The organism is Yersinia alsatica, from assembly GCF_902170305.1.
Lineage (GTDB): Bacteria > Pseudomonadota > Gammaproteobacteria > Enterobacterales > Enterobacteriaceae > Yersinia > Yersinia alsatica.
The window spans coordinates 57,672-115,342 of the sequence record NZ_CABHWW010000003.1; the positions used below are offsets into that span (position 1 = coordinate 57,672).

Below are 57,671 nucleotides of genomic sequence, written 5' to 3' on the forward strand. Positions count from 1 at the left end.
ATGAGATTGCCCGTCAGTTTCCGCAAGCTCGTGCCCATGTAGTGGCCGGAACCGGCCATTGGGTACACGCAGAAAAACCAGAATCAGTATTGCGCGCGATTCACCGCTTTATTGATGCCGAATAAAGTTGGCGGCCAGCGGGATTGTTTAAAAATTATCCCTTGGGGAAAAGAAATGTATTACCTGTGGAAAAATTGTGCAAAAAAGAACAAATTAGCCCAATCTAATCACAGTAAAGCATTGTCGTTGCTCGGTTGGCTGGGGTATTATGGCGCGCTATAAATTTGCTACGCGGTTTGGTGGCAAATGCAAATTCAAGCTGTAGGATACTAGGTCACTCAATGCATTCTATCTATGTTCTCAACTTGAAACGTGTAAACCAAATCATCAAGCTTCTTGATGTAAATCCCTTGTAGTCCGCTACCTATGGCAAAAGAACAAACGGATCGCACGACGCTGGATCTGTTCGCAGATGAACGCCGTCCGGGGCGACCGAAAACAAACCCATTATCCCGTGATGAACAGCTTAGAATTAATAAGCGAAATCAACTACGGCGCGATAAAGTACGTGGCTTACGACGCGTGGAACTGAAAATTAATGCTGATGCCGTCGATGCTCTCAACAGCCTTGCTGAGCAGCGTAATATCAGCCGCAGTGAACTGATTGAACAGATGTTACTTGCTCAATTAGAGCACTCACAAGACGGATTTTAACCTTTCGGTTACCACGACGGCGTGGCGTAATCCACTGCGCCACGCCGTTATTACTTTATCCCCTATCTCTTAGAATGTTTCCCAGTTTGCATTGCTGTCTAGCTTGCTGGCAGCAGGTGCTACTGCCAATACTTTCGCCCGCGGTTTTGCCGCCGGTTTTGCTCGCGCCTCGTCTGACTGCAATTTAAACACGGCAACCGCCCGGTTCAACTGAGTGGCTTGTTCCTCGAGTGAAGCGGCAGCTCGGGAAGCTTCTTGTACTAATGCGGCATTCTGCTGGGTCACACTGTCCATTTCAGCCACCGCCTGCCCAACCTGAGTGATACCTTTGCTTTGCTCATCAGAAGCAGATGCAATCTCGCCCATCAAATCAGTCACATTGGTGATGGAACGCACAATCTCATCCATAGTTGCACCGGCGCTCTCCACCAGAGCTGAACCACTGCTGACCCGGCTAACCGACTCATTAATCAAACTATCAATCTCTTTCGCGGCTTGTGCACTGCGCTGAGCAAGATTACGTACTTCACTGGCCACCACGGCAAAACCACGGCCTTGTTCACCGGCGCGGGCCGCTTCAACTGCCGCATTCAGCGCCAGGATATTAGTTTGGAAAGCGATACTGTTAATCACAGTCGTGATATCGGCGATTTTGCGCGAACTGGCTGAAATCTCATTCATGGTATTCACCACATCCGCCACCAACACGCCGCCTTTTTTCGCAGTTGCCGAGGCATTAGCCGCCAGTTGGCTGGCATGATGCGCATTATCAGCATTGTGTTTTACCGTCGCGGTTAGCTGCTCCATGCTCGCGGCGGTTTCTTCAAGGGCGGCAGCCTGCTGCTCGGTACGGGATGATAAATCGGTATTACCCGCAGAAATCTCGGCGGCACCATGGTAAATCCCATCAGTGCTGCTACGAATCGCTTGCACGGTGTTGACCAGACTGGTTTGCACATCACGTAACAGCGGAAATAATTGCCCAACACAATTACGGCCAAAATCAACAATAGGCTGCCCCAATTGACCGGAAGCAATCACCCGGAAATGCGCACGAATATCGTCTAATGGACGTACCAGATTGGCCACCAGATAGCGGTCTGTTGCCAATAAAATCACCAGACCGGCGATCAGCGCAGAGATAAGCGTAATGCTGCTTACTTTGGTTAAGTGCGAGAATTGATCTTTCGCCACGCCAATAGCTTTAGATGCAGCCTGATTAAATGTTTCGGCGACAGCCCCATATTGGCGGCTCAACGCTGGCACGGTTTTTTTGGCTAAATCCTGATAAACCGCACTATTGTTGTCCATTGCCGCCTGATAAAGCGGCGTTACGCCTTGTTCAATTAATCCACTCCATCCATCAATCACTCCAGCGACTAAAGCGGGATCAATTTGTGCGTGGTCGATAGCTTTAAATTCCGCGAGCTTTTTCTTCAGATTATCCAGCGCGACGTTAGATGAGCTGAGTTCTTTATCTGCATCCGCGATATTACCGTTTTGGCGATAATCCACCGACCGGGCAAGACGAGTCACCATACGAAAATATTGGTCCGTCCCCTGATTGACCAAATTCATGTTTTCCACCAACACCGCATTGGCGTTAGAAGATTGGGTCAGTTGATTGAGTGATAGCAGCGTATAAGCCGATACACCGCCCCAGAGCAGACAAAAAGCGCCAAGCACCCAAAGTAATGCTGCCCTGATGGTAATATTTTTTAAAACCTGCATGTTCGTTCCCCTTATATATCGGATGGTTACCGTTAGAGACTCTGGTGTTATTTGATGACCGAAAAGCAATAAAGGACGTTCCATACAGCTAACGACGACTCCTTTCCCGACAAACTCTCATCTGACGGTTTTCCCCCTGGCACCGCAAATTGCAACCTTCCGGTTACACAAAGGTTATCGGCAATGACATTGCAAGATTGAGCGACTCACAAAAATTTAATATCACATAAACTTGATATGAGCCCGAGGGCGTTTTCTGGCATGATGTCGCCCTATACATGTGTTATATTGTTGGGCAACGCGCTCAGTGTTTAACATAACTATTTGAATTTAAAAGGTATTAAGTTATATGGCAACTGTAGGCATTTTCTTTGGCAGCGATACTGGCAATACCGAAAACATTGCCAAGATGATCCAAAAGCAACTGGGCAAAGATGTTGCTGAGGTTCACGACATTGCTAAAAGCAGTAAAGAAGATTTAGAAGGCTTCGATATTCTGCTGCTTGGTATCCCAACTTGGTATTACGGTGAAGCCCAATGTGATTGGGATGATTTCTTCCCAACATTGGAAGAGATCGATTTTAACGGCAAGCTAGTGGCTTTGTTCGGTTGTGGCGATCAGGAAGACTACGCAGAATATTTCTGTGATGCGATGGGTACCGTGCGCGATATCATCGAACCTCGCGGTGCTGCAATCGTCGGTCACTGGCCAACCGCTGGCTACCACTTCGAAGCCTCTAAAGGCTTGGCTGATGATGATCACTTCATTGGTTTAGCCATTGATGAAGATAGGCAGCCAGAACTGACGAATGAACGTGTTGAAGCTTGGGTAAAACAGATCAGTGAAGAACTGAATCTGGCCGAGATCACCGGTTAATTTGTTCGATCGGAAACGCTGAGGTGATATTGCATAGCGCCGAGCGTTTCCGTTAACTCTCCTCCCCCTTTGAACTCTTTTTTTGTCTGCCCCAACCCTTTAATCCCATGTTGCCAAAGCCAATAACCGCAAAATATGCGCGGTGTCATTTGTTGGCAGAATGAGCTTTGTTAAGCAGTCCACAAATCAGCAGCATGATGCGTGCAAAATGAAAATAAACCGCTACAAATTTGTAACGTTGCCTATAGCGGCCTTATACTTAAATGATGCAACAATCCCATTCATCAATACATTGCATGATTAATCGGACAAAGTGTGCAATTATATCTTTGTTAACAACCACGGTTTTCATTTAGGGCTAGCAGTTCTATAATGAGACGCAATCGTAATGATTGCGCCACGGATGTCATAGGCTGAACAGCCTTAATTTGAATCGATAGTAACAGGACTGAATCCGCATGACTGACAACAACAAAGCCTTAAAAAACGCTGGTTTGAAGGTAACACTGCCCCGGCTTAAGATTCTGGAAGTGTTGCAAAATCCAGAGTGCCACCACGTCAGTGCGGAAGATCTTTATAAAAAGCTGATTGATATGGGCGAAGAAATTGGTTTGGCGACGGTTTACCGTGTACTGAACCAGTTTGATGATGCCGGTATTGTTACCCGCCACAATTTCGAAGGCGGCAAATCAGTCTTTGAGCTGACGCAGCAACATCATCACGATCACCTGATTTGCCTGGATTGTGGCAAAGTGATTGAGTTTAGTAATGAATCCATTGAATCTCTTCAACGTGAAATTGCTAAACAGCATGGTATCAAGCTGACTAACCACAGTCTGTATCTATACGGCCACTGTGAGACCGGCGATTGCCGTGAAAATGAGTCTGCGCACGATAAAAGATAAAATATGCCCATCATCTTTCACACTGCAGGTGTGTTGGCTGGCTCTCACTCACCCGAATCACTTACTGATGTAAGCTCATCGGGATTCTATCGATAGCCACCTTCCTGCACTTTGATATTTATTGGGCATGATATTATCGCATTGATTTTATAAAGACTTTAAGCGCTGAGATTTTAAGTACCGAATAACCTTAGGGTTTGTTTTTAATCCAGATAACGGCACTCTATTATCTGGATAGCATTATCCATCAGCAAGATGGCCACCTTTCCTGTTCAGTCGGGAGTCAGGTGGTCATTCTTATTTATATCTCGCCCCTCCGCCGTTCATGTTTGTCCCTTACTCGTTTCGACGTCAATGTATCTCACTGCCCTTATCAGGGTGCTATGGCACTATTTTGGGCAAAAAAAACCCCGGACTTGCCGGGGGAAAAACCATCAACTCAACTTCACTTAATATTGTTTACCTAAAGAACCTAGCAAACAGGAGATAACATCAGACACAGCACTTTAACAACAATCATCAAACTTTCACTGGCTCAGCGCGGCTACTGCGCTTTCCGTCTGGGCTAGTCGAGCGGATTAACACATCACCGCTGACTTTAGATTGCACCTTGGCATCATACTTCTGCCACTGCTTACCGCCATCAGTGGAATACTCGATAATCAGCCCCGGCAAGGAGATATTGGCTTCCAATACGCCGTTGACCACACGAGCCCCCGGTACCGGCAAGCGGTATGCAATACCGGCTTTATCCAGTTTTGCCAATTCGCGCTGGCCCATGATATTGGCAAAGCGCTGCCAATCGGTGTTCAATGCCACGGTATCAACCAGATGTGTTTCACCACCTTGGTACTCTCGGCCCGCCTTGTAATCTTGTTCCCAAGATGCGCGGTGCCAGGCACGTTCAGCCAGCGGCAACACCCGTGGGAAAATCATGTATTCCATCTGTTGGTCAGTGCGTACGGTTTCATTCCACGACTGACCTGAAATCCCGTGCACACCCGGCCATGGCTTATCACTCTTCGCACTGAAATGGTTGCCATCACGGTCAACCGAGGTTTCGGCGTTTTGCGGCATGTTATCTGGGGCAAAACTGAAGACTTTGGCTTCATCGCTAAAACGCGTCGCCCAGTAGTAACCGCGTTCATTCGGATTAACTTCATAAGGCATATCGAAGTAGACATAATCCGGGTTAGAGGCAACCACTTCATAACCTTTATTGGCCCAATCATTGATGGAGTCAGCCCCGCCCCAGTAGAGGGTATCCCAGAAGTTAACGCCAACCCGTTTGGTCGCAAAGGCTTTCGAATCCTTAGCGTCTTTCAAACCATCTTGCCAAGCCTGCATTTTTTCGATGCCGTGAGCATTAACCAGTTTGCTGACTTCAATAGCGAAGTGGCTGGAGAGATGCTCAACATCCTGAATTTTGCCTTGCTTGACCATATCCTGACATACCTGAGACTTAGCCCACGGCTTATCTTCAACACTCTTATCAATGATGCCTTTGCCCGGCTCAATGGTGCCATTTTTGTCTTGGAAACCGGCTCCCAGACGAATGTTTTTCGCTTCATCACCACCAAAATGCCACGTGGTTAATGGCATGCCCGCATCTTTGTGCATCTGGGCCATTTCGCCAATCACTTTATCGACAAAACGCTTCGATGAATCCAGACACGGGTTCAGATAACTTTTGCGCTCATAGAACTGCACCGAGGTGGTGTTGGAGTCATCTGTCGGGTCAAGCAAGCGGAATTCGTTAGCTTCTTTCTCTTTGCCCTGCTTCATCAAATTGTTGTAACGCGCTTCCATCGACACCACTGCCGCACGGGCGTGGGCTGGCATATCAATTTCAGGAATTACCTCAATTTGGCGAGCTTTAGCGTATTTCAGAATTTCAATGTAGTCATCACGGGTAAAGTGGCCGGAACCCAGATTATTGCTATCCGGGCCAGAACCCAGTTGTGGCAATAAGCAGGTATTTTCAGTCAAATCGTGGCAGCGTTTGCTCCCCACATCGGTCAGCTCCGGCAAGCCAGGGATCTCAATGCGCCAGCCTTCATCATCACTCAAGTGGAAATGGAATTTGTTCAGCTTATAAGCGGCCATCTGATCCAGCAGGCGCAGCACCGCATCTTTGGTTTTGAAGTTACGTCCAACATCGAGGAAAACACCACGGTATTCGAAACGCGGTGCGTCTTTCGCATCTAATGTAGCGATTTTCTTGCTGCCATCCGTCGGCACTAAAGAGAGGATCGATTGCAGGCCGTAGAACACCCCAGCCGGATCAAAGCCAATGACTTGTGCGCCTTTCTCGCCAATCTTCAGCTCATAAGCACCGGAAACCGCCAAATCACCTTTAAAGAGCGCGGGCTGAATTGACGTTTTAATTGGGAAGCCGGCCGAATTGCTGGTCAGGCCGAGTAATTCAAAACGCTGCTGGGCAGCTTGAGCCGCTGGCTTGGGTAAAGCACTCAAATCCAGTGCTACACCTTTACTCAAGTCGGCATCTTGCTGATGAACGGTGACTTGCATTGGCGTCGGGATAATCTGACCACGCAGGTTAGCCGCCGCTAAGGTTTTCACGGCTTCGTTTTTGGCGAAACGGGACTCTGGCGTCATCAGCACGTTATTATCGTCTTTGGTGCGTTTCCACTGATCGCCGGTAAACTGCGTGAGGTATTCGTTGATATCCTCGGTATCGGTACTTTTCAGTACTTTTGGCTTGGCATCGCCGGAAGTGGCATACCAACGCGGCATAAAGTCAGTGGCAAATAACTGCCAGTATTCGCCGGTTATCGGGATTTCAACCGCCTGATTAGCCGGGAACCCGGTGAACTTCGCCGTTGGCTCAATTTTATGCAGGTCACCCGTTAGGTGAGTAATTTTGAACTGATCATTATCTACAGTCAGAATCTGACGGATGCTGTGGAAGTAAATGGCCCAGTCTTGGCCTTTGATCTCGTCCCCGGTGTTGGTCAGAGTAATCATTACTTTATTACATGATGCCCAATCAGCACCCAACTTGGCACAATCAACACCATTTTCAGCCGCACGGTTGTCTAATATTTTATAGTTAACTTTCAAGGTGCTGAGCTGGTCAACAATCTGTTGATTGGTGGTGTCCGCATTGGCGTACCCCATCAAGCCAAAGGTTGCGGTTATCGCCGCTAACGCATTTAATTTGAATTTGTTCATCACTAACCTCATCCGTAATTAATAATTGCTGCCAACATTGCTACTGGAAGTATTACTGCTGGCAGAATTATTGTTAGTTTCAATTTCTGTAGCTGATTTATTGATGCTGCAGATGGCATGTTTTGAAGATTAATTATTGCTGCGGATCTCTTGCCATAGCTTGCCGCACTGCGCGTCATAAGCCTGGCCGTTACCGGTATGAGCCGCATCAATACAGCGCTGATAATCCAATACCCGCACCGTTTCTTTATCAGTGAAAGCCTGATGGGCTCTCTCTTGTTTCAAGACATTCAGCACCGCTTTGCAAGGTATCAGCCTTTCTGGTGAACCTTCAGTGGCTTGAATACAGGCGCTATAAGCTTGTTTAAGTTTGCTATCTTCTGGCTGAACCGGCCCTTGTGGGGCACAGGCACTTAATCCCACCACGGCAGCAAGAACAAAAAGTATTTTTTTCATGGCAGCACTCCATTATGTCCCCGGGGTGGTTACCGGGGATGGCAATCTAAAAATCAGAAGATAGTAAATGGTGCAATAACGATGAATTTAACGTCTTTCTCATCCTGGAATACGTTGCCGAAACCACCGCCATAGCTTGGAATGTTGGTATGGTTGTCGTACATGGTGTAATGCAATTTGAATAATGTGCCTTTCGCCCGGCCCTCTTGCAGGGTGTAGAGCACGTCGAAGTTCCATGCAGATTCTTTCAGGCGCACATTCTGGTCAAAGATTGGGTTGGTACTTGGTTTAGCATCCCAACCATAGGCATAAGAAGTCCCGACCGACCAACCGGCCATATTCCAGTTTTTCAGGTCATACATCACGCCACCGAACAGCGCTTTTTCGCCGTTGGCGTTGAAGTCAGAGCGAGAATCCCACCACACGTCCAGACGACCATTTGAAGTCGCGTAGCCTGGGGTCATACGTTGCAGGAAGTAACCTTGGTTGCCATCAGCTTTGGCCCAAGTCCCTTCCAAACGCCAGTCAAATGGACCTGTGGTGTAACCCAAGGTCAGTGCTTGTAACCAGGCCAGACCGTCATAGACATCATTAACATCTTTGAAGCCGCCATCAACTTTGTCTTTGGCGCCGTAGAACTGGTAGGAAGTACGCAGATCATTGCCAGCAACCGGGAAGGCATAAGATGCCTTGGCAAAATACTGGTCCATGTAGTCTTTGGCCTGACCGAATGCAGCTTCCAGTACCAGTTTATTTTTGAAGTCGTATTTGGCACCGAATGAATGCAGGTAGCTCACGCCGGTTTTACCGTCAGCCTGACGGAAGTTGTACATGTTCTGATACCACGGAGCTTTATATTCATCAGTCCACATGTAAGACATGGACAGGGCACCGGCAGTATCGAAATCAAATTTCGCGCCGCCTTCAGCACCACGGTAAGTCCCTGGCATGAAGCTCCAATGTGGTGCTAGCAGTGTCTGGCCGGTGGGTTGGATATAACCGCCACGCGCCCAGAAATCGCCCAATTTGAATTTGGCTGCCGCTTTGTAAACACTGACGCCACTTTTATCGCCAGTCCATTTTTCATCCCAACGGGTTTTAGCATCACTGAAACCAATTTCGTTTGGTGCCGCTGGGCCACTGTTGGTCATTTCAACTGCGCCAAAGGCCGCTAAGTCGATACCGAACATATCTGCCGCATAGCCGGAGGAAAAATCCAGGTTGGCGTTAAAGGTGGAGTGATGCAGGTTGGCGACATACTTACCGTATTCAGCACTACCTGGAGTTAAATCTTTACGGTCACGCTGGCGCTGCCAATAGTAAATACCGCCGGTCAGTGACGAATCATCAATAAAACCTTCAGCTTTGGCCTCTGGGGTTGCCATAAAGCCAGTTCCTAACAGTGCACCCGCGACTGCGAGCGCTAACGTTTTACGTTTAGCACCGTGCATAACCATATAAAAAAATTCCTCTTTGACATCACATTTAAAGTGCTTTGCCTGCATTCACCACTGCTTACAGACTTAGCCTCAAAGAAACCCTAAGTGGGTAAAATTTTGCCGGGAAGAAATCTCCACCCGCTATTGCTGTTGCGAAAAACAAACTCTCTTGAAGATTGCTGCTGGAATACAGACTATTTTTCGCGACGCGAATTATCAATCAAAAAAGAAGCTAATTATTCAAAGTATGACAACGAGCACATAACTATGAAAAAATATTACAGAGGTCACAAAAGCTTTAAAAACAATGCATAACGACAAAGTATTGGATGAAAATAGTCTCTCATTGACATCTTGAATGGTTTCAGCAAACTGAATAAAACATGTCTTTTTGTGAAAAAAATAGCGATATTTATTCAGTTAATTCGTAAAGCGAATATTTAAGAAAGACTTACAGACAGGTGCTCTCAAGAGAGAAAGGAAAGCAATCTTTCGAGATTGACCAAGGGATAAAGCGTAGCGAGAGGATAAAAGAGGGGGTGTAATCGGTGTTTAGTAAAAGAAACTATGCCATCAATTCCATAAAAAAGACGCAGCCTAAGCCACGCCTTTTCTGAACACTAAAAATTAATTAGCCGCTTTTGCAGCCCATGTATCACGCAAACCTACAGTGCGGTTAAACACTAAGGCATCTGGACGTGAATAATGGCTATCAGCACAGAAATAACCTTCACGCTCAAATTGATAGGTTCTCTCTGGTACAGCATCAACCAGACTTGGTTCAACAAAGCCATGACGGATAATCAAAGACTCAGGGTTGATGGTCGACAGGAAGTCGTCCGCCGCCGCTGGGTTTGGTACGCTAAACAAACGGTCGTATAAACGAATCTCCGCTGGTAAGGCGTGCTTAACAGATACCCAATGGATAACACCTTTAACTTTGCGGCCGTCAGCAGGGTCTTTGTTCAAGGTTTCTGGGTCATAGCTGCAATAAAGCGTAGTGACATTACCTGCGGCATCTTTCTCAACCCGCTCAGCTTTAAGAACATAAGCATTACGCAGGCGCACTTCTTTACCCAGTACCAAACGCTTATATTGCTTATTAGCTTCTTCGCGGAAGTCAGCACGATCGATATAAATTTCGCTATCGAATGGTACCTGACGAGTGCCCATCTCCGGATTATTCGGATGATTTGGCATGGTCAGCCACTCTTCCCCGGCAGCACGGTTTTCGATAACAACCTTGATAGGATCAAGCACGGCCATCGCCCGTGGCGCATTTTCGTTCAGATCATCACGGATACAAGATTCCAGTGACATCATCTCAACGTTGTTATCCTGCTTGGTCACACCAATACGGCGACAGAATTCACGGATGGATGCCGCGGTATAACCACGACGACGTAAGCCCGAAATCGTTGGCATACGTGGGTCATCCCAGCCTTCCACTACCTTCTCGGTCACCAATTGGTTCAGCTTGCGCTTAGACATAATGGTGTATTCGAGATTCAGGCGAGAGAACTCATACTGACGCGGGTGGCATTCAATGGAGATATTATCCAACACCCAATCATACAAGCGACGGTTGTCCTGGAACTCCAGCGTACAAAGTGAATGGGTGATCCCTTCGATAGCATCGGAAATGCAGTGGGTAAAGTCATACATCGGGTAGATGCACCACTTGTTACCAGACTGATGATGCTCGGCAAACTTAATGCGATACAGCACTGGGTCGCGCATCACGATAAATGGCGACGCCATGTCGATTTTGGCGCGCAGACACGCGGTGCCTTCAGCAAAGCCACCCGCACGCATCTTTTCAAACAGTGCCAGGTTCTCTTCCACGCTACGGTCGCGATAAGGGCTATTTTTACCCGGCGCTGTCAATGTGCCGCGATATTCACGCATCTGCTCGGCGGTTAACTCATCGACATAGGCCAGCCCCTTGTTAATGAGCTCTACAGCGTACTGGTACAGTTGATCAAAATAGTCTGAGGAGTAACGTATATCACCGCTCCAGGTGAAGCCCAGCCACTCTACGTCGTGTTTAATTGACTCAACGAACTCCACGTCTTCTTTCACGGGGTTAGTATCATCAAAACGCAGGTTACATTGGCCCTGATAGTCTTGTGCAATACCAAAGTTCAGGCAAATGGACTTCGCATGGCCGATATGCAGATAGCCGTTAGGCTCCGGCGGGAAGCGGGTATGAACCGACGTGTGTTTGCCGCTGGCTAAGTCTTCGTCAATAATCTGACGGATAAAATTACTTGGGCGGGCTTCTGCCTCACTCATTGTTCTATTCCTCAATGCAAACGCAACAAATATAACCGCATATAATCCAACAAGCCCGGCCCGGAAACAACCGTTTGTTACAGTAAATAAAACAAAAAAACGGGAAGAGATTGCTCTCTTCCCGCTAGGTCGCTTAAAACTCAGGCCAGTAATTCAGTACATCATAGCGCGAATCTTAAACTGATTATTTACCACGAACCTCAAACAGTGGGCTTTGGCCTGCAACAACAGAGCCGCCCGCCAACACCGAGATACCGGCATAATCATCAATATTGCTGACAACAACCGGGCTAATCATTGAGCGCGCATTGGCATTCAGATAAGCCAGATCCAGTTCCAGCACTGGCTGACCAGCAACCACAGTGGCACCTTCTTCAACCAGACGAGCAAAGCCCTGGCCGTTCAGTTTCACGGTATCAATCCCGATATGAACCACAATCTCTGCACCGGTTTCAGTTTCCAGACAGAAAGCATGGTCAGTATTGAAGATCTTAACAATGGTACCATTCGCCGGAGAAACAACAGTTTTATCGGTCGGACGAATTGCAACACCCTCACCCACCGCTTTGCTGGCGAAGGCTTCATCAGGAACCTGATCCAGAGCCACCACATCACCGGTAATTGGCGAAACCAAGACCAGAGAGGCGGTTTTCGCGGTATTAATCACCGCTTGAGGCTTGGCAGCAGATGCAGCAGCCGTGCTGCTTGCTGCTGGAACCGGGCCACCTGCCAGTACATTACGCATTGCCGAGGCAATCAGTTCTGCACGGGTACCGACAATAATTTGCACACTTTGTTTGTTCAGACGGATGACACCAGAAGCGCCTAAGCGTTTGGCGACACTGTCATTAACCTGTGCAGAGTCTTTCACATTCAGGCGCAGACGAGTGATACAAGCATCAATGCCCGTCAGGTTATCTGAACCACCGATAGCACCAATGTAGCGACGCGCTAACCCATTAATTTCACTTTCGTTAACTTCGGGGTTCTTATCAACATTGACGTCATAACCATCTTCTTCACTGCCTTCAACCGCCAGTTCACGGCCTGGAGTCAGCAAGTTGAATTTCTGGATGGTGAAACGGAATACCACGTAGTAAATGGCGAAGAACACCAGGCCTTGTGGGATCAGCATGTACCAGTGGGTGGCCAGTGGGTTGCGTGAAGACAACACCATATCCACCAAACCTGCGCTGAAACCAAAGCCGGCAATCCAATGCATGCTGGCGGCAATGAATACAGAAATACCGGTCAGCACGGCGTGGAGGAAGTACAGCACCGGTGCAACGAACATGAAGGAGAATTCAAGTGGTTCAGTGATACCGGTGAAGAAGGCGGCAAATGCACCCGCCAACATGATACCCGCCACTTTCGCTTTATTTTCCGGACGTGCGCAGTGATAAATCGCCAACGCCGCACCCGGTAAACCGAACATCATAATAGGGAAGAAACCTGCCTGATAACGACCAGTAATACCGACAATAGCTTTACCGCTATCGATAGACTGTTGGCCACCCAGGAAGTTAGGAATATCGTTAATACCAGCAACGTCAAACCAGAACACGGAGTTCAAGGCGTGATGCAGACCGACTGGAATCAGCAAACGGTTGAAGAAGGCATAGATACCCGCACCAACAGAACCCATATCTTTGATGTATTCGCCGAAGGTCACCAATGCGTTATAAATCAGCGGCCATACGTACATCAGGATGAAAGCAACGACGATCATCAGGAAAGACGTCAGAATCGGAACCAGACGACGACCGCTGAAGAAGGAAAGTGCTTTTGGCAGTTCAACGCCGCTGAAGCGGTTGTACAATTCAGCTGAGATGATACCGACCAGGATACCCACGAACTGGTTGTTGATTTTGCCGAACGCGGCAGGAACCTGATCAACCGGGATCTTTTGAATCATAGAAACCGCGGCTGGAGAACACAGCGTGGTTAATACCAGGAAGCCCACAAAGCCGGTCAGTGCAGCAGCACCGTCTTTGTCTTTTGACATACCGTAAGCCACACCAATGGCGAACAGCACAGACATGTTATCGATGATGGCAGCACCGGATTTGATAAATAATGCCGCCAGCGCATTATCACCACCCCAGCTGACTGGGTCTATCCAGTAACCAACACCCATAAGTATCGCGGCTGCAGGCAATGTGGCCACTGGGACCATCAGAGCCCGACCCACTTTCTGCAAGTAACTAAGAATATTCACCTTTCCCCCTATTCGTCCGATATCGGACCCTTTAAGTAGTTTATTTAATTGACTCACTACCTTTTAGAAAAACGCATGGCACACTTTTATTTATTCACGGCACGTATTACTCATTGCGGAGTGTAAAAAATTTATTTCGTAACGCAAATTAAAACCCCCTATTTTGTGATAAATGTCACCAAAAACCAGTCAAAAAGCACCAATACACTAGCCATGACACAAAACTTATTTTATCATTCGAAAAATGAACAAAGCATTGTACCAACGCATCAGTCAAAATCTGGGTTACGCTTAGATGAATGATTAGAACCGCGTAGAGTATAGCCACTATTCGCAATCCAAGAGGTGCAAGATGAGACTTATCCCACTGAAAAACACCACAGAAGTTGGCAAATGGGCAGCACGTCATATCGTAAATCGTATCAATGCATTTAAACCAACGGCTGACCGCCCGTTTGTACTGGGTCTGCCTACTGGCGGCACACCGATGGAAGCGTACAAGCACTTAGTCGCTATGCATAAAGCAGGCGAAGTTAGCTTCAAGAATGTCGTTACTTTCAACATGGATGAATACGTCGGCTTGCCGCAAGAACACCCGGAAAGCTACTACACCTTCATGCACACTAATTTCTTCGATCATGTTGATATCCCGGCTGAAAACATCAACCTGCTGAATGGTAACGCACCAGATATCGATGCGGAATGCCGTCGTTACGAAGAAAAAATTAAGTCTTACGGTAAAATTCACCTGTTCATGGGTGGTGTTGGTGTTGATGGCCACATTGCCTTTAACGAACCCGCATCTTCTTTAGCTTCTCGTACTCGTATCAAAACGCTGACCCAAGAAACCCGCATGGCTAACTCCCGCTTCTTCGGTGGTGATGCAAACCTCGTGCCGAAATATGCACTTACAGTAGGTGTGGGTACATTGTTGGATGCAGAAGAAGTGATGATTCTGGTTACCGGCCACGGTAAAGCGCAAGCCTTACAAGCCGCTGTTGAAGGTAGCATCAACCACATGTGGACCATCAGTTGCCTGCAACTGCATGCTAAAGCCATCATGGTGTGTGATGAACCTTCAACCATGGAATTGAAAGTCAAAACGGTGAAATATTTCCGCGAATTAGAAGCTGAAAACGTCAAAAATCTTTAATAGTTATCAGGGGGCTAAGATGTACGCTTTAACTCACGGCCGTATTTATACCAGCCATGAAGTACTGGATAATCATGCCGTTGTCGTGGCTGATGGATTGATCGAACGTATCTGTCCTGTCGATGAACTTCCGGCTGGTATTGAGATACGTGATTTGGGTGGTGCCATCCTGGCCCCCGGTTTTATTGATGTTCAGCTTAATGGCTGTGGTGGTGTGCAATTCAATGATTCTCTTGAGGCTATCTCAGAAGAGACATTGGATATCATGCAGCGCGCCAATGAAAAATCAGGTTGCACCAGCTTCTTGCCAACACTGATTACTTGTAGTGATGAGTTTATGAAGCACGGCGTTAACGTCATGCGTTCATACCTGCAAAAGAAAGAGAACCAGCATCAAGCCTTGGGCTTGCATCTTGAGGGGCCATATATCAGCCCACTGAAGAAAGGCACCCACAATCCGGCGTTTATCCGTAAACCTAGCGCCGAAATGATTGATTATCTGTGTGATAATGCCGATGTGATCACCAAACTGACTGTCGCCCCAGAAATTGTTGATGCTAAATTTATTCGTCAACTGACTGATGCCGGTATTTTGGTTTCTGCCGGTCATTCGAATGCCACCTATCAGCAAGCTCGTAAAGGGTTTACTGCCGGTATTGGTTTTTCAACGCACCTTTATAATGCAATGCCTTATATCTCCGGGCGTGAACCTGGCCTGATTGGTGCAATTTTTGATACGCCAGAAGTCTACACCGGTATCATTGCTGATGGTCTACATGTCGACTGGGCCAACATTCGCAACGCTAAACGGTTGAAAGGTGAGAAGTTAGTGCTGGTTACCGATGCAACTGCACCAGCAGGGGCAGAAATTGATCAATTTATTTTTGCTGGTAAAACAATATACTATCGCGATGGTTTATGTGTAGATGAGAATGGTACGTTAAGCGGTTCAGCACTGACCATGATAGAAGCAGTACGAAACAGTGTTGAGCATGTCGGCATCGCACTCGATGAATCATTGCGTATGGCAACACTTTATGCGGCCCGCGCCATTGGCGTGGATAAGCAGTTAGGGAGTATTGAAGTCGGCAAAGTTGCCAACCTAACCGCATTTACCCGCGATTACAAAATCACTAAAACCATCGTTAACGGTAACGAGGTTTTAAAATAAGCGAGTAATTTTATTGATGAGCACTGGCGGACTGTCACAAATTGGCAATGTAGATCTTGTGAAACAACTCAATGGTGCTGTGGTTTATCGGCTTATTGATCAGCAAGGCCCGATTTCGCGCATTCAAATTGCCGATCTCAGCCAATTAGCCCCCGCCAGTGTCACCAAAATTACCCGTCAACTGTTGGAGCGCGGGCTGATCAAAGAAGTCGATCAGCAAGCCTCTACCGGTGGCCGTCGCGCCATTTCCATCGTCACCGAAAACCGCCAATTCCATACCATTGCTGTCCGTCTGGGACGCCATGATGCCACCATTACTCTGTTTGACATGAGTGGAAAGTCGCTAGGGGAAGAGCACTATTCACTACCAGAGCGCACCCAAGAGACACTGGAATACGCGCTATTTAATGTCATCAGCCAGTTTATTGAAGCCTATCAGCGCAAGTTACGCGAACTGATTGCCATCTCCGTTATTCTTCCAGGCTTGGTTGAGCCAAGCAAAGGTATCGTGCGCTATATGCCACATATCAGTGTGAGCAACTGGCCCTTAGTCGAGAATCTGCAAAATCGTTTTAATGTCACCAGCTTTGTCGGTCACGATATTCGTAGTCTGGCTCTGGCTGAGCACTATTTTGGTGCAACCCGTGACTGCGAAGACTCCATTTTGGTTCGTCTGCACCGCGGTACTGGTGCCGGTATCATCGTTAACAGCCAAATATTTTTAGGCAGTAATGGCAACGTGGGTGAAATCGGCCATATCCAGATTGACCCGCTAGGTGAGCGCTGCTATTGCGGCAATTTTGGTTGTCTGGAAACCGTGGCGTCTAATGCGGCCATTGAAAACCGTGTTCGCCACCTACTTGCTCAGGGCTACCCTAGCAAGCTGACACTGGATGATTGCCACATTAGTGCGATTTGCAAAGCCGCGAATAAAGGCGACTTGCTGGCAACCGAAGTTATTGAGCATGTTGGCCGCTACTTGGGTAAAGCCATTTCTATCGCCATCAACTTATTTAATCCGCAAAAAGTGGTTATTGCGGGTGAAATCATCGAAGCCGACAAAATCCTGCTTCCTGCCATCCAAGGTTGTATCAATACGCAAGTATTGAAAAACTTCCGTCAAAATCTGCCAATAGTCACCTCGCAGCTTGACCACCAATCGGCCATCGGCGCTTTTGCTTTGGCTAAACGGGCGATGCTGAATGGGGTATTGTTGCAACGTCTGTTGGAAAATCAGACCCCCTAGATTTTAAGATGGCGGGTTATAGGTAGCCCGTGAATAAGGAAGTTGCATGGTCAATCCTGTAATCGACCATGTTATAGTGACCCATTGCTGCGGCCGAAAGAGTAATATAAACAATGACAATTAAAAGCGTTATATGTGATATCGACGGTGTGTTATTGCATGATAATCACCCCGTTCCCGGTGCTGATATTTTTCTGGCCCGAATTCAAGAAGCCGGAATGCCGCTGGTTGTTTTGACCAACTATCCGTCACAAACCGCTCAGGATCTGGCTAACCGCTTCAGTTCTGCGGGCTTGGAAGTACCGGAAAGTGCATTTTATACCTCGGCTATGGCCACCGCTGACTTCCTGCGTCGTCAGGATGGTAAGAAAGCTTATGTGGTCGGTGAAGGCGCATTAGTTCACGAATTGTATAAAGCTGGCTTTACCATCACCGATATCAATCCTGATTTTGTCATTGTCGGTGAAACCCGCTCTTATAATTGGGATATGATGCATAAAGCCGCCTATTTTGTTGCCAACGGCGCGCGTTTTATTGCCACTAATCCAGATAGCCATGGCCATGGTTTTGCCCCAGCCTGTGGTGCTCTCTGTGCTCCAATCGAGAAAATCTCTGGTCGTAAACCCTTTTATGTCGGTAAACCTAGCCCGTGGATCATCCGTGCTGCGCTGAATAAAATGCAAGCGCACTCAGAAAGCACCGTAATTGTCGGTGATAACCTGCGCACTGATATTCTGGCGGGTTTCCAGGCCGGTCTTGAGACCATTTTAGTGCTGTCGGGTGTGTCGACATTATCTGATATTGAAGCTATGCCATTCCGCCCAAGCTACGTTTACCCTTCAGTAGCAGAAATCGATATTATCTAATCTTAGTTGGCGGTCATGTATGGCCGCCGCTCCCCCATTCACTACATTCCCTTTTTTGGTGCATTGCACCAAAGTTTCTTGCCATTCCTCCCTGTTTTGGCGCATTTTCTTTTTATGCCCTCAGAACCGCACCTGCTATAGCGGCAAATCTAGGGTGCTATAAATTGGCGTGTTTTTTGCATCACTTTCTACAAATTATTCGGATGACTGCATCGTCATGGGGCATAACTTGCATCAATCATAAGCAAGTAGGAAAAAAAGAGTTCCAGCGATGAACGACTCACATTCAACATCATCACCGCCAAAGCAGAGAAGTTAGGGAGATTATTATGTGTTCTATTTTCGGGGTCCTCGACCTTAAAACCGACCCCATCGAGTTACGCAAAAAAGCGCTGGAAATGTCACGTTTAATGCGCCACCGCGGCCCGGACTGGTCTGGTGTGTGGGCAAATGATAAAGCCATCCTCGCCCATGAACGCTTGTCGATTGTTGACGTCAATACTGGCGCTCAACCGCTGTATAATGCTGCTCATACGCATATTCTGGCGGTAAACGGTGAAATTTATAACCATCAAGCCTTACGTCAACAATATGGCGATCGCTACGAATTCCAAACCGGCTCAGACTGCGAAGTCATTCTGGCGCTGTATCAGGAGAAAGGGCCGGAATTCCTTGACGATCTGCAAGGCATGTTCGCTTTTGTCTTATATGACACAGAAAAAGACGCCTACCTGATTGGCCGTGACCACTTGGGGATTATTCCGCTGTATATGGGCCACGACGAACACGGCAATATGTTTGTGGCGTCAGAAATGAAAGCCCTGGTGCCGGTGTGCCGCACGATTAAAGAATTCCCAGCGGGCAGCTATCTGTGGAGCAAAGACGGCGAAATTCGCGAATATTATCATCGTGATTGGTTTGATTTCGACAATGTAAAAGACAATGTTACCGACAAAATTGAGTTGGCTAACGCATTAGAAGAAGCCGTAAAAAGCCATTTGATGTCAGACGTCCCTTACGGTGTCTTGCTGTCAGGTGGTCTGGATTCTTCTGTTATTTCTGCTATCACCAAAAAATTTGCTGCCCGTCGGGTAGAAGATGATGAGCGCAGTGAAGCCTGGTGGCCGCAACTGCACTCCTTCGCCGTCGGTTTGATTGGCTCCCCGGACTTGCGTGCTGCGAAAGAAGTCGCCAACCATTTAGGTACTGTGCACCATGAAATTCATTTCACCGTGCAAGAAGGTCTGGATGCTATCCGCGATGTGATTTATCACATTGAAACCTATGATGTCACCACTATCCGCGCCTCGACACCTATGTATCTGATGTCACGTAAAATCAAGGCGATGGGGATTAAAATGGTGCTGTCTGGTGAAGGCTCTGATGAAGTCTTCGGTGGTTATCTCTATTTCCACAAAGCACCAAACGCCAAAGAGTTGCATGAAGAAACAGTCCGCAAGCTGCTGGCTCTGCATATGTATGACTGCGCCCGCGCCAACAAAGCGATGTCTGCCTGGGGTGTTGAAGCTCGCGTGCCCTTCTTGGATAAGAACTTCCTTGATGTCGCGATGCGCATCAATCCGCAAGATAAAATGTGCGGCAATGGCAAGATGGAAAAACATGTCCTGCGTGAATGTTTTGAATCTTATCTGCCACACAGTGTGGCATGGCGTCAGAAAGAACAATTCTCCGATGGCGTGGGCTACAGCTGGATTGACACATTGAAAGAGAAAGCCGCCGAGCAAGTCACTGATCAACAGATGGAAACTGCTCATTTCCGTTTCCCATACAACACGCCATCTTCTAAAGAAGGCTATTTGTATCGCGAAATCTTTGAAGAGCTGTTCCCGCTGCCAAGCGCCGCTGAATGTGTTCCTGGTGGCCCATCAGTCGCATGTTCATCAGCGAAAGCTATTGAGTGGGACGAATCATTCAAAAGCATGGATGATCCATCTGGCCGCGCTGTGGGCGTGCATCAGGATGCTTATAAATAATCGAACCTTACTGCGGATACCCGTATTTATCGTTCAGACATCAAGGCCGCCGCTGCGCGGCCTTATTTTTTTATGTGCCATTAACGCCCTTGAATCCATAATACCATGAGGCCCAGTAATTAAGAGCAACTCGCACCGCTGCAACTTCAAATAGGATAGGCATATTCCTTTTGCGGGCAAATTCAACAATTAATCATCATAACTGCTGCTTTAATCGCCAGACTGTTCACAAGCCAAACAAACGAACCCTTTCAGCGCTTTTTTGGGAAAAAATTAGTTGACGCAATTCGGCCATATACGCATAATGCGCCCCGCAACGCCGATGAAGGTAATGCGAAAAAAGATGGCTACGTAGCTCAGCTGGTTAGAGCACAGCACTCATAATGCTGGGGTCACAGGTTCGATTCCCGTCGTAGCCACCATCTTTTTGCGGGAGTGGCGAAATTGGTAGACGCACTAGATTTAGGTTCTAGCGCCGCAAGGTGTGCGAGTTCAAGTCTCGCCTCCCGCACCATTATTCGTTCATCGGTTTGTCACAGCGGATGGGATATCGCCAAGCGGTAAGGCACCAGGTTTTGATCCTGGCATTCCCAGGTTCGAATCCTGGTATCCCAGCCATCTTTTTTATCGGATGGATAGCTGTAAAGCAGCAAAGTTGTGCTGTAGTAGTTCTAAGTCAGCAAAAAGAATTGTATTTCAGTTGGGATATCGCCAAGCGGTAAGGCACCAGGTTTTGATCCTGGCATTCCCAGGTTCGAATCCTGGTATCCCAGCCATACAATTTCTTAAGAATAAAGATTTAAGATGGCTACGTAGCTCAGCTGGTTAGAGCACAGCACTCATAATGCTGGGGTCACAGGTTCGATTCCCGTCGTAGCCACCATCTTTTGGGGTATCGCCAAGCGGTAAGGCACTGGATTCTGATTCCAGCATTCCGAGGTTCGAATCCTCGTACCCCAGCCAAATTTAGAAAAGCTCGCTTCGGCGGGCTTTTTGCTTTTCTGAGTTTCGTTTTCTTAATTATTGATTGAACCATTGAGCTTAACTAGCCTGTAGGCAAAACCAATATTTGCATACAGGCCATAACCACGAGTGACTAACTTACAGCCCCAACGCATATCTCAGGGCATGTTCTTTAAGCTTCCCCGCGCGCTGTGCTGTCATCAGTGCCAAATTACGCACAAATTTCACTGCAGGCAGGTTATTGCTAAAAGTAGTGTAAAACACATCCATGCCGCTTTGCATAATCAGATTGTCGGTACGACGACGGCGCTGATAACGCAGTAATACTTGCTCACTGTGCCAAAGCTCAGCCTGTTCACGCGCCTGATTCAACACCGCTAGCAGTGCATCAACATCTCGGTAGCCCAGATTCACACCCTGCCCGGCCAATGGATTGATGGTATGCGCGGCATCTCCCAGTAATACCAAGCCCGGCTGCACATATTGCTGGGCATGACGACGAACCAGTGGGAAAGAACCCGCTGCAATTGCCTTAACCGCTCCCAGACGAGACGGAAAAGCAGCGGCAATCTCTTGGTTCAGCTGTGCCATCGGCAGCGCCTGAAGCTGGCGGATACGCTGTGGGCTGTCATACCAAACCAAAGATGCCCAATTATCAAACAGTGGCAGAAAAGCACGAGGACCGGTTGGGAAGAACTGCTGCCAAGTGGTGTCTTGCTGGGCGGTATCAGTTGTGACGGTAATTAGCATGCAAGACTGACGATATTGCCATCCACTGGTTCCAATACCGGCTAAACGCCGAACCAGCGAGTTGGCACCGTCGGCCCCTATCACTAAACGGCCCTGTATCTCTTGCTGAGCATCTAAAGTGATTTTCCAACACTCGTCTACTCTGATCATGCTTTGTAGCCGTGACGGGCACAGCAACGTCAAATTTGGGCATTCTGCCATCTGTTGCCATAGCGCCAGCTGCAAAATGCGATTCTCAACCATAAAACCCAGCTCTGGCAATGAAAGCGATGCAGCATCAAAGATAACGTGAGAACCGGGCTGCTCCCACGTCTCCAGACGACGATAAGGCGCATAACGCATCTGCTGCACTCGCGGCCAAACATTGAGCTGCTTTAGCAAGGATACCGAGGTACAACCAATAGCTGAAACCCGTAAATCCGGAGCACTATTGGTGTCAAACTCCGCAGGTGCCTCGTGCTCCAGTAGTGCGACTGACCAGCCAGTTTGGGCTAGCCCAAGGGCGGCGGCGGCGCCCACCATGCCACCACCTACCACCACAACATCATAATTTGGTTGCGATTTATTCATTTTGGCCATGCTTTAAAAGTGATAAATAACACCTGCACCGGCAAGTATCTTGTTTGCCCCAAGTGTACCGGATTTTTCATCCCCTATCAGAATAAGTAAACCGTTATGCGGTGGTCATCGCAGTGGCAAATGACTACAATACCCCCATAACCACGGAGCCTTTGTGCTACCCCTATTCTATTACAGAGCACTGCACGGAGTACCGCACCGTGCGATGTGACTTTTAAGATGAATAATTCAATGACTAAAAAACTGCACATCAAAACCTGGGGCTGCCAGATGAATGAGTATGATTCATCAAAAATGGCTGATTTGCTGGCCAGCACCCATGGCTACCAGTTGACCGAGATCCCGGAAGAAGCTGATTTACTGCTGCTAAACACCTGCTCTATCCGCGAAAAAGCGCAAGAGAAAGTGTTCAGCCTGCTGGGACATTGGAAGTTACTGAAAGAGAAGAATCCCGAGTTAATTATTGGGGTCGGCGGCTGTGTCGCATCACAAGAAGGTGAGCATCTGCGCCAACGCGCGCCCTGTGTTGATGTGATTTTTGGCCCACAAACCCTACACCGCTTACCGGAAATGATTAATCATGTGCAAGGTACACACAGCCCGGTAGTGGATATCAGCTTTCCCGAAATTGAAAAGTTTGATCGTCTGCCAGAACCGCGCGCCGAAGGGCCCACGGCTTTTGTCTCCATTATGGAAGGCTGCAATAAATACTGCACATTCTGTGTGGTGCCCTACACTCGAGGTGAGGAAGTCAGCCGGCCCAGTGATGATATCTTGTTTGAAATTGCACAGTTAGCCGCTCAGGGGGTGCGGGAAGTGAACCTGCTGGGCCAGAATGTGAATGCCTATCGTGGGGCGACCTATGATGGTGATATCTGTAGTTTTGCCGAGCTATTGCGCTTAGTTGCCGCTATTGATGGTATTGACCGTGTGCGTTTTACCACCAGCCATCCCATTGAATTTACTTATGATATCATTGATGTCTATCGTGATACCCCGGAGCTGGTGAGCTTCCTGCATCTGCCGGTACAAAGTGGTTCTGACCGTATTTTGACGATGATGAAACGCGCCCATACTGCACTGGAATACAAGGCTATCATCCGCAAACTGCGTCAGGCGCGGCCTGATATTCAAATTAGTTCTGATTTTATCATTGGTTTCCCCGGTGAAACTCAGCAGGATTTTGAGCAAACCATGAAACTGGTGGCCGAGATTCATTTTGATACCAGCTACAGCTTTATTTACTCCTCCCGCCCCGGAACTCCAGCGGCAGATCTTCCGGACGATGTCAGCGAGGATGAAAAGAAACAGCGACTGCATATTTTGCAGCAGCGCATTACCCAGCAAGCTATGGAGATCAGTCGCCGGATGGTCGGTACCGTGCAGCGCATTCTGGTGGAGGGCACCTCGCGCAAGAATGTCATGGAGCTGGCTGGGCGCACCGAAAACAACCGTGTAGTCAATTTTGAAGGGACGCCAGAGATGATCGGCAAATTCGTTGATGTGGAAATTGTTGACGTTTATGCCAGTTCACTGCGCGGCATTTTGTTACGCACCGAAGACCAAATGGACCTGCGAGTTCATGAGTCTCCGCAATCGGTAATTGCCCGAACCCGCAAAGAAAATGACATCGGCGTTGGTCTGTATCAACCTTAATTTCGAGCTACATCGCACAAACAGGCACTGTATTCTCAGTGCCTGTTTTATTTTGGCGGGATGCTACGCAGATTCTGACTTTTTAAGTTGCGCCATATAACCGTCGCTATTTGAATAGAGGCCGAAGAGACATATTGATCAGTGGCAAACTTGCGTCAGCGCCCTACACCATGAATAATTCAGAAATGGCATGTATGATTAGCGTTATATCCACTTGTGATATATCCGAAGTAATTGGAGTTATACCCCTGACTTCAAATAAACCGGCCCTAAGTGACCCAGAGGAACGCAGTGACTCAGAGAAACAGTTTGCACGTAGTGACACAAGAAATCTTGCTGGAACCCGCCGATAATCAGCGCCTGCTGAGCTTGTGCGGCCCTTTTGATGACAACATTAAGCAGTTGGAACGCCGATTAGGTATTGAAATTAATCGTCGTGATAATCGTTTTAAATTAGTCGGTAAGAATATCTGCGTTGTTGCAGCGGCAGATATCCTGCGCCATCTGTATGTTGATACTGCGCCTATCCGCGGTGTTATCCCAGATATCGATCCTGAGGCGATTCACCTTGCGGTGAAAGAGAGTCGTGTCTTGGAGCAAACCGCCGAGAGTGTACCTGACTACGGAAAAGCCGTGAATATCCGTACCAAACGCGGCATGGTCAAACCACGTACCCCTAATCAGGCACAATACATCGCCAATATTCTCGACCACGATATCACTTTCGGGATTGGCCCAGCCGGTACCGGGAAAACTTATCTGGCGGTAGCCGCGGCGGTGGATGCTTTAGAGCGTCAGAATGTGCGACGTATTTTGCTGACACGCCCAGCGGTTGAAGCGGGTGAAAAGCTGGGTTTCTTGCCCGGTGACCTCAGCCAAAAAGTCGACCCTTATCTGCGCCCACTTTATGATGCCCTGTTTGAAATGCTGGGCTTCGAGCGAGTTGAAAAACTGATTGAGCGCAATGTAATTGAAGTTGCGCCACTGGCCTATATGCGTGGTCGAACCCTGAATGACGCGTTTATCATTTTGGATGAAAGCCAGAACACCACCATCGAACAGATGAAAATGTTCTTGACCCGTATTGGTTTCAACTCCAAAGCAGTGATTACCGGTGATATAACGCAAACTGACTTACCGCGTCATCAGAAATCAGGTTTAAGCCATGCCATTGAAGTGTTATCTGAAGTGGAAGAACTGAGCTTTAACTTCTTTCATAGTGAAGATGTGGTACGCCATCCAGTAGTTGCCCGGGTAGTTATTGCCTATGAGGCCTGGGAAGCGGCGGAACAAAAACGCAAAGATGCCATTGCCGAACAACGTAAGCGGGAAAACCATACCCCGTCTGAGCAGGAGGCTCCGTGAGCCAAGTTATTCTCGATTTACAAATTGCCTGCGCCGATAGTCAAGGTTTACCGACTGAAGCCGATTTCCAGCGTTGGCTGGAAGCCGTGTTACCCCAATTTCAGGAAGTCTCTGAAGTGACCATCCGCGTGGTTGATGAAGCAGAAAGCCATGAGCTCAATCTGACCTATCGCGGTAAAGATAAATCGACCAATGTCTTATCTTTTCCTTTTGAGGCCCCACCTGAAATTGAACTGCCATTATTGGGTGATTTAATCATTTGCCGTCAGGTAGTAGAGCAAGAAGCGGTTGAACAAGAGAAAGCACTATTGGCTCATTGGGCGCATATGGTTGTTCACGGCAGTCTCCATCTGCTAGGGTATGACCACATCGTTGACGATGAAGCTGAAGAAATGGAGTCGATTGAGACTGAAATAATGCAAAGTCTGGGCTACCCAGACCCGTATATTTCAGAGAAAGACTCCGAATAAACCCATCATATCGGGTGCATTGATGCCCTGCTGACAGGGTAAAAATAAAAAGTGATGTCGGCGGTGTGACTCTCCCGCTGCCGGTAATAATATTAATCTGTACTCAAAGAACTTGGAATTGCAGGTAGGCGGCAAGAGAACTTATCCCAATGAGCTTACTCAGGTAAGTGATTTGGGTGAGTAAACGTAGCTAACAACCCTGCGGTTTCAAGTACGAAGAGTAAACATAGGTAAACTTAACTAAAACGCCATGAGCGACGACCACTCACAAAACAACGATAGCCCCAGTCCCAAGAAAGGGTTCTTTACTCTCATCCTTAACCAGTTATTCCACGGTGAACCTAAAAATCGTGGCGATCTGGTAGAGCTTATCCGTGATTCTGAGCAAAACGATCTGATCGATCCCGATACCCGAGACATGCTGGAAGGCGTGATGGATATTGCCGAGCAGCGCGTGCGGGACATCATGATCCCCCGCTCTCAGATGGTTACATTGAAACGTAATCAAACGCTGGATGAGTGCCTGGATGTCATTATTGAATCTGCTCACTCCCGCTTTCCGGTGATCAGCGAAGATAAAGATCATATTGAAGGCATTCTAATGGCCAAAGATCTGCTGCCGTTTATGCGCACAGATTCTGAGCCATTCAGCATTGATAAAGTCTTACGGACGGCGGTTGTAGTGCCGGAAAGTAAGCGTGTTGATCGGATGCTAAAGGAGTTCCGCTCCCAGCGCTATCATATGGCTATTGTCATTGATGAGTTTGGTGGCGTCTCGGGTCTGGTGACCATTGAAGATATTCTTGAGCTGATCGTGGGCGAAATAGAAGATGAGTATGATGATGAAGAAGACAGAGATGTCCGTCAGCTCAGTCGGCACACTTATACTATTCGTGCGCTGACACAAATTGAAGATTTCAATGAAGTATTCAATACCCATTTCAGCGACGATGAAGTGGACACTATCGGTGGTTTAGTGATGCAGGCCTTTGGTCATTTACCTGCTCGCGGTGAAACTATTGAAATTGAAGGTTACTTATTTAAAGTTGCCATGGCGGATAGCCGACGTATCATTCAGGTTCATGTGAAAATCCCGGATGATGCTCCGCAACCCAAACTGGAAGAATAAATCCTCGATGCCTATCGCTTCATACCTTCAACGCCAGTGGGCTCGCGCCCTACTGGCGCTACTTTTTGGCGCCTGCGGTACGTTGGCCTATTCGCCATTTGACCACTGGCCAGCGGCTATTGTTTCGCTATTTGGCTTACTCAGCCTGACATTGAACCGCAGCACTAAACAAGCTGCGTTCATTGGTTTTTGTTGGGGTATGGGGCAGTTTGGTAGCGGCATTAACTGGGTTTATGTCAGCATCTCGGAATTTGGCGGTATGCCAATGGCTATCAACATTTTCCTAGTGGTGTTACTGGCAGCATACCTTTCGCTCTACACCATGCTGTTTGCCGGGGTTTTAGCGCGATTATGCCCTAAAGCAAGTTGGTGGCGGCTGGCGATTGCTGCTCCGGTAGTGTGGCAACTGACTGAATTCTTGCGCGGCTGGGTATTGACCGGCTTCCCGTGGTTACAATTTGGTTATAGCCAAATTAATGGTCCACTACGGGGTATTGCTCCAATCCTTGGGGTCGATGGCGTCACCTTCATGTTGATGTCTATCAGTGGGTTACTGGTTTACGCCTGCTATCAGCGCCGTATTAGCGCCGCAATTATTGCCGTGGCGATGTTACTGCTGCCTTGGCCGTTGCGCCAATTGCATTGGTTCACCCCCGAGCCCGAACGCGCCGTGAATGTCGCTATGGTGCAAGGTAATATCGCACAATCAATGAAGTGGGACCCTAAAGTCCTGCTCAGCACGTTACAAATTTATCTGGATGAAACGCGCCCATTTATGGGTAAAGCGCCGATTATCATCTGGCCAGAATCGGCTATTCCTGACATTGAAACCGATCAGAACACCTTCCTCACTATGGTTGACGGCCTGATGCGGGCCAGCCATAGCAGCCTGATTACTGGCATTGTTGACGCCCAGCGTCGGCCTGAAGGCAAGGGTTATCACTTCTTTAACAGTATCATTGTGTTGGGGGATAAAGAGCCTTATCAATATCCGACCCACAACCGTTACAGCAAACATCACCTGGTTCCATTTGGCGAGTTTGTGCCGCTGGAATCCCTGCTGCGCCCGCTGGCTCCGTTCTTTGATTTACCGATGTCATCATTCAGCCGAGGCGATTATGTGCAGCCACAGCTCAATGTAGCTGGATTTAACCTGACGGCGGCTATCTGTTATGAAATCGTCTTGGGTCAGCAGGTACGGGATAACTTCAGACCTGATACCAATTTCTTGCTCACCGTGTCTAACGATGCCTGGTTTGGTCACTCTATTGGCCCGTGGCAGCATTTCCAGATGGCGCGGATGCGGGCACTGGAATTAGGCCGCCCTCTGCTGCGCTCAACCAATAATGGTATTACCGCGGCAATCGGCCCGAGTGGTGAAGTGCAGGCGCAGATCCCGCAGTTCACCCAGCAGGTGCTGGAAGTTAAAGTCACGCCAACCACCGGTCTTACCCCTTATGCCCGTTTTGGTTCGTGGCCGATGTGGATTATCACCTTGGTTCTCGGGGCATTGACGCTATACCGCGCTATTCGCTGTGGTTCAGATAAAAAATAAACCGCTCTACGGGCATGTCATTGATATGCCCGTCATCCCTCTACACTCCCCCATTATCAGTATTGCGAATCGTTATCACTGCTGTTATCTTGCCGCGTAGTACAAATAATTAGCATGATTTGCAATTTGAGAGCCTTATGTCACTGAATCCTGAATTTATCCTCACCACAGAAGCCCAGCTAAGCGAGCACTATGCCTCGCCTAATCAGAATGTGTTAAATAAGCAAATAGATCACATTGATGATTACGCCAAAAAGCTGATCGCGGCGGCCCCCTTTGCTGTGCTAGGTACACTAGGTGCCAATGGCATCGACTGCTCACCCAAAGGTGGCGAGCCGGGTTTTATTCATGTACAAGACAGCAAAACCCTAATGTTGCCAGACAGACCCGGTAACAATCGTCTGGACGGTATCCGCAACCTGCTGCATAACCCATTCGTGGGTATTTTGTTCTTAATACCGGGCTGGACGGAAGGTTTTCGCGTTAATGGTCGGGCGAAAATCTCAATCGATCCTGAATTGTGCCAGCGCTTTAGCCAAAATGGCCAACCCACGCGCAGTGTATTAGTGATTGAAGTGGATGAAGTATTTATCCATTGTGGCCGCGCTATTACCTTTGCCGACCTGTGGAATCCAGAAAAACACGCAGGGAAAGAAACCATTCCCACCGCTCTGGAAGTCTTTAAAGCCCATCTGGCCATCAATAACCAACAGCTCAGCTAATCCCTTCAAACTGGCAACAGTGAAATCAACCAGCAGCGAAATCAGCTGCTGGTTGGCTATTTCTCCCCCCCAAATAACATCCTACCGCCTCAATTCGCTGGGCTTTTACTCACTCGTTCTTCTGCTACTGGCACAGACCTTGCATTGTTTCTAACCAAATAGTGTTAGCAATCAGCCATTATCTAGCCATTGATGGGGATTAATGCAGTAGGTACGTGAAGGTGGGTTTCAAATGAAGAAATCGCTGTTACCTGCCCGCACATTTTTAGGGCATAGCGCGCACCATGATAGTGCGATACTGTTTTATTGCCTCTATTTGGTGCGATTTGCGTCTCAAAAAACAAACATTTATTCATCATTTGCATAACAATTGGCTATTTTTTAAAGATAATCTGATACAAGTAACAGCGAAAATGACGTGTTAGCCAACAAATATCTGTGGTTACACCAGTACAACAAAATAAGACGATTTTTTCGCATTTCACGTTTTTAACATGACTACATTTTAAGTATCACAACATCGAGTCAGAAAACATTAGGCAAAAAACAACAGCAAAGGAGTTGGACCATGCATATGCGTAAATTGGCGTTAGCGCTACTGTTAGCTGGGATAACAAGTGGTGTAGCCCAAGCAGAAGAAGCAGCAGCAAAACCAGAGCAAGCCGCGGCAAAGGCAGATGCTTCCGTTGACACACTGAAGAAGATTAAAGATAACGGCGTTATCGTGGTCGGTCATCGTGAGTCTTCTGTTCCATTCTCTTATTACGATAATCAGCAGAAAGTTGTGGGTTACTCACAAGATTATTCCAACCTGATTGTCGATGCGATCAAGAAAAAACTTAACGCACCAGACTTGCAGGTCAAGTTGATCCCAATCACTTCGCAGAACCGTATCCCATTGCTGCAAAACGGTACCTTTGATTTTGAGTGTGGTTCAACCACCAATAACCTGGAACGTCAGCAACAAGCCGCGTTCTCCAATACCATTTTTGTTGTCGGTACTCGCTTACTGACCAAAAAAGGTTCCGAAGTTAAAGATTTCAAAGATTTAGCCGGTAAAGCTGTGGTGGTAACGTCTGGGACCACCTCTGAAGTGTTGCTGAACAAGCTAAATGAAAAAGACAAAATGAACATGCGCATTATCAGTGCCAAAGACCACGGTGATTCTTTCCGTACCTTGGAAAGTGGCCGTGCAGTGGCCTTTATGATGGATGATGCTCTGCTGGCTGGCGAACGTGCAAAAGCGAAGAAACCAGATCAGTGGGAAATCGTTGGCACCCCGCAATCTCAGGAAGCTTACGGCTGCATGTTGCGTAAAAACGATCCGGCGTTTAAAGCACTGTTGGATGAGACTATCGCCACCGCACAAACCGGCGGTGTTGCTGAGAAATCCTTTGATCGTTGGTTCAAAAACCCAATTCCACCTAAAAATCTTAACCTGAATTTCTCATTGTCTGATGAAATGAAGGCGCTGTTCAAAGCCCCTAACGATAAAGCATTGAACTAACAATAATAATCAGGGTAGGCAGTGCCTACCCTACTGATTGATGATGGACCGATTGGTAGGACAGGATGCGGGGTGGCCGTTCCCCACTCCGCATTTTTTTGTTAACCCTCGGGAGGCCGCAACGCATTGAATCATCAGTCATCAGGATGAGTCATTCATCCTTTTAAGGGAGTTTTTTATGTCAATAGACTGGAACTGGGGTATTTTCCTGCAACCTGCCCCTTTCGGTAATACCACCTACCTCGGCTGGATTTGGTCTGGCTTTCAAGTCACGGTCGCATTATCACTATGCGCTTGGGTGATCGCTTTCTTCGTCGGCTCCTTATTCGGTATTTTAAGAACTGTACCCAATCGAATTCTGTCAGGAATGGGGACCTGCTACGTTGAGCTGTTCCGTAACGTCCCACTGATTGTGCAATTCTTTACTTGGTATCTGGTGGTGCCTGAGCTATTGCCGGTTGATATTGGCATGTGGTTTAAAAGTGAATTAGACCCGAATATACAGTTCTTCCTCTCATCAATGATTTGCCTTGGCTTATTTACCGCGGCACGGGTGTGCGAACAGGTACGTGCTGGGATTCAATCACTGCCACGGGGTCAGAAAGCGGCGGGTCTGGCAATGGGATTAACCCTGCCACAAACTTATCGCTATGTTTTACTGCCAAATGCTTACCGGGTGATTATTCCCCCGATGACCTCAGAAATGCTCAACCTGGTAAAAAACTCAGCGATTGCTTCAACCATCGGGTTGGTCGATATGGCGGCACAGGCCGGTAAGCTGTTGGATTACTCAGCTCATGCCTATGAGTCATTCACCGCCATCACCATTGGTTATGTACTAATCAACGCCGTGATCATGTTGTTGATGCGATTAGTTGAAAAGAAAGTGCAGTTACCCGGCAATCTGGGGAGTAAATAATGTACGAATTTGATTGGAGTTCTATTGCCCCTAGCCTGCCATACCTGCTGCAAGGCTTGGCAGTTACCGCCAAAATAACCATTATCGCCATTGTGTTCGGTATCATTTGGGGCACAGTTCTGGCCGTGATGCGCCTCTCTCCGATAAAGGCTGTTAGCTGGTTTGCCACCGCGTATGTCAACGTGTTCCGCTCTATTCCGTTGGTGATGGTGCTGCTGTGGTTTTATCTGGTGGTCCCGAGCTTATTACAAAATGTGCTGGGCTTATCACCAAAAACTGATATTCGCCTCATCTCTGCCATGGTAGCCTTTTCATTATTTGAAGCGGCTTATTACTCAGAAATTATCCGTGCCGGGATCCAAAGTATCTCTCGTGGGCAATCCTCTGCGGCCCTGGCACTGGGCATGACTCAAGGCCAGTCCATGAGATTGGTTATCCTGCCACAGGCTTTCCGCGCAATGGTGCCATTGCTGTTAACCCAAGGGATCGTGTTATTTCAGGATACATCATTGGTGTATGTCCTTAGTCTGGCCGATTTCTTCCGAACCGCGACCACTATTGGCGAGCGAGACGGGACTCAGGTCGAAATGGTGCTGTTTGCCGGTTTGGTGTATTTCGTTATCAGTTTTGCCGCGTCGATGCTGGTTAACTATTTGAAGAAAAGGACTGTTTGATGATTTCCCTGAAAAATGTTTCTAAGTGGTACGGCCACTTTCAGGTGCTGTCTGACTGCACCACTGAAGTTAAAAAAGGTGAGGTCGTGGTGGTCTGCGGCCCTTCAGGCTCAGGCAAATCAACCCTCATCAAAACCGTCAATGGACTGGAACCTATCCAAAAAGGCAGCATTACGGTCAATGGTATCGGTGTGAATGATAAAGGGACCAACTTAGCGCAGCTGCGTTCCAAAGTCGGGATGGTATTCCAGCATTTTGAGCTGTTTCCTCACCTGTCTATTATTGAAAACCTGACATTGGCGCAAATCAAAGTCCTGAAACGTGATAAAGCGGCAGCGCGGGAAAAAGGCTTGAAACTGCTCGATCGTGTCGGCCTTTCTACCCATGCTGATAAATTCCCGTCTCAGTTATCGGGTGGTCAGCAGCAGCGTGTCGCCATCGCCCGTGCACTTTGTATGGACCCAATCGCCATGCTGTTTGACGAACCGACTTCTGCCCTTGACCCCGAAATGATCAATGAAGTGCTGGATGTGATGGTTAAATTGGCGCTGGAAGGCATGACCATGATGGTAGTCACCCATGAGATGGGCTTTGCTCGCAAAGTGGCTAACCGCGTGATCTTTATGGATGAAGGGAAAATCGTCGAAGACAGCAACAAAGATGACTTCTTTAACAATCCTAAATCTGACCGCGCCAAAGACTTCCTGGCAAAAATCCTGCACTAATCTCCCCTCCTCCCCTGCACCAGTAGGGGAGGAAATTTGCTCTTGTTCTCTTTTTGCGTCTAGCGTGATTGCTTATCCATTTTATTGTGAGCATTCTCAGGTTAAAACAGCGACTAAAAAGAGGAAAAATGATGCCCCGCTCCATTATCATTGATTGCGACCCCGGCCATGACGATGCTATTGCGCTGATTCTGGCGCTGGCCTCTCCCGAACTGAAAGTTGAAGCCGTAACCACCTGTGCTGGCAACCAAACTCCCGATAAAACATTGCGTAATGCCCTGCGCATTCTGACGTTACTTGAACGCCAGGATATTCCGGTGGCAGGTGGCGCATTGAAACCCTTGCTGCGCGAACTCATCATTGCCGACAATGTTCACGGCGAAAGTGGTTTGGATGGCCCATCGCTACCTGATCCCGATTTCGCCCCGCAAGCAGAAAATGCAGTAGAACTGATGGCGAGAATATTGCGCGCCAGCCCTCATCCCGTGACCATCGTCGCCACTGGCCCACTGACCAATGTTGCCTTGCTACTGGCCGGTCACGGCGCGCTGATGGCTAAAATAGAGCGCATTGTCATCATGGGCGGAGCAGTCATGTTAGGGAACTGGACGCCAGCGGCAGAATTTAACATTTTTGTTGATCCAGAGGCGGCGGAGCGAGTCTTTAAATCCGGAATTCCAATTACCATGGCGGGCTTGGATGTAACTCATCAAGCACAAGTGATGGATGAAGACATCGATCGTATTCGCCAGTTGAATAACCCGGTAGCAGAAGTGGTGGCGGGCTTGCTGGATTTCTTTATGCTGTATCACCGCCAGGAACGTTGGGGTTTTCAAGGCGCGCCACTGCATGACCCTTGCACCATTGCTTGGTTATTGGCCCCAGAGCTATTCACCAGTATCGAGCGCTGGGTCGGGATTGAAACTCGCGGCGAATATACTCAAGGCATGACCGTGGTTGATTATTACCAACTCACGGGCAATAAACCCAATGCGGAGGTGCTGATGGGGATAAATCGGCAAGGATTTATTGATTTGCTAGTGGAACGCATTGCCCGCTACGGCGAATAAGCCAATGACACTCCGCGCTGGCGGAGTGTCTTTTTAGTTGACAAGTTTTAGCTCGATTCGATGTTAGGGCTGGAATGGCCGACGATTAAACTGGTCATGGCCACATTTAGGGCACAACGGCAACACTTCTGGCGTATAGAAAGCCATATGATAATGGCACTTTTCACAGACCAGATTTCCTAATCCAACCACCTCGCCGCTGTGATAAACCCCATGATGGCTGACGTCTTTAAAGACCTCACGCCACTCTAATTGCGTCTTATCGGTAATATCGGCCAGCTCCTGCCACAAACTTTCTTTGATAACTCGCATGAATACACTGTCAGTGAATTCATCTTTGCTCTCTTCATAGCTCCGAGCAAACTCTTCCAAATCACGGCGCACCGCCTGCACGATTTGTTCAACCTCATGACGAGTTAAATCTTCCACAGCATTCAACCGCTGTTCGGCGCTCTCCACCAGCTTATCAATATCACGTTCACCATTTTTCAAGCGTTCCGTCAGTGATGCCACTAACTCACGATAATATTGAGCGACCTTGTTCATATAATCTCCTCGATCCACGGTTGTGATAAAGCAAAAGTTTTGACAAAGCAAGTAGGGATGAAACTCATTTTTTCACCTGCTTTTGTTACCTTATTCCTGTTATCTGGAAGAACTCATGCTGATCCTACTGACTATGATATTAAAGCTAACGTTAATTATTTTAGTCGTAAATGACTGAAGTCACGTCATCATCAGGTTGTTCTTCCCCCACTTTAGTTATTTCTGCCATTCACTGTGCAGAAATAACCTTCCGCAGGTCGCAGACGGTTGTTGCGGCTGCCGCTTATCGGCTATGCTATGCGGATCTCTCTTTATGATATGAAACAGATGATGCTACAGGCGTAGCTGTTTTTCACTATAGGACCACCGGCCGCCATGCAAGAGCAATACCGCCCAGAAGATATCGAAACGCAAGTACAGCTTCACTGGCAAGAGAAGCAAACTTTTAAAGTCACTGAAGATACCAGCAAAGAAAAATATTACTGCCTATCTATGCTGCCGTACCCTTCAGGGCGCCTACATATGGGGCACGTTCGTAACTATACCATTGGTGATGTTATCTCCCGTTACCAGCGTATGCTGGGTAAAAACGTGTTACAGCCAATTGGTTGGGATGCATTTGGCTTGCCTGCAGAAGGCGCTGCGGTAAAAAACAATACTGCGCCCGCTCCCTGGACTTACGACAACATCGAATACATGAAGAACCAGTTGAAACTACTGGGCTTCGGCTATGACTGGGATCGCGAGATTGCCACCTGTAAACCTGATTATTACCGTTGGGAACAGTGGTTCTTCACCAAGTTGTATGAAAAAGGCATGGTCTACAAAAAGACCTCGGCGGTGAACTGGTGCCCACACGATCAAACCGTGCTGGCTAACGAGCAAGTCATCGACGGCTGCTGCTGGCGCTGTGATACCCCGGTTGAACGCAAAGAAATCCCACAGTGGTTTATCAAAATCACTGATTATGCTGATCAATTACTTAATGACCTGGACACGCTGGAAAGCTGGCCGGAGCAAGTTAAGACCATGCAGCGTAACTGGATTGGCCGCTCCGAGGGTGTCGATATCGTTTTCGACGTTGCCGATAGTGAAGATAAACTCTCGGTCTACACCACTCGCCCAGATACCTTTATGGGTGTGACTTATGTAGCTGTCGCGGCAAGTCATCCGTTATCACTGCAAGCTGCTGCCACTAATCCGGCACTGGCTGATTTTGTTGCTGAATGCCGTAATACCAAGGTTGCCGAAGCTGAAATGGCGACCATGGAGAAAAAAGGCATGGCGACCGGCCTGTATGCTATCCATCCGCTGAGTGGCGAGAAGCTGCCTATCTGGGCGGCTAACTTCGTCTTGATGGATTACGGTACTGGTGCGGTGATGGCGGTTCCTGGCCATGATGCCCGCGACTATGAATTTGCGACCAAATATAACCTGCCAATTAAGCCCGTTATTTTAGCCGCTGATGGCAGTGAGCCAGATTTAAGTCAGGAAGCACTGACCGAAAAAGGCACATTGTTTAACTCTGGCGAATTTGACGGTCTGAGTTATGAAGATGGCTTTAATGCCATTGCCGATAAACTGGTTGCTCTTGGTGTCGGCCAGCGCAAAGTGAATTATCGCCTGCGTGACTGGGGTGTCTCCCGCCAACGTTACTGGGGTGCTCCTATCCCAATGGTGACATTGGAAGATGGCACCGTGGTACCAACACCAGAAGATCAACTGCCGGTTATCCTGCCAGAAGATGTGGTGATGGACGGTATTTCCAGCCCAATTAAGGCTGATCCTGAGTGGGCTAAAACCACGGTTAACGGGATTCCGGGCCTGCGTGAAACAGATACCTTCGATACCTTTATGGAATCGTCTTGGTATTACGCGCGCTATACCTGCCCACAATTTGACGAAGGCATGCTGGACCCAGCGGCGGCAAACTACTGGCTGCCAGTCGATCAGTATGTCGGTGGTATTGAACATGCCATCATGCATCTGATGTACTTCCGCTTCTTCCATAAACTGTTGCGTGATGCTGGTTTGGTTGATTCTGATGAGCCGGCCAAGCGTCTGCTGTGTCAGGGTATGGTGCTGGCTGATGCCTTCTACTACACCGGCTCTAATGGTGAGCGTATCTGGGTTTCACCGGTTGATGCCATTGTTGAGCGTGATGACAAAGGTCGTATCGTTAAAGCCAGCGATGCCGAAGGCCATGAACTGGTTTATGCCGGTATGAGCAAAATGTCGAAATCGAAAAATAACGGTATCGACCCGCAAGTCATGGTAGAAAAGTACGGTGCTGATACCGTGCGTCTATTTATGATGTTTGCCTCACCAGCGGAAATGACCTTGGAATGGCAGGAGTCTGGCGTTGAAGGGGCTAACCGCTTCCTGAAACGTGTTTGGCGTCTGGCCTATGATCACACCGCAAAAGGGGCTACCGCGCCACTGGATATTGCCAGCCTGACGGAAGAGCAAAAATCCTTACGCCGTGATCTGCACAAAACTATTGCCAAAGTCACTGATGACGTGGGCCGTCGTCAAACCTTCAATACCGCAATCGCGGCAGTGATGGAGTTGATGAATAAGCTGGGTCGTGCACCTCAGGAAACCGAACAAGACCGTGCTCTGCTGCAAGAAGCATTGCTGGCAGTGGTTCGTATGCTTTATCCATTCACCCCTCATGTTTGCTTCAACTTGTGGCAAGCTCTGGGTGGCGAAGGCGATATCGATACCGCACCATGGCCAGTTGCAGATGAACAAGCGATGGTTGAAGACTCTAAATTAGTCGTGGTACAGGTTAATGGTAAAGTACGTGGCCGAATTACTGTGCCAGCCGATGCGACCGAGCAGCAAGTACGTGAACGTGCTGGTCAAGAGCACTTGGTAGCTAAATACCTGGATGGGGTTACTGTGCGTAAAGTAATCTATGTCCCTGGCAAACTGCTTAACCTGGTTGTGGGTTAAGACAAGGAGGAGTTGTGCGACATCGTATTCTGACGTTGTTGCTGGGGTTGGCGGTGCTGGTCACCGCTGGCTGTGGCTTTAATCTGCGGGGCACCACTCAGGTGCCCGTTGAACTGCAAAAACTGTTGCTCGAGAGCAGTGACCCTTATGGGCCATTAACCCGCGCGGTACGTCAACAATTACGTTTAAGCAACGTCACCATTGTTGAGGATCCGATGCGTAAGGACTTGCCAACACTGCGGATTATTGGTTCAAACGAAAATCAGACCACCGTGTCAATCTTCCAAAACGGTGTAACCGCTGAGTACCAATTAGTGCTGCATGTGAATGCTCAAGTATTGATACCTGGCCATGATATTTATCCACTACGGGTCAATGTCTTCCGTTCCTTCTTCGATAACCCGTTAACGGCTCTCGCGAAAGATGCAGAAGCAGAAGTTCTCCGTCAGGAGATGCGTGACCAAGCCGCTCAACAGTTAGTGCGCCAGCTCTTGGCCGTGCATGCTGCGGAAATGAAAAGCGCGCAAGAAGATGCTGATATCGCGGCAAGAAATAGCGATGTTATCAGCAGCAAAACCGCTGATGTCAAAGAAATCAACATTGGCAAACCGGCCGTCAGTACCTCAGCCAAATGATCCGAGTTTATCCTGAACAACTTGTCGCGCAGCTCCATGAGGGGCTGCGTGCTTGTTATCTGTTATGTGGTAATGAGCCACTTTTATTGCAGGAAAGCCAGGACCACATTCGCCATGTGGCAGCCCAGCATGACTTCAGCGAGCATTTCAGTTTCGCTCTGGATGCTCACACCGAATGGGACAATATCTTTAGCCTGTGTCAGGCGCTGAGCCTATTTGCCAGCCGCCAAATACTGCTGCTGAGTTTCCCTGATAGTGGGTTAACCGCCCCCATGAATGAGCAGCTAGTGAAGTTATCGGGCCTACTGCATCCCGATATTCTGCTGATATTACGGGCAAATAAACTCACCAAAGCACAAGAAAACAGTGCCTGGTTTAAAGCTCTCAGTAAGAATGGCGTGTTTGTCAGTTGCCAAACACCTGAACTGGCACAACTGCCACGTTGGGTTGGCACTCGCGCTAAAAGCCTCAATCTGGAGATCGATGACGCGGCCATTCAACTGCTGTGTTATTGCTACGAAGGCAACCTGTTGGCTTTATCCCAGGCCTTGGAAAGGCTGTCGTTGCTTTACCCTGACGGTAAACTGACACTGCCGAAAGTCGAGCAAGCGGTCAACGATGCGGCACACTTCACCCCTTATCACTGGCTTGATGCCTTATTGGCCGGGAAAAGCAAACGCGCCTGGCATATTCTGCAACAATTACAGCAAGAAGACAGTGAGCCGGTTATTTTGCTGCGCACTCTGCAACGCGAGTTATTGCAGCTATTGACGCTAAAACGCCGCATGGAGCAGGTACCGCTGCGTACCCTATTTGACCAATTCAAAGTGTGGCAAAATCGCCGCCCGATGATGACTCAGGCGCTACAACGCCTTTCCATGCAGCAACTGCAACAAGCTGTCCATTTGTTAGCTCAGATGGAAGTGCGCCTAAAACAGGATTATGGTCAATCAATCTGGCCTGAGTTAGAAACACTATCTATGCTGATGTGTGGAAAAACATTACCTGAGAGTTTTTTTGATGCCCAATAAATCCCCGACTCGCACCCTACATGCCCTGTTCGGCGGAACCTTTGACCCTATTCATTACGGGCATTTAAAGCCGGTTGAAGCATTAGCTCAAGAAGTGGGTTTACAGCATATTATTTTATTGCCCAATAATGTCCCGCCCCATCGCCCTCAACCCGAGGCCAATGCACAGCAGCGACTGAAGATGGTAGAGCTGGCGGTTGCGGGTAATCCATTATTCAGTGTCGATTCACGCGAACTATTACGTGACAGCCCATCATTCACTGTTGATACGCTAGAATTACTGCGTAAAGAACGTGGTGCTGAACTGCCTTTAGCGTTTATTATTGGGCAGGATTCATTATTATCGCTGCATAAATGGCATCGTTGGGAATCACTGTTGGATATGTGCCATCTGTTAGTTTGTGCCCGCCCGGGTTATTCGCAAACACTGGACACCGCCGAGTTACAGCACTGGCTTGAAGCCCATCAGGTCTTTGATCCACAAGTGCTAAGCTCACGGCCACATGGGGCAATCTATCTGGCAGACACACCTTTATTAGATATTTCGGCTACCGATATTCGTCATCGGCGTCATAATGGTGAGAATTGCGATGACCTGCTGCCACGACCTGTTCAGCGATATATTGAGTTACAAGGTTTGTATCGCGGCTGAGGGTTTATATCGCGATGCATTGACCCATGTTATACTCCGCCGCTAAATTTCAGGTATTCGCTGAAAACCCCTGTGAAATAACATAAAACAGTTGGCTTTCAGCGGCATCCTGCCGATAAATAAACCATAACCGTTCACTACCGGTCACCATCGACGGGTTTTGCCGTCAGACAGTACCTGAGAACGTTATGGACAGAAACCACCCGAGGGGGAACCTTTGCAAGGTAAAGCACTCCAAGAGTTTGTTATCGACAAACTCGATGATTTGAAAGGCCAAGATATTATTGCTCTGGATGTTCAGGGTAAATCCAGCATCACTGATTGCATGATCATTTGTACCGGTACCTCTACACGCCATGTTATGGCGCTGGCAGATAACCTGGTTCAAGAATCTCGTAAGGCAGGCATGATACCTCTAGGTATCGAAGGTCAGGGTGTCTCTGACTGGATAGTCGTTGATTTGGGCGAAGTGATTGTACATGTCATGCAAGAAGAAAGCCGCCGTATGTATGAACTGGAAAAACTCTGGAGCTAAGCGGTGAAACTGCAACTGGTAGCCGTCGGCACCAAAATGCCAGACTGGGTGCAGACAGGTTTTATCGATTACCTGCGCCGCTTTCCCAAAGACATGCCTTTCGAGCTGGTAGAAATACCGGCCGGTAAACGGGGCAAAAATGCGGATATCAAACGCATTTTGGAAAAAGAAGGCGAGCTAATGCTGGCGGCGGTTGGCAAGAATAACCGCATTGTCACGCTGGATATCCCAGGCACTCCCTGGGAGACCCCGCAGTTGGCTCAGCAATTAGAACGTTGGAAGCAGGATGGCCGCGATGTCAGTCTACTGATTGGCGGGCCGGAGGGGTTAGCCCCGGCCTGTAAAGCTGCGGCAGAGCAGAGCTGGTCGCTCTCTCCGTTGACGCTACCACATCCTTTAGTGCGTGTTTTAGTGGCAGAAAGCCTTTACCGCGCCTGGAGTATTACGACCAACCACCCTTATCATCGGGAATAAGCGGGCGATGAACCTGAGTAATATGATGATCCTGAATAGAATGAAGTAAGTAGCGGGATGAAAAAAGAACCTAACCCTTTTCGCGACTATTCGGCTGAATCAGCCCTGTTTGTCCGCCGCGCCCTCGTGGCTTTCCTCGGTATCCTGCTGCTAAGCGGGATATTGATCGCCAATCTGTACAATTTGCAGATAGTTCGTTTTGAGGACTATCGCACACGTTCCAATGAAAACCGCATCAAGCTCGTCCCTATCGCCCCCAGCCGCGGCATGATTTTTGACCGTAATGGCACACCATTGGCGATGAACCGGACTATCTATCAATTAGAGCTGATGCCGGAAAAAATTGAAGACCTCCCCGCGACCCTGAACGCACTGCGCCCAATAGTGGATTTGACGGATGAGGATATCGCCAATTTTGAAAAAGAGCGCAAGCGCTCGCGCCGCTTTACCTCCATTGCGGTGAAAACACCGCTCACAGAGGTGCAAGTCGCCCGTTTCGCAGTCAACCAATTTCGCTTCCCTGGTATTGAAGTTAAAGGCTATCAACGCCGTTTCTACCCGTACGGCTCAGCGCTGACCCATGTAATCGGTTATGTCTCAAAAATTAACGATAAAGATGTGGAGCGCCTGGATAAAGATGGCATTCTGGCTAACTATGCTGCTACCCACGATATCGGCAAGCTAGGTATTGAGCGCTATTATGAGTCGGTATTACACGGGAAAACCGGCTATGAAGAAGTTGAGGTCAATAACCGTGGTCGGGTGATCCGCCAGTTGCATGAGCAGCCACCACAGGCCGGTAAAGATATTTACCTGACGCTCGATTTGCACCTACAAACTTATATCGAACAGTTACTGAGTGGTAGCCGCGCAGCAGTTGTGGTTACCGACCCACGTACCGGCGGAATATTAGCCTTGGTGTCAAACCCAAGTTATGACCCTAATCTGTTTGTTGATGGTATCTCTAGTAAGGATTATCAGGGGTTATTGAACGACCCCAATCGCCCGCTGATAAACCGTGCGACTCAGGGTGTTTATCCCCCGGCATCGACGGTAAAACCTTATATTGCAGTGTCTGCACTCAGTGCTGGTGTGATCAACAGAAATACCAGCCTGTTTGATCCCGGTTGGTGGCAATTACCGGGCTCTGAAAAACGCTTCCGTGACTGGAAAAAATGGGGCCATGGCCGGTTGAATGTCACCAAAGCACTGGAAGAGTCTGCAGATACCTTCTTCTACCAAGTGGCTTATGACATGGGGATTGACCGTTTATCTTCATGGATGAGCAAGTTTGGTTATGGCGAATATACCGGCATCGATTTGTCCGAAGAGCGGGCTGGCCTGATGCCGACCCGTGAATGGAAACAAAAGCGCCATAAAAAACCTTGGTATCAAGGGGATACTATCCCTGTAGGTATCGGCCAAGGGTATTGGACGGCAACACCGATTCAGATGGCAAAAGCGTTGATGACACTGATTAATGATGGGGCCGTTAAAACACCCCATTTGTTACAAAGCATGCGTATTGATGGGCAGTTAGTCCCTTATAAACAAGAAGATACCACTCAGATTGGCGACATCCACTCCGGCTACTGGGAGATTGCTAAAGATGGCATGTATGGCGTCGCCAACCGCCCTAATGGGACTGGCCGCAAGTTCTTTGAAGGCACCCCCTATAAAGCGGCGGCAAAATCAGGTACTGCGCAGGTTTATAGCTACGAAACCTATAATGCTCACAAAGTGGCCGAGCATTTGCGCGACCACAAGTTGATGGTTGCATTTGCACCCTACGAAAATCCAACAGTATCTGTCGCCATGATTTTAGAAAATGGCGGTGCCGGGCCGGCGGTGGGGACGATTACTCGTCAAATCCTCGACCACATTTTGTTGGGCGATAACAATACTGAATTACCGGATGCCGCTCCTCTGCCTCCGGGTGTTGAAGCCGATTAGTTGAAGCGGGTTAGTTGAAACGGATGAAGGTAACTCATGACTGATAATCAACAAAAAGGCTCTTTGTGGTACAAAATGCACATCGACCTGCCGTTTCTGCTGTGCGTACTGGCGCTGCTGGCTTATAGCGCCTTCGTCATGTGGAGCGCCAGCGGGCAAGATATGGGCATGATGGAGCGCAAGGTTGGCCAAATTGCCATGGGCCTGGTTGTCATGCTGGTCATGGCACAGATTCCGCCACGCGTCTATGAAAGCTGGGCGCCCTATCTCTATTTTGTCTGTGTGATCTTGTTGGTGTTGGTTGATGCATTTGGTCAAATCAGTAAAGGGGCACAGCGGTGGCTAGACTTGGGCTTTATTCGCTTCCAACCCTCAGAAATTGCTAAAATTGCCGTTCCATTGATGGTCGCGCGCTTCATGAACCGTGATGTCTGCCCGCCCTCACTGAAAAATACCGGTATCGCGCTGATTTTAATCTTTATGCCAACCTTGTTGGTTGCGGCGCAACCCGACCTCGGCACCTCCATTCTGATCGCCTCCTCAGGCCTGTTTGTATTATTCCTTTCAGGTATGAGTTGGCGCTTAATTGCTATTGCTGCTGTATTAGTTGCTGGGTTTATTCCTATTCTCTGGTTCTTCCTGATGCATGGTTATCAGCGTGACCGGGTGATGATGCTGCTGGATCCGGAAAGTGATCCGCTAGGTGCCGGCTACCATATTATTCAGTCGAAAATTGCCATTGGTTCGGGTGGATTATCAGGCAAAGGTTGGCTGCACGGAACACAATCACAGTTGGAATTCTTACCAGAACGCCATACTGACTTTATCTTTGCCGTACTGGCAGAAGAGCTCGGGTTAATTGGGGTTCTGGTGCTGCTGGCACTCTATTTATGTCTTATTATGCGGGGTCTGGTGATTGCGGCCCATGCGCAAACGACCTTTGGCCGAGTGATGGTCGGCGGATTAATGCTGATACTCTTTGTATATGTGTTTGTTAACATAGGTATGGTCAGTGGAATTTTACCTGTGGTTGGCGTACCTTTGCCTTTGGTCAGCTACGGAGGCTCGGCGCTGATAGTTCTGATGGCCGGGTTTGGTATCGTGATGTCGATACATACTCATCGAAAAATGTTATCTAAGAATTTATAGAGGTGAGCAATGCGTAAGGAATGGCTTTGGATCGGCATCGCAGGCGTGCTGCTATCAGCATGTACCAGTCAGCCCCCGGCACCCCAGCAACAAGTGCAGCAGACATATAATGGCCCGGTTGAGGAAATCGGCGGTGCTGAGCCACGCTATGAGCCTTTTAATCCTAATTTTAATCAGGATTACAAAGCCAATGGTCAGTCGTACACCATCGTCAAGGATCCACAAAACTTCACGCAAGTGGGTTTGGCGGCCTGGTATGGTGAAGAGGCGAATGGCAATTCCACCGCGACTGGCGAAATCTTCGATCCCAATGCCTTGACCGCTGCTCACCCAACGTTGCCCATTCCTAGCTATGTGCGCGTGACTAATATCAGTAATGGCCGCCAAATTGTGGTGCGCGTGAACGACCGTGGCCCATATACCCCAGGTCGGGTCATTGATTTATCCAAAGCCGCCGCTGATCGCTTGAATATTTCGAATAATACCAAGGTGAAAATCGACTTTATCAATGTGGCACCGGATGGCTCATTGTCTGGTCCCGGTATGGTCGGCACGACTATCGCCAAACAAAGCTATGCATTACCCAGTCGCCCAGATTTAACCTCTGGTGGCATGGGGACACCAATACAGCAAGATGCTCCAGCAGTGAGTGCGCCAGTACGGCCTATCGATAATAGTAATTTGTCGGGTGCTGATGCCACGCAACCTGTTGCGCCACAAAGCAGCGGTTTCTTGCGCGCCTCAACTCCAGTACCGGCAGGAGTGTTGGAAAGCTCAGAACCGGCAGTGAGCACAGAAGCATCGATGGGTGCTGAGCCCGTCAGGCCACCAGTGGTTGCCAACCCAGGCCCGGTAACTTCATCAGCAACCACTTCAACAGCTGCCACCGCATCTGCTGCTAGCACAACAGCGGGTAGCTATGGCTATGTGGTTCAAGTTGGAGCATTAAGTGACGCCCAGCGTGCGCAAACTTGGCAGCAAAGTCTGAGCCAACGTTTTGGTGTGCCAGGAAAAGTGGCGACCAATGGCAGCGTACACCGCGTACAGCTTGGGCCATTCAGTACTCGCCAGCAAGCCGTCGCACTGCAACAGCGCCTGTCGAGCGAAGCACAACAGCAGTCATTTGTGGTCGCAGCACCTTAAATCATACATACCTTGTAGCAATTTAAGGTCGCTCTAACAAAAATAACCGTAACATGCCGTACAAACAGGATGTTACGGTTGAAAGAATAGTAGTAATCCGGTAGATAATTCGGCCGGTAGAAATGTATAAACGCCACATTGGTGTCTACCCAAATCATTGGCGTTGCGGGTCGTGAGTGAAAGCCGCTAACCCTGCGATGTCAATGAAGATGGGTATGTTATAGTGTGGCACGTTCTTAACTTACTCCCACGGATGTTGTTGTCCTGATCATGAAATATGTAACTACTTCTCGCATTATCAAGAGCCTGGCGCTCGGCACTGTTATTGTTATGAGCGCAGCGTCTGCTGCAAACGCTGATGACGTCAATCTAAAAACCATGATCCCCGGCGTGCCACAAATCGACGCGGAAGCTTATGTTCTGATTGATTACAACTCCGGCAAAGTATTGGCAGAAATGAATGCGGATGTGCGCCGCAACCCAGCCAGTCTGACCAAAATGATGACCAGCTATGTGATTGGGCAGGCCATCAAAGCAGGTAAAATCGGGCCGGAAGATATGGTTACCGTGGGTAAAGATGCTTGGGCGACCGGCAACCCTGAGTTCAAGGGCTCCTCGCTGATGTTCTTGAAACCGGGTGATCGTGTACCAGTCTCTAAACTGACTCGCGGTATCAACCTGCAATCCGGTAACGATGCCTGTGTTGCTATGGCCGACTATGTCGCCGGTAGCCAAGACTCATTCGTTAACCTGATGAATAATTACGTTAATGCGCTGGGTCTGAAAAACACTCACTTCAAAACCGTTCACGGCTTAGATGCTGATGGGCAGTTCAGTTCGGCTCGCGATATGGCACTGATTGGTCAGGCGCTGATTCGTGATGTGCCGGATGAATACGCCATTTATAAAGAGAAAGAATTTACTTTCAACAATATCCGTCAGACTAACCGTAATGGTTTGCTGTGGGATACCAGCTTGAATGTTGATGGTATCAAAACCGGCCATACTGACGCCGCGGGCTACAATCTGGTGGCATCCGCTACCGATGGGCAAATGCGTTTGATTTCAGCAGTTCTGGGTGGTCACACCTTTAAAGGCCGTGAAACCGAAAGTAAAAAACTGCTGACCTGGGGCTTCCGTTTCTTTGAAACCGTCGCGCCACTGAAAGTCGGTAAAGAGTTCGCTTCTGAGCCAGTCTGGTTTGGTGACAGTGACCGTGTTCAGCTCGGGGTGGATAAAGACGTTTACTTGACTATCCCACGTGGCCGAATGAAAGATCTGAAAGCCAGCTATGTGCTGAATACTCCTGAAATTCATGCCCCACTGGCGAAGAATCAAGTGGTCGGGATGATTAACTTCCAGTTAGATGGCAAAACTATCGATCAACGGCCACTGGTCGTCATGAACGAAGTGAAAGAAGGCGGTATCTTTGGCCGCATGGTGGACTACATCAAACTGATGTTCCATCGCTGGTTCGGCTAATCTGCTGATTTTCACCCTACAGACCTCAAGAGTGCAGCCAACACTCCTGCGGCTTGAAAGATGACGACAAAGCTATACCCAATAGATTTCAAATCGCAGGTAGGCGGCAAATGAGAGAATCCCGATGAGCTTACATTGGTAAGTGACTCGGGTGAGCGAAAGCAGCCAACACACCTGCAGCTTGAATGATGACGACAAAGCTATACCCAATAGATTTCAAGTCGCAGGTAGGCGGCAAATGAGAGAATCCCGATGAGCTTACATTGGTAAGTGACTCGGGTGAGCGAAGGCAGCCAACACACCTGCGGCTTGAAAGATGACGACAAAGCTATACCCAATAGATTTCAAGTCGCAGGTAGGCGGCAAATGAGAGAATCTCGATGAGCTTACATTGGTAAGTGACTCGGGTGAGCGAAGGCAGCCAACACACCTGCGGCTTGAAAGATGACGGGGATACTTGAAAATCAGCAGACCGACCCTCATATTAAAAATAATATGAAACTCCCGCTGCGGCGGGAGTTATAATTTTAGAGTCGGATATATTTCATATTGATTTTTCCGGCTACAACCCAGGAGCGCACATGAAAACTAAACTGAACGAACTGCTTGAGTTCCCTTGTTCTTTTACCTACAAGGTAATGGGCATCGCTGAACCTCAGCTGGTTAACCAGGTGGTTGAAGTGGTACAGCGCCATGCTCCGGGTGATTATACCCCACAGGTAAAACCGAGCAGCAAAGGCAACTATCACTCCGTTTCCATCACCATCACAGCAACCCATATTGATCAGGTGGAAACGCTGTATAAAGAACTGGGCAATCTGGAATTAGTACGGATGGTGTTGTAATTCAGCCCATTTTGCCTATTGGTAAAACATCACATCAATTCAAGCTCGCCTTATAATGGCTCGGACTGGTTATTCTCTCCGGGCCTTATTTTTACCTTAAATTCTATATTGGTGCCGCTAACTCAATGAATTTAAGTGAAAACCTATTTTTAAAATCTTAATCTATTTTTTAAAATATCAAAATAGTAGCCCCACACTTCTGGACTGGTATACTGACGCCACCATTTCTGTAACCAGATGATGCCTCGCTTGCAACAACACAAGATCATTTTACGCCAGCTAGGGTTACAACCCTATGCCCCCGTATCTCAAGCCATGCATAATTTCACTGAGTTTCGTACTGAAGCCAGTGCCGATGAAATCTGGCTGGTTGAGCATCAGAAAGTTTTTACTCAGGGCCAGGCAGGAAAAGCCGAACATGTTCTGATGCCCGGTGATATACCGGTTATCCAAAGTGACCGCGGCGGGCAAGTCACCTATCATGGCCCCGGCCAGCAAGTCATGTATGTCATGATTGATCTCAAACGTGCCAAAGTGGGGGTGCGGCAGTTAGTCACCGCCATTGAGAACACCGTGATACAAACACTCGCCCATTTTGGTATTGAGTCACAAGCGCGCCCAGATGCGCCCGGTGTTTATGTTGGTCAGCAGAAAATATGCTCGCTGGGGTTACGCATTCGCCGAGGCTGTTCATTTCATGGTCTGGCATTAAACATTGCCATGGATCTGGAGCCCTTCCAGCGCATTAACCCCTGCGGCTATGCCGGAATGCAAATGACGCAAGTCAGTGCGCTGAAAGCCGGTACAACAGTCGCTGATATCCAACCGATATTGGTGCATGAATTTACTCGCCAACTGGGTTATCCCGAGGCAGAACAACAGCCTTGGTCACTGGCTGACTATGTATCATCTGACGCATTATAAGTTACCCGCAGCAGCCACTAACACTTACAAAATTGGGGGCTGAATGGAGTGGGACAAAGATGATATAATTTTTAAACAATTTTCAAATATTTTTTAACGAACGCCACATCCCGTTGAATTTAATGAAAAATCTCAAATTGAGAGATTCAGAACTGGAACCAGCACGATTATGAGTAAACCGATTCAGATGGAACGCGGCGTCAAATACCGCGACGCAGATAAAATGGCGTTAATCCCGATTAAAACCGTGGTTACCGAACGTCAGGAGCTGCTACGTAAACCCGAATGGATGAAAATCAAGCTCCCTGCTGACTCCAGCCGTATTCAGGGGATCAAAGCAGCAATGCGTAAAAACGGTCTGCACTCGGTTTGCGAAGAGGCATCCTGCCCTAACCTGTCGGAGTGCTTTAACCACGGTACCGCCACCTTTATGATCCTCGGCGCTATTTGTACTCGCCGCTGCCCATTCTGCGACGTCGCCCATGGCCGCCCAGTGACCCCTGATGCCAATGAACCAGAGAAACTGGCTCAGACCATCAAGGATATGGGATTACGCTATGTGGTGATCACCTCGGTTGACCGTGATGATCTCCGTGATGGCGGTGCGCAGCATTTCGCCGATTGTATTTCAGCAATCCGCGCCAAGAATCCAACCATTAAAATTGAAACCTTGGTGCCCGATTTCCGTGGTCGTATGGATCGCGCACTGGATATTTTGACTGTCACACCACCGGATGTGTTTAACCACAATCTGGAAAACGTTCCTCGGGTATATCGTCAGGTTCGCCCTGGCGCTAACTATGAGTGGTCGCTTAAATTATTAGAGCGCTTTAAAGAAGCTCACCCTGATATTCCGACCAAGTCTGGTTTGATGGTAGGTTTGGGTGAGACCAATGCAGAAATCGTTGAGGTGATGCGTGATTTGCGCCGTCACGGGGTAACCATGTTGACACTGGGGCAATATTTACAACCTAGCCGCCACCATTTACCGGTACAGCGCTATGTTAGCCCGGCTGAGTTTGACGAGATGAAAGCTGAAGCAATGGCGATGGGCTTCACCCACGCAGCTTGCGGCCCATTTGTTCGTTCTTCTTACCATGCTGACCTGCAAGCTAAAGGGTTAGAAGTCAAATAAGCCTATAGGGTCTGAGCTGATGTTCAGACCTGGTTGACTGAAATATTTTATTACACCTTAGGCAGCAGAAAGGCAAAAACGGATTTCCATTGGAGATCCGTTTTTTTGTTATCAGCCATTATCGGATCGCTGATAATGCTGGAGCTAATAGATGACTAATCTTCCGAAGTCGCCTAAATACCGGCTAAAACTCGCAGATATAATCAGTCCTTATGCTCAATAGGCGGTGTGGTTTTGGCTTCTGTTGCTGCTTTAGATTCAGCCGTTGTCGTTGCCGCAGGTGCATCATCATTGCCCATGGCCTTTTTGAAGCCTTTAAGAGCAGCGCCTAAATCTGCACCCAGCGTCCGCAGCTTGCTGGTGCCAAACAACAACACAATCAATATGCCGACTACCAGTAATTTGGTAATACTGAGACCTTCCATATATACCTTCTTGGTTAGCACTGTTCATTAAATCATGGACTATTTACGAATAAATTATTGATTAAAACAACAGTAATATGTAACAGATTTCGTTAGTGAACTATGATTTACTCAAGAGTCTGTACTTACTTATTTTTGACTCATTCCGGATGAGACATTGCCGTTAACATCCCCCTAAAGCAGAAAAAACGAGGGAACCGCCAATTGCCTTATTCAAGTAGAATAAATACCCGCCGATCCGGGTTAAGTTTTGCTAAAAGAACCTATTTACCGCGAGCATTTGGCTTAGGTATTGGCATGTTTTGTGTCGGCTCAGTGTTGTACACGGAAAATGCTTCATTGTGGCTATGGATTGCGCTGGCCATCAATGGGCTCATCTGGCCACATATTGCATTCCTTCTGGCCCTGCGCTCTGAACAGCCGTTTGAGCAAGAAATAATTAATATGAAAATAGACTCAGCGCTAGGCGGCGTTTGGGTCGCAATAATGTCATTCAATGCCCTACCATCGATTGTTATTCTCTCCATGATGAGTATGAACAATATTGCCTCGGGTGGAAAAAATGTTTTCTACAAAGGGCTGGCATTACAAATCGCCTGTAGTTTACTGACCGCATGGATATTTAATTTACCCTTTAGGCCCGAAACATCACCCATCCAAGTTTATGCGTGCCTGCCAATGATTATTATCTACCCTTCCCTGCTCGGATTAGTCACCTATCGAACCGCAAAACGTCTGGCCGAAAATAAAGAAGAGTTACTGCGCATCAGTGTAAGAGATGGATTGACCGGGCTGTATAACCGCAGACATTGGGAACATCAGCTACATAATCAATTTGACAGCTGTCGGCGCTACCAACACGGTGCCACACTGATTTTACTTGATATTGATAACTTCAAATCGATTAATGATACCTTTGGTCATGCTGTCGGTGATGAGGCTATTACTGTCCTTGCCGAAGAGCTATTGCTGGGGCTGCGAGCCATCGATATTGTTGGCCGCTATGGGGGTGATGAGTTCGGGGCTATTTTGCCCAATACGACGGCGGAGCAAACCAGAGAAGTCCTTACCAGAATCCAGGAAAAACTGGCCGGTTTAGCCTTTGCCCAAGCCCCCCCTTTACAACTCAAAGTTAGCGCCGGTATTGCCGACTACCGGCACGACATGATTAACTATCAGCAATGGCTAAAAGCCGCTGATTCCGCACTGTATTTGGCAAAAGATAATGGCCGTAACCGTATTGAATTAGCGAGTTGAACAAGGTATTCGCACAAGGATACCCATAAGAATAGGTATTTATGTTTAATACATTACTTGCAGTATTTATTGGTGGCGGTGTGGGTAGCGTTGCCCGCTGGCTAGTCAGCATGAAGCTAAACAGTCTATCAAGCAATATCCCGGTGGGGACACTTATCGTAAACTTGGCGGGTGCCTTTATTATCGGCTTGGCATTAGCCCTATTTACCCGAATGACCCATATTGACCCCGTTTGGAAATTACTGATTACCACTGGGTTTTGTGGTGGCCTAACCACGTTTTCCACTTTCTCAGTTGAAGTGGTCTATTTAATACAGGATGGGAAATTAGCCTGGGCAGCTGGGACTGTCTTACTTAATTTAGCCGGTTCACTCGCCATGACTATGCTGGCTTTTATGTTGGTCAACTCTATTGCTAGCCAATAAATTCGCGAGTCAATAAACCATCTATTACTCAGAGTGTTAATAACATTGATTCAGGCACCTATCTTGAGGGGAAAATATTCCTCACTGGCGGTCACCCTCTTAATGTTTTCTTAATCTTCGGGCCGGATAATTATTCAGCAAAGAACAGTTAGCCATTGGGGTGACTGATGCGCTGGATAGATTCTATGTTTAGTGTACCCAAGACTCGGGTTGAATGGATAACAGTGATTTTTTGCCTGTCTATCACCTTCATTTTCTTAAAAGAATATCTCTTTTAACAAACATCCTTTCTTGTGCCAATTCAATGCCATAAATAAAAAACCCGCCTATTGAGGCGGGTTTTAAGAGATATGGGCTACTTAGATAGCGATAACATTAGCAGCAGATGGCCCTTTAGCACCAGTCGTGATTTCAAATTCTACACGCTGGCCTTCAGCAAGAGTTTTGAAACCGTTGCTAGCGATGGCTGAGAAATGAACGAAAACGTCCTTGCTGCCATCTTCTGGGGTGATGAAACCAAAGCCTTTAGCTTCATTGAACCACTTAACGCTACCTTTAATCTTAGACATCAAACTTACCTTTACGTGAATGTTGGACACAAAATGTGTGTCAAATACAGTACAGCAATAGAACCGTTTTTTGTCCACGGCAGAGATCACAAAAAACAGAGAAAAAGTGAAAAAGTCGCCTTTTCTGCTCAATTTATAGCACAGAAATCCATATTTCTTGCTTTTACAACTCACCTTAACTAGGTCTAAAAGACGCGACAAAACCACCAGACTGTATCTGAAAGCGATTCACCTGTATTATACTTACCCATTGGATTCGCTAATATGAGATGCATGATGAACGGTAGAATAACAACTTTTTTTGAAGATAAAGGTTTTGGGTTTATCACCGATGAGAACGGAGATAACCGTTATTTTCACGTTATTAAAGTTGCTAATCCCGAGATGATCAAAAAAGGTGCGGAAGTGACTTTCGAACCGACAACCAATACCAAAGGATTGTCTGCATATGCGGTAAAAGTGGCCATTGAGAGCAAGTATATATTCATTGCCAATGAGAGAATCAAACTCACCAGCATTAAGTCATTTAATACTTTCACCAAAGAAGTTCCTGCACAGGCTGAGGTTGATAAAGCCAATACCGTCCTCTCAGTAAATTTACTGATGAATAAAATCCGGCCGCAGGAAGAAGATATTTCAGAGAAGACCGTGCCATTAAAAATGCTGTCGATTACTACATTCCAAAATGTAACTTATACATTTTCTGAGCATGAAGTTGATATCGACGCTACGGTGGCGAAGTTGAAAAGTATTTAATACTGATGCTTTTTTACTGAAGCAGTTGCAGAGTATCCCCCATCAACAGCCCCAAATGACATAACGCTGGGGCTGCCCGGGGCCCTCCCCCGGGAGACTGATGCTGGCATCCCTGCCCGCTAGCACAAGAAAATCCCTTTGGTATTCTCTGGTGTTGACGATAAAACTAACCAAAAATTCAGTCCGTTTTTTGTATTAACTATTTGAACATAAACATTTTAATTAACTCAACGTCAGTACGGGCACCCAATTTCTTCATCGCAGACCGTTTTTGCCCACTGACTGTTTTTTCACTCTTCTTCAAAATTCTGGCGATATCTCCGCCCGAAAAACCTTCATTAAACAACTTCAATACAATATTTTCATTTGGTGTTAAATATTGTCGATCCGAGGACGGTAGACTCAACACCTTAGTGACTTTGCGCTCAGTTAAATTATCTTTAATCCCACGAAGCCTACGTTTAAGCACCGCAGTGATCTTATTCGTTGCAGTATCGACTGAGTCTTCTCTAAAGATCATAGTGACATTACTGAATCGTGGGATGCCCTGCAAAAAGCTATTCAATCTGGCATCGCAAATCAAAAAAACATCTGCTTCTGAAGGCGCTTTATCCAAACGTTTTAATGCTTCAAAAAAGCTGAACTCATCTACACCAATAAAAATGATATCTGCCGAATAAAATGCCTTCCGATAGAATTTAATCTCCTTTTTAAATCCTAACGATGTAAATATCTTTTTTACGATAGATACCATACCTAGTGTTTGATATTTATCGTTATCAACTATCATGCAACTTATCATATTGGCCACACCCGTTAGTGCTTCAGCACTCTATGAATTGTTAACTCACGTCTACATGTGATTAAATGAAATATCATTAAAAATTAGAAAGATAGACTAGATATATCCTTATTTTAGTAGACCACAGGGGGGAGAGGAGATATATAGGATGTCAACACCTAGGAGTGTAGGAAACGTCTTTTTCTGTCAGACATCTTTCCTGACGATTTATTTATAATTAAGTTTCTCAAACGTGACAGCATTGAGATTATATGTAAAAATATATAGAAATTAGTAGCCTAAATAGGAAGGTTCAGATGCAAAGCCTACGCCCTATGAAGCTGTATATCTCATCTAACCTTATTCTAAGTCAGACTACTTTATGAGAAACGTTGGTTTACATGCTCTCAAAACGTTGAGCTGTTTTTCTGCTGTTACTTTTTATTCAGCCAGTAAAACCTGTACTGAACAGTGTTTTTTAGGCGGCGAAGTGATGAGCGTTTTGTACTTTTTGTCGATCATCGCGACTCCACTATTCTTCATGATTATCGGTTATATCGACTCAAATGATGAAATAGATCAACAAGATATCCTAAGAAAACTAAAGTCGATAATAAGCATTATTATCTTCTGGAACGTGCTTTTCTTCTTTATCAATGAAGATGGTTTCAAACGTGGATATTTCTTGCAGAGTTGGCTGTTATTCAGCATTGCCATTATTTATCTCATTAACCCAATAATCTCTAAGGTGTTAAAAAGTAACAGAACGGCAATAATAACCCTCTCCTGCTTGGTTATATTTTCTATTTCTATCGACTTGATTAGTGCATTCAGTGAAAGGCCATATCTGATTGATTTTCCACAATACTTTAGATTATGGACTTGGGTTTTCTATTATATAGCGGGCAGATTCCTATGTTCGAGGGTTTGCCAAAGAATAACTAAATTGCCAAGAGTACGTCTTGCCGCCAAAGTGCTCCTTATCCCGACAGCCATTTCCATGTATTACTATGAAAGTTTTATGTCGATACATGTGTATAAAACAGTGAATGCAGGCTACTTTCTCGATAATTTACACGTTTTAATCCTGAGTTTATGTTTATTTGTCATATTTGATAACTTTAATACAAAACACGAATGGATAAGAAAAACGTTAGCCTATATCAGCCCATCGATGATCGGGGTCTATATTCTGCATGATGGTATTTTCTACTTTATCTCCAGCGCATATAACTTATCCGATGTCACACTGAGGTTCACTCTGCTGTTCTCCGTATTCGCAGCATCAGTATTGTTATCACGAATTCTGTTACTCAATAAGTACACGTCGCGCTTTATATCATTTTGATTGATACGACCCGCCCCCAGTGAGCGCGGGTCGTATTATCAGGACGTGGTTTTAGATAGAGAGAAAACTCATCGCAAGTGGCGTTGATTCAAACGTAAAGCCAGTAACATGATAGTCAGGCTAAAAAATACCGTAACACTGGCCATGGCCATTCCATCCCCGACCGAACCTTGCTCAAACTGACGCCAGACAAAGATTGATACGGTCTGGACACCCGCAGGTGACAGCAATAGAGAGGTGACCAACTCCCGCGCCGCCACAGCAAATACCAGCATCATTGATGCCATTAAGCTTGGGAATATCAATGGCAGAACAATGCAGCGCAAAGCATTAAATGCCGTAGCCCCATGGACTCTCGCCGCCGACTCTAGATTCCCACCAATTTGTGCTAGTGCCGCGCCAACATAACGCACCGGATAAGGCAGTAACAGGCAACTGTACGCCATTAACAAGATAACCCAGCTATTGTATGGGCTAATGGGCCAGAAGCTGTGGTTCCAAGCCAAAATTAGCCCCACGCCAATTACTATCCCCGGTACTGCTGCGGGCAGCAGTGATAAAGCATCAATGGCTGTCGCCCCACGAACTCGTCGCCCCACCACCAACCAAGCGGCAAGAAAACCTATCACTCCGGTCAATATGGCACTGCCCAACGCCAGCGAGATACTGGTAGTCAGTGCGGATAAACCCTCACTTTCCCCACCCAATAATCCAGAAAAATGCTGAACTGTGAGATTGCTGAGAGACAGGCCACCGGAAAGCGTGCGAGAGAAGGCGGTTGCTAGCATCGATGCTACCGGCAGCCCCACAGTGATCAATGCCGTACCGGCAAACAGAAAGAGTACCGGCCACCGCCAGCCCCCCAGATGCCGTTCAATTACGGGAGCCGGTTTGCCGGTTGTTGTTTCCACATTGCGCCCACGGACAATGGCTCGTTGCAGAGTAAATGCCGTCAATGCAATAGCCACTAACAACAGTGACAATACCGCCGCTCCCGGCAAATCAATCGGCCAGTCCGCCAGCCGCTGTTCAATGCCCGAAGTCATGACTCTGACACCCGAGCGGCTACCTAACGCCGCCGGTACGCCATATTCCTCAATCGCCAGAGTGAATGCCAATAGTAAGCTGGCCGCCATTGCAGGAAGTGCCAATGGCAATGTCACTCGCGCAAAAGCCTGCCACGGCCCTGCGCCGTGCACTCTGGCAACCTCAGCAAGTCGATGACCGCTGGCTGCCATACTGCGCGAAACGGCGAAATAAACCACCGGGAAAATATTCAGCGTCATCACCCCAATAATACCGGGCAGAGAAAACAGCCATTCACTCAAGTGCAGTGAGAATAACTGTTCCATATACCCCTGAGGTTGTAGCGCCAGCATCCATGACAGAGCCGCAATATAGGGAGGGATAAGAAATGGCACCAAAAATAACAGATCCCAAACGCGCGCCAGAGGCAAGGAGAATAATCCCCGCAATGCGCCTAATGGGATCCCGATAATGGCACTGCCCACAGCAACACCAAGCCCGACTTGCAAGGTGCCGCTCAGTAGCTCCCCTAACCCTGACTGATTGAATAGTAGATAAAAAGCACTGAAAGGTGCGCTGAATAAACCTTTTTCCAATTGAGGAAAAACCGCCTGAAGCACCACAAAAAAGACCGGTATCGCAACCAATAATAGTAACGCCGCCAAGGTCACCAATGGCAGTAAAGAGAACTTTTTCATCCCATACTCCTGCGCGCACCGGTAAAGGCACGCGCGATATCCCTGAGATTAGCGCTGACCAAATAGCGTGGCAAAACGCGATAATACCGCCGTACGGGAAGCTGAAGCACCATCCCCTTCCGGCAGTAATGTCAGCGATTTGAACAGGGGTCGCTTAGCCTCGACATCTTGTCTGGCGGGCATCAACCATGCGTCCGCCACCGCCTGCTGTCCTTCTGGCGATAAAACATAGTCGATGAAAGCTTTTGCCTGCTCAGGTTGTGGCGTACTTTTCAGAATCATCATTGGTCGTGGCGCAATAACCGTGCCGCTGGCTGGGAAAATCACTTTAATTGACTCCCCGCTTTCAACACTGCTGTAAGCGACATAATCTACTGCACCAAATACAGCTGCTTTAGCCCCTTGCAATACTGGCGTCAGCGCTTGCGCATTTGGCCCAGCAATGATCATGCCATTGGCCCTAAGTTGTTCAAACAGTTGCCAGGCTTTTTCACCTTGAGCATTCTGTAGTCCAATCAATAAATCGAGGGAAGCCCCTGACAGCGCAGGGTCTGGCGTAGTGACTTTATCTTTAAACACT

At 47.7% G+C, this 57,671-nt stretch carries 50 protein-coding genes and 6 tRNA genes (2 of these 56 cut by a window edge); 43 read left to right on the top strand and 13 right to left on the bottom strand.

The features are described 5' to 3' along the window. Both ybfF and ybfE read left to right on the top strand, forming a co-directional pair. Positions 1–125, top strand: partial view of an esterase gene (gene ybfF, locus FTA96_RS00385; protein WP_050107812.1) — the end only. It extends 643 nt beyond the left edge of the window; 125 of the gene's 768 nt are visible here — the last part of the coding sequence; its start codon lies off the left edge, out of view; it ends in the stop codon at positions 123–125. A 301-nt stretch (positions 126–426) separates the two neighbouring features. Further along, positions 427–714: a LexA regulated protein gene (gene ybfE / locus FTA96_RS00390; RefSeq protein WP_004712472.1), complete on the top strand. Its 288-nt coding sequence runs from the start codon at positions 427–429 to the stop codon at positions 712–714. Positions 715–783: 69 nt separating this feature from the next. On the opposite strand, the gene FTA96_RS00395 is transcribed toward ybfE, so the two are convergent. Beyond that, positions 784–2,445, bottom strand: a complete 1,662-nt coding sequence (locus FTA96_RS00395; RefSeq protein WP_050145000.1) for a methyl-accepting chemotaxis protein — start codon at positions 2,443–2,445, stop codon at positions 784–786. Between the two features lie 349 nt (positions 2,446–2,794). Here FTA96_RS00395 and fldA point away from each other — a divergent pair, with 349 nt between their 5' ends. Continuing rightward, on the top strand, positions 2,795–3,322 hold the full coding sequence (gene fldA, locus FTA96_RS00400; protein WP_050107817.1) for a flavodoxin FldA: 528 nt from the start codon (positions 2,795–2,797) through the stop codon (positions 3,320–3,322). Between the two features lie 458 nt (positions 3,323–3,780). Continuing rightward, a complete protein-coding gene (gene fur / locus FTA96_RS00405) occupies positions 3,781–4,227 on the top strand; it encodes a ferric iron uptake transcriptional regulator (RefSeq protein WP_050107819.1) in 447 nt (148 codons plus the stop codon). 519 nt (positions 4,228–4,746) lie between these two features. Here fur and FTA96_RS00410 read toward each other — a convergent pair. From FTA96_RS00410 to nagE, 5 genes are all read right to left on the bottom strand, one after another. Next, the gene (locus FTA96_RS00410; protein WP_050133397.1) at positions 4,747–7,422 is read right to left on the bottom strand and encodes a beta-N-acetylhexosaminidase; all 2,676 of its coding nucleotides are present in this window, start codon (positions 7,420–7,422) and stop codon (positions 4,747–4,749) included. A 129-nt stretch (positions 7,423–7,551) separates the two neighbouring features. Further along, complete coding sequence (gene chiQ, locus FTA96_RS00415) at positions 7,552–7,878, bottom strand: ChiQ/YbfN family lipoprotein (RefSeq protein WP_050107823.1); 327 nt, start codon at positions 7,876–7,878, stop codon at positions 7,552–7,554. Between the two features lie 53 nt (positions 7,879–7,931). Continuing rightward, positions 7,932–9,335, bottom strand: a complete 1,404-nt coding sequence (gene chiP, locus FTA96_RS00420) for a chitoporin ChiP (RefSeq protein WP_050107825.1) — start codon at positions 9,333–9,335, stop codon at positions 7,932–7,934. Between the two features lie 609 nt (positions 9,336–9,944). After that, positions 9,945–11,612: a glutamine--tRNA ligase gene (glnS, locus tag FTA96_RS00425; protein ID WP_050122454.1), complete on the bottom strand. Its 1,668-nt coding sequence runs from the start codon at positions 11,610–11,612 to the stop codon at positions 9,945–9,947. A gap of 184 nt (positions 11,613–11,796) precedes the next feature. Continuing rightward, positions 11,797–13,830: an N-acetylglucosamine-specific PTS transporter subunit IIBC gene (gene nagE / locus FTA96_RS00430; protein ID WP_050107828.1), complete on the bottom strand. Its 2,034-nt coding sequence runs from the start codon at positions 13,828–13,830 to the stop codon at positions 11,797–11,799. A gap of 352 nt (positions 13,831–14,182) precedes the next feature. Between nagE and nagB the strand changes: the two genes are divergently transcribed. From nagB to FTA96_RS00485, 11 genes are all read left to right on the top strand, one after another. Further along, on the top strand, positions 14,183–14,983 hold the full coding sequence (gene nagB, locus FTA96_RS00435) for a glucosamine-6-phosphate deaminase (protein ID WP_050107830.1): 801 nt from the start codon (positions 14,183–14,185) through the stop codon (positions 14,981–14,983). Positions 14,984–15,002: 19 nt separating this feature from the next. Beyond that, entirely contained in the window at positions 15,003–16,154 is a 1,152-nt protein-coding gene (nagA, locus tag FTA96_RS00440; RefSeq protein WP_050107831.1) for an N-acetylglucosamine-6-phosphate deacetylase, read from the top strand. A 16-nt stretch (positions 16,155–16,170) separates the two neighbouring features. Next, on the top strand, positions 16,171–17,400 hold the full coding sequence (gene nagC, locus FTA96_RS00445) for a DNA-binding transcriptional regulator NagC (RefSeq protein WP_186372833.1): 1,230 nt from the start codon (positions 16,171–16,173) through the stop codon (positions 17,398–17,400). A gap of 113 nt (positions 17,401–17,513) precedes the next feature. Beyond that, positions 17,514–18,266, top strand: a complete 753-nt coding sequence (locus tag FTA96_RS00450) for an HAD-IIA family hydrolase (RefSeq protein WP_050107835.1) — start codon at positions 17,514–17,516, stop codon at positions 18,264–18,266. Positions 18,267–18,595: 329 nt separating this feature from the next. Continuing rightward, positions 18,596–20,260, top strand: coding sequence for an asparagine synthase B (gene asnB / locus FTA96_RS00455; protein WP_050107837.1), 1,665 nt, complete (start codon positions 18,596–18,598; stop codon positions 20,258–20,260). A 345-nt stretch (positions 20,261–20,605) separates the two neighbouring features. Next, positions 20,606–20,682 (top strand) — tRNA-Met (locus FTA96_RS00460). Positions 20,683–20,689: 7 nt separating this feature from the next. Beyond that, positions 20,690–20,774: transfer RNA gene (locus tag FTA96_RS00465), tRNA-Leu, on the top strand. 29 nt (positions 20,775–20,803) lie between these two features. Next, positions 20,804–20,878 (top strand) — tRNA-Gln (locus FTA96_RS00470). Between the two features lie 83 nt (positions 20,879–20,961). Continuing rightward, positions 20,962–21,036: transfer RNA gene (locus FTA96_RS00475), tRNA-Gln, on the top strand. Positions 21,037–21,066: 30 nt separating this feature from the next. After that, positions 21,067–21,143 (top strand) — tRNA-Met (locus tag FTA96_RS00480). Between the two features lie 5 nt (positions 21,144–21,148). Continuing rightward, positions 21,149–21,223: transfer RNA gene (locus FTA96_RS00485), tRNA-Gln, on the top strand. A 138-nt stretch (positions 21,224–21,361) separates the two neighbouring features. Here FTA96_RS00485 and ubiF read toward each other — a convergent pair. Beyond that, positions 21,362–22,543, bottom strand: coding sequence for a 3-demethoxyubiquinol 3-hydroxylase (gene ubiF / locus FTA96_RS00490; protein WP_145572963.1), 1,182 nt, complete (start codon positions 22,541–22,543; stop codon positions 21,362–21,364). 240 nt (positions 22,544–22,783) lie between these two features. Between ubiF and miaB the strand changes: the two genes are divergently transcribed. The 11 genes from miaB (at position 22,784) to rihA (ending at position 34,344) form a co-directional block, all read left to right on the top strand. Beyond that, positions 22,784–24,208, top strand: coding sequence for a tRNA (N6-isopentenyl adenosine(37)-C2)-methylthiotransferase MiaB (gene miaB / locus FTA96_RS00495; RefSeq protein WP_145535367.1), 1,425 nt, complete (start codon positions 22,784–22,786; stop codon positions 24,206–24,208). A 291-nt stretch (positions 24,209–24,499) separates the two neighbouring features. Continuing rightward, positions 24,500–25,573: a PhoH family protein gene (locus FTA96_RS00500; RefSeq protein ID WP_172665441.1), complete on the top strand. Its 1,074-nt coding sequence runs from the start codon at positions 24,500–24,502 to the stop codon at positions 25,571–25,573. Beyond that, on the top strand, positions 25,570–26,043 hold the full coding sequence (gene ybeY / locus FTA96_RS00505) for an rRNA maturation RNase YbeY (protein ID WP_050151587.1): 474 nt from the start codon (positions 25,570–25,572) through the stop codon (positions 26,041–26,043). Before FTA96_RS00500 ends, ybeY begins: the two co-directional genes overlap by 4 nt. Before the next feature lie 250 nt (positions 26,044–26,293). Then, a complete protein-coding gene (gene corC, locus FTA96_RS00510) occupies positions 26,294–27,172 on the top strand; it encodes a CNNM family magnesium/cobalt transport protein CorC (RefSeq protein WP_004716323.1) in 879 nt (292 codons plus the stop codon). Positions 27,173–27,179: 7 nt separating this feature from the next. After that, the gene (lnt, locus tag FTA96_RS00515; protein ID WP_050133404.1) at positions 27,180–28,727 is read left to right on the top strand and encodes an apolipoprotein N-acyltransferase; all 1,548 of its coding nucleotides are present in this window, start codon (positions 27,180–27,182) and stop codon (positions 28,725–28,727) included. Positions 28,728–28,864: 137 nt separating this feature from the next. Beyond that, complete coding sequence (locus tag FTA96_RS00520) at positions 28,865–29,449, top strand: MSMEG_1061 family FMN-dependent PPOX-type flavoprotein (protein ID WP_145572964.1); 585 nt, start codon at positions 28,865–28,867, stop codon at positions 29,447–29,449. A gap of 568 nt (positions 29,450–30,017) precedes the next feature. Continuing rightward, entirely contained in the window at positions 30,018–30,956 is a 939-nt protein-coding gene (locus tag FTA96_RS00525; protein WP_050107844.1) for an amino acid ABC transporter substrate-binding protein, read from the top strand. A gap of 178 nt (positions 30,957–31,134) precedes the next feature. Then, a complete protein-coding gene (locus tag FTA96_RS00530; protein WP_050107845.1) occupies positions 31,135–31,875 on the top strand; it encodes an amino acid ABC transporter permease in 741 nt (246 codons plus the stop codon). Then, on the top strand, positions 31,875–32,549 hold the full coding sequence (gltK, locus tag FTA96_RS00535) for a glutamate/aspartate ABC transporter permease GltK (RefSeq protein ID WP_050107846.1): 675 nt from the start codon (positions 31,875–31,877) through the stop codon (positions 32,547–32,549). Before FTA96_RS00530 ends, gltK begins: the two co-directional genes overlap by 1 nt. Beyond that, positions 32,549–33,274, top strand: a complete 726-nt coding sequence (locus tag FTA96_RS00540) for an amino acid ABC transporter ATP-binding protein (RefSeq protein ID WP_050107847.1) — start codon at positions 32,549–32,551, stop codon at positions 33,272–33,274. Before gltK ends, FTA96_RS00540 begins: the two co-directional genes overlap by 1 nt. Before the next feature lie 131 nt (positions 33,275–33,405). Continuing rightward, positions 33,406–34,344: a pyrimidine-specific ribonucleoside hydrolase RihA gene (gene rihA / locus FTA96_RS00545; protein ID WP_145572976.1), complete on the top strand. Its 939-nt coding sequence runs from the start codon at positions 33,406–33,408 to the stop codon at positions 34,342–34,344. A gap of 63 nt (positions 34,345–34,407) precedes the next feature. Here the strand turns inward: rihA and FTA96_RS00550 are convergent, their stop codons facing one another. After that, a complete protein-coding gene (locus FTA96_RS00550) occupies positions 34,408–34,890 on the bottom strand; it encodes a zinc ribbon-containing protein (protein ID WP_050107851.1) in 483 nt (160 codons plus the stop codon). A 375-nt stretch (positions 34,891–35,265) separates the two neighbouring features. Between FTA96_RS00550 and leuS the strand changes: the two genes are divergently transcribed. The 13 genes from leuS to lipA all read left to right on the top strand — a co-directional run bounded on the left by leuS (position 35,266) and on the right by lipA (position 49,806). Then, the gene (leuS, locus tag FTA96_RS00555; RefSeq protein ID WP_050122459.1) at positions 35,266–37,848 is read left to right on the top strand and encodes a leucine--tRNA ligase; all 2,583 of its coding nucleotides are present in this window, start codon (positions 35,266–35,268) and stop codon (positions 37,846–37,848) included. A gap of 14 nt (positions 37,849–37,862) precedes the next feature. Then, positions 37,863–38,483: an LPS assembly lipoprotein LptE gene (gene lptE, locus FTA96_RS00560; RefSeq protein WP_145572966.1), complete on the top strand. Its 621-nt coding sequence runs from the start codon at positions 37,863–37,865 to the stop codon at positions 38,481–38,483. Continuing rightward, positions 38,480–39,514, top strand: a complete 1,035-nt coding sequence (holA, locus tag FTA96_RS00565; RefSeq protein ID WP_050107856.1) for a DNA polymerase III subunit delta — start codon at positions 38,480–38,482, stop codon at positions 39,512–39,514. Before lptE ends, holA begins: the two co-directional genes overlap by 4 nt. Further along, positions 39,504–40,166, top strand: coding sequence for a nicotinate-nucleotide adenylyltransferase (gene nadD / locus FTA96_RS00570; RefSeq protein WP_050107857.1), 663 nt, complete (start codon positions 39,504–39,506; stop codon positions 40,164–40,166). The genes holA and nadD overlap by 11 nt, the downstream gene beginning before the upstream one ends. Before the next feature lie 217 nt (positions 40,167–40,383). Beyond that, a complete protein-coding gene (gene rsfS, locus FTA96_RS00575; RefSeq protein ID WP_050122465.1) occupies positions 40,384–40,701 on the top strand; it encodes a ribosome silencing factor in 318 nt (105 codons plus the stop codon). Positions 40,702–40,704: 3 nt separating this feature from the next. After that, positions 40,705–41,175 carry a 23S rRNA (pseudouridine(1915)-N(3))-methyltransferase RlmH gene (gene rlmH / locus FTA96_RS00580; RefSeq protein WP_004390602.1) on the top strand — a complete coding sequence of 157 codons (471 nt, stop codon included), beginning with the start codon at positions 40,705–40,707 and terminating at the stop codon, positions 41,173–41,175. A 57-nt stretch (positions 41,176–41,232) separates the two neighbouring features. After that, positions 41,233–43,128, top strand: a complete 1,896-nt coding sequence (gene mrdA, locus FTA96_RS00585; protein ID WP_050111191.1) for a peptidoglycan DD-transpeptidase MrdA — start codon at positions 41,233–41,235, stop codon at positions 43,126–43,128. Positions 43,129–43,164: 36 nt separating this feature from the next. Continuing rightward, entirely contained in the window at positions 43,165–44,277 is a 1,113-nt protein-coding gene (gene mrdB, locus FTA96_RS00590; RefSeq protein WP_050111189.1) for a peptidoglycan glycosyltransferase MrdB, read from the top strand. Positions 44,278–44,286: 9 nt separating this feature from the next. After that, a complete protein-coding gene (gene rlpA, locus FTA96_RS00595) occupies positions 44,287–45,420 on the top strand; it encodes an endolytic peptidoglycan transglycosylase RlpA (RefSeq protein WP_050122467.1) in 1,134 nt (377 codons plus the stop codon). Between the two features lie 270 nt (positions 45,421–45,690). Continuing rightward, the gene (gene dacA / locus FTA96_RS00600) at positions 45,691–46,902 is read left to right on the top strand and encodes a D-alanyl-D-alanine carboxypeptidase DacA (protein ID WP_050111185.1); all 1,212 of its coding nucleotides are present in this window, start codon (positions 45,691–45,693) and stop codon (positions 46,900–46,902) included. Positions 46,903–47,483: 581 nt separating this feature from the next. Then, a complete protein-coding gene (ybeD, locus tag FTA96_RS00605) occupies positions 47,484–47,747 on the top strand; it encodes a DUF493 family protein YbeD (protein WP_004712247.1) in 264 nt (87 codons plus the stop codon). A 237-nt stretch (positions 47,748–47,984) separates the two neighbouring features. Beyond that, positions 47,985–48,671, top strand: coding sequence for a lipoyl(octanoyl) transferase LipB (lipB, locus tag FTA96_RS00610; protein WP_072077560.1), 687 nt, complete (start codon positions 47,985–47,987; stop codon positions 48,669–48,671). A gap of 169 nt (positions 48,672–48,840) precedes the next feature. Then, entirely contained in the window at positions 48,841–49,806 is a 966-nt protein-coding gene (gene lipA / locus FTA96_RS00615) for a lipoyl synthase (protein ID WP_004712243.1), read from the top strand. Between the two features lie 203 nt (positions 49,807–50,009). On the opposite strand, the gene tatA is transcribed toward lipA, so the two are convergent. Beyond that, the gene (gene tatA / locus FTA96_RS00620) at positions 50,010–50,231 is read right to left on the bottom strand and encodes a Sec-independent protein translocase subunit TatA (protein ID WP_050108748.1); all 222 of its coding nucleotides are present in this window, start codon (positions 50,229–50,231) and stop codon (positions 50,010–50,012) included. Positions 50,232–50,435: 204 nt separating this feature from the next. Here tatA and FTA96_RS00625 point away from each other — a divergent pair, with 204 nt between their 5' ends. Together FTA96_RS00625 and crcB are read left to right on the top strand one after the other, a co-directional pair. After that, the gene (locus FTA96_RS00625) at positions 50,436–51,488 is read left to right on the top strand and encodes a diguanylate cyclase (protein WP_050108751.1); all 1,053 of its coding nucleotides are present in this window, start codon (positions 50,436–50,438) and stop codon (positions 51,486–51,488) included. A gap of 41 nt (positions 51,489–51,529) precedes the next feature. After that, positions 51,530–51,913, top strand: a complete 384-nt coding sequence (crcB, locus tag FTA96_RS00630) for a fluoride efflux transporter CrcB (protein WP_050122468.1) — start codon at positions 51,530–51,532, stop codon at positions 51,911–51,913. A gap of 359 nt (positions 51,914–52,272) precedes the next feature. On the opposite strand, the gene cspE is transcribed toward crcB, so the two are convergent. Further along, a complete protein-coding gene (gene cspE, locus FTA96_RS00635; RefSeq protein WP_004712236.1) occupies positions 52,273–52,482 on the bottom strand; it encodes a transcription antiterminator/RNA stability regulator CspE in 210 nt (69 codons plus the stop codon). A 276-nt stretch (positions 52,483–52,758) separates the two neighbouring features. Between cspE and FTA96_RS00640 the strand changes: the two genes are divergently transcribed. Beyond that, positions 52,759–53,238 carry a cold shock domain-containing protein gene (locus FTA96_RS00640; protein WP_050108754.1) on the top strand — a complete coding sequence of 160 codons (480 nt, stop codon included), beginning with the start codon at positions 52,759–52,761 and terminating at the stop codon, positions 53,236–53,238. A 199-nt stretch (positions 53,239–53,437) separates the two neighbouring features. On the opposite strand, the gene FTA96_RS00645 is transcribed toward FTA96_RS00640, so the two are convergent. Further along, complete coding sequence (locus tag FTA96_RS00645; protein WP_050108756.1) at positions 53,438–54,028, bottom strand: helix-turn-helix transcriptional regulator; 591 nt, start codon at positions 54,026–54,028, stop codon at positions 53,438–53,440. A gap of 373 nt (positions 54,029–54,401) precedes the next feature. Between FTA96_RS00645 and FTA96_RS00650 the strand changes: the two genes are divergently transcribed. Further along, positions 54,402–55,367 (top strand): acyltransferase family protein, encoded by a 966-nt coding sequence (locus FTA96_RS00650; protein WP_050108757.1) that lies wholly within the window; start codon positions 54,402–54,404, stop codon positions 55,365–55,367. Between the two features lie 68 nt (positions 55,368–55,435). Here the strand turns inward: FTA96_RS00650 and FTA96_RS00655 are convergent, their stop codons facing one another. Beyond that, positions 55,436–57,091, bottom strand: a complete 1,656-nt coding sequence (locus FTA96_RS00655) for an ABC transporter permease (RefSeq protein WP_050108759.1) — start codon at positions 57,089–57,091, stop codon at positions 55,436–55,438. 48 nt (positions 57,092–57,139) lie between these two features. Further along, positions 57,140–57,671: the 3' portion of an ABC transporter substrate-binding protein gene (locus tag FTA96_RS00660; protein ID WP_145572968.1), read on the bottom strand. It continues 449 nt past the right edge of the window; the window shows 532 of its 981 coding nt (coding positions 450–981); its start codon lies off the right edge, out of view; it ends in the stop codon at positions 57,140–57,142.

Excerpts from the sequence above, each read along its gene's own strand:
- ybfE (WP_004712472.1), top strand. The coding sequence starts at position 427 with ATGGCAAAAGAACAAACGGATCGCACGACGCTGGATCTGTTCGCAGAT.
- FTA96_RS00395 (WP_050145000.1), bottom strand. The coding sequence starts at position 2,445 with ATGCAGGTTTTAAAAAATATTACCATCAGGGCAGCATTACTTTGGGTG.
- fldA (WP_050107817.1), top strand. The coding sequence starts at position 2,795 with ATGGCAACTGTAGGCATTTTCTTTGGCAGCGATACTGGCAATACCGAA.
- fur (WP_050107819.1), top strand. The coding sequence starts at position 3,781 with ATGACTGACAACAACAAAGCCTTAAAAAACGCTGGTTTGAAGGTAACA.
- FTA96_RS00410 (WP_050133397.1), bottom strand. The coding sequence starts at position 7,422 with ATGAACAAATTCAAATTAAATGCGTTAGCGGCGATAACCGCAACCTTT.
- chiQ (WP_050107823.1), bottom strand. The coding sequence starts at position 7,878 with ATGAAAAAAATACTTTTTGTTCTTGCTGCCGTGGTGGGATTAAGTGCC.
- chiP (WP_050107825.1), bottom strand. The coding sequence starts at position 9,335 with ATGGTTATGCACGGTGCTAAACGTAAAACGTTAGCGCTCGCAGTCGCG.
- glnS (WP_050122454.1), bottom strand. The coding sequence starts at position 11,612 with ATGAGTGAGGCAGAAGCCCGCCCAAGTAATTTTATCCGTCAGATTATT.
- nagB (WP_050107830.1), top strand. The coding sequence starts at position 14,183 with ATGAGACTTATCCCACTGAAAAACACCACAGAAGTTGGCAAATGGGCA.
- nagA (WP_050107831.1), top strand. The coding sequence starts at position 15,003 with ATGTACGCTTTAACTCACGGCCGTATTTATACCAGCCATGAAGTACTG.
- nagC (WP_186372833.1), top strand. The coding sequence starts at position 16,171 with ATGAGCACTGGCGGACTGTCACAAATTGGCAATGTAGATCTTGTGAAA.
- FTA96_RS00450 (WP_050107835.1), top strand. The coding sequence starts at position 17,514 with ATGACAATTAAAAGCGTTATATGTGATATCGACGGTGTGTTATTGCAT.
- asnB (WP_050107837.1), top strand. The coding sequence starts at position 18,596 with ATGTGTTCTATTTTCGGGGTCCTCGACCTTAAAACCGACCCCATCGAG.
- ubiF (WP_145572963.1), bottom strand. The coding sequence starts at position 22,543 with ATGAATAAATCGCAACCAAATTATGATGTTGTGGTGGTAGGTGGTGGC.
- miaB (WP_145535367.1), top strand. The coding sequence starts at position 22,784 with ATGACTAAAAAACTGCACATCAAAACCTGGGGCTGCCAGATGAATGAG.
- corC (WP_004716323.1), top strand. The coding sequence starts at position 26,294 with ATGAGCGACGACCACTCACAAAACAACGATAGCCCCAGTCCCAAGAAA.
- lnt (WP_050133404.1), top strand. The coding sequence starts at position 27,180 with ATGCCTATCGCTTCATACCTTCAACGCCAGTGGGCTCGCGCCCTACTG.
- FTA96_RS00520 (WP_145572964.1), top strand. The coding sequence starts at position 28,865 with ATGTCACTGAATCCTGAATTTATCCTCACCACAGAAGCCCAGCTAAGC.
- FTA96_RS00525 (WP_050107844.1), top strand. The coding sequence starts at position 30,018 with ATGCATATGCGTAAATTGGCGTTAGCGCTACTGTTAGCTGGGATAACA.
- FTA96_RS00530 (WP_050107845.1), top strand. The coding sequence starts at position 31,135 with ATGTCAATAGACTGGAACTGGGGTATTTTCCTGCAACCTGCCCCTTTC.
- gltK (WP_050107846.1), top strand. The coding sequence starts at position 31,875 with ATGTACGAATTTGATTGGAGTTCTATTGCCCCTAGCCTGCCATACCTG.
- FTA96_RS00540 (WP_050107847.1), top strand. The coding sequence starts at position 32,549 with ATGATTTCCCTGAAAAATGTTTCTAAGTGGTACGGCCACTTTCAGGTG.
- rihA (WP_145572976.1), top strand. The coding sequence starts at position 33,406 with ATGCCCCGCTCCATTATCATTGATTGCGACCCCGGCCATGACGATGCT.
- FTA96_RS00550 (WP_050107851.1), bottom strand. The coding sequence starts at position 34,890 with ATGAACAAGGTCGCTCAATATTATCGTGAGTTAGTGGCATCACTGACG.
- leuS (WP_050122459.1), top strand. The coding sequence starts at position 35,266 with ATGCAAGAGCAATACCGCCCAGAAGATATCGAAACGCAAGTACAGCTT.
- holA (WP_050107856.1), top strand. The coding sequence starts at position 38,480 with ATGATCCGAGTTTATCCTGAACAACTTGTCGCGCAGCTCCATGAGGGG.
- nadD (WP_050107857.1), top strand. The coding sequence starts at position 39,504 with ATGCCCAATAAATCCCCGACTCGCACCCTACATGCCCTGTTCGGCGGA.
- mrdA (WP_050111191.1), top strand. The coding sequence starts at position 41,233 with ATGAAAAAAGAACCTAACCCTTTTCGCGACTATTCGGCTGAATCAGCC.
- mrdB (WP_050111189.1), top strand. The coding sequence starts at position 43,165 with ATGACTGATAATCAACAAAAAGGCTCTTTGTGGTACAAAATGCACATC.
- rlpA (WP_050122467.1), top strand. The coding sequence starts at position 44,287 with ATGCGTAAGGAATGGCTTTGGATCGGCATCGCAGGCGTGCTGCTATCA.
- dacA (WP_050111185.1), top strand. The coding sequence starts at position 45,691 with ATGAAATATGTAACTACTTCTCGCATTATCAAGAGCCTGGCGCTCGGC.
- ybeD (WP_004712247.1), top strand. The coding sequence starts at position 47,484 with ATGAAAACTAAACTGAACGAACTGCTTGAGTTCCCTTGTTCTTTTACC.
- lipB (WP_072077560.1), top strand. The coding sequence starts at position 47,985 with ATGATGCCTCGCTTGCAACAACACAAGATCATTTTACGCCAGCTAGGG.
- lipA (WP_004712243.1), top strand. The coding sequence starts at position 48,841 with ATGAGTAAACCGATTCAGATGGAACGCGGCGTCAAATACCGCGACGCA.
- tatA (WP_050108748.1), bottom strand. The coding sequence starts at position 50,231 with ATGGAAGGTCTCAGTATTACCAAATTACTGGTAGTCGGCATATTGATT.
- crcB (WP_050122468.1), top strand. The coding sequence starts at position 51,530 with ATGTTTAATACATTACTTGCAGTATTTATTGGTGGCGGTGTGGGTAGC.
- cspE (WP_004712236.1), bottom strand. The coding sequence starts at position 52,482 with ATGTCTAAGATTAAAGGTAGCGTTAAGTGGTTCAATGAAGCTAAAGGC.
- FTA96_RS00640 (WP_050108754.1), top strand. The coding sequence starts at position 52,759 with ATGAACGGTAGAATAACAACTTTTTTTGAAGATAAAGGTTTTGGGTTT.
- FTA96_RS00645 (WP_050108756.1), bottom strand. The coding sequence starts at position 54,028 with ATGATAGTTGATAACGATAAATATCAAACACTAGGTATGGTATCTATC.
- FTA96_RS00650 (WP_050108757.1), top strand. The coding sequence starts at position 54,402 with ATGAGAAACGTTGGTTTACATGCTCTCAAAACGTTGAGCTGTTTTTCT.
- FTA96_RS00655 (WP_050108759.1), bottom strand. The coding sequence starts at position 57,091 with ATGAAAAAGTTCTCTTTACTGCCATTGGTGACCTTGGCGGCGTTACTA.